Origin of the sequence: Streptomyces sp. NPDC048389, from assembly GCF_040706335.1 — a bacterium.
Lineage (GTDB): Bacteria > Actinomycetota > Actinomycetes > Streptomycetales > Streptomycetaceae > Streptomyces.
The window spans coordinates 1-57,671 of sequence record NZ_JBEZKP010000026.1 but is presented as its reverse complement, the minus strand read 5'-3'; the positions used below and the strand labels follow the sequence as shown (position 1 = coordinate 57,671).

41 protein-coding genes and 2 pseudogenes (1 of these 43 running past the window's edge) are annotated in these 57,671 nt (G+C 69.4%); 22 read left to right on the top strand and 21 right to left on the bottom strand.

What is annotated here, in order from left to right; translation table 11 throughout:
* Positions 1 to 2,912: the 3' portion of a DNRLRE domain-containing protein gene (locus AB0903_RS19275; protein WP_366704283.1), read on the top strand. The gene continues 277 nt to the left of window position 1, outside the view; the window shows 2,912 of its 3,189 coding nt (coding positions 278–3,189); its start codon lies beyond the left edge, outside the window; its stop codon occupies positions 2,910 to 2,912.
* Between the two features lie 61 nt (positions 2,913 to 2,973).
* Here the strand turns inward: AB0903_RS19275 and AB0903_RS19270 are convergent, their stop codons facing one another.
* The gene (locus tag AB0903_RS19270) at positions 2,974 to 3,189 is read right to left on the bottom strand and encodes an EF-hand domain-containing protein (RefSeq protein ID WP_366704281.1); all 216 of its coding nucleotides are present in this window, start codon (positions 3,187 to 3,189) and stop codon (positions 2,974 to 2,976) included.
* 270 nt (positions 3,190 to 3,459) lie between these two features.
* Here AB0903_RS19270 and AB0903_RS19265 point away from each other — a divergent pair, with 270 nt between their 5' ends.
* Positions 3,460 to 3,594: a hypothetical protein gene (locus AB0903_RS19265; protein WP_366704279.1), complete on the top strand. Its 135-nt coding sequence runs from the start codon at positions 3,460 to 3,462 to the stop codon at positions 3,592 to 3,594.
* A 21-nt stretch (positions 3,595 to 3,615) separates the two neighbouring features.
* Here AB0903_RS19265 and AB0903_RS19260 read toward each other — a convergent pair whose 3' ends face one another.
* The 3 genes from AB0903_RS19260 to AB0903_RS19250 all read right to left on the bottom strand — a co-directional run bounded on the left by AB0903_RS19260 (position 3,616) and on the right by AB0903_RS19250 (position 6,600).
* On the bottom strand, positions 3,616 to 4,245 hold the full coding sequence (locus AB0903_RS19260) for an ADP-ribosyltransferase (protein WP_366704277.1): 630 nt from the start codon (positions 4,243 to 4,245) through the stop codon (positions 3,616 to 3,618).
* Positions 4,246 to 4,490: 245 nt separating this feature from the next.
* Positions 4,491 to 5,681, bottom strand: coding sequence for a hypothetical protein (locus AB0903_RS19255; RefSeq protein ID WP_366704275.1), 1,191 nt, complete (start codon positions 5,679 to 5,681; stop codon positions 4,491 to 4,493).
* Positions 5,682 to 6,096: 415 nt separating this feature from the next.
* The gene (locus AB0903_RS19250; RefSeq protein ID WP_366704273.1) at positions 6,097 to 6,600 is read right to left on the bottom strand and encodes an ATP-binding protein; all 504 of its coding nucleotides are present in this window, start codon (positions 6,598 to 6,600) and stop codon (positions 6,097 to 6,099) included.
* Between the two features lie 445 nt (positions 6,601 to 7,045).
* Here AB0903_RS19250 and AB0903_RS19245 point away from each other — a divergent pair, with 445 nt between their 5' ends.
* Entirely contained in the window at positions 7,046 to 7,633 is a 588-nt protein-coding gene (locus AB0903_RS19245) for a response regulator transcription factor (protein WP_366704271.1), read from the top strand.
* A gap of 72 nt (positions 7,634 to 7,705) precedes the next feature.
* Here the strand turns inward: AB0903_RS19245 and AB0903_RS19240 are convergent, their stop codons facing one another.
* From AB0903_RS19240 to AB0903_RS19210, 7 genes are all read right to left on the bottom strand, one after another.
* The gene (locus AB0903_RS19240; RefSeq protein ID WP_366704269.1) at positions 7,706 to 9,484 is read right to left on the bottom strand and encodes an ABC transporter ATP-binding protein; all 1,779 of its coding nucleotides are present in this window, start codon (positions 9,482 to 9,484) and stop codon (positions 7,706 to 7,708) included.
* Positions 9,481 to 11,781 carry an ABC transporter transmembrane domain-containing protein gene (locus tag AB0903_RS19235; RefSeq protein ID WP_366704267.1) on the bottom strand — a complete coding sequence of 767 codons (2,301 nt, stop codon included), beginning with the start codon at positions 11,779 to 11,781 and terminating at the stop codon, positions 9,481 to 9,483. Before AB0903_RS19235 ends, AB0903_RS19240 begins: the two co-directional genes overlap by 4 nt.
* Positions 11,782 to 12,047: 266 nt before the next feature.
* The gene (locus AB0903_RS19230; protein ID WP_366704265.1) at positions 12,048 to 12,176 is read right to left on the bottom strand and encodes a SapB/AmfS family lanthipeptide; all 129 of its coding nucleotides are present in this window, start codon (positions 12,174 to 12,176) and stop codon (positions 12,048 to 12,050) included.
* A gap of 28 nt (positions 12,177 to 12,204) precedes the next feature.
* Positions 12,205 to 14,832, bottom strand: a complete 2,628-nt coding sequence (lanKC, locus tag AB0903_RS19225; protein WP_366704263.1) for a class III lanthionine synthetase LanKC — start codon at positions 14,830 to 14,832, stop codon at positions 12,205 to 12,207.
* A gap of 253 nt (positions 14,833 to 15,085) precedes the next feature.
* Positions 15,086 to 15,853: an enoyl-CoA hydratase-related protein gene (locus AB0903_RS19220; protein WP_366704261.1), complete on the bottom strand. Its 768-nt coding sequence runs from the start codon at positions 15,851 to 15,853 to the stop codon at positions 15,086 to 15,088.
* A gap of 74 nt (positions 15,854 to 15,927) precedes the next feature.
* Positions 15,928 to 17,178, bottom strand: coding sequence for an Ig-like domain-containing protein (locus AB0903_RS19215; RefSeq protein WP_366704260.1), 1,251 nt, complete (start codon positions 17,176 to 17,178; stop codon positions 15,928 to 15,930).
* 245 nt (positions 17,179 to 17,423) lie between these two features.
* Positions 17,424 to 18,647 carry an Ig-like domain-containing protein gene (locus tag AB0903_RS19210; RefSeq protein WP_366704258.1) on the bottom strand — a complete coding sequence of 408 codons (1,224 nt, stop codon included), beginning with the start codon at positions 18,645 to 18,647 and terminating at the stop codon, positions 17,424 to 17,426.
* 339 nt (positions 18,648 to 18,986) lie between these two features.
* Between AB0903_RS19210 and glgX the strand changes: the two genes are divergently transcribed.
* The 4 genes from glgX to AB0903_RS19190 all read left to right on the top strand — a co-directional run bounded on the left by glgX (position 18,987) and on the right by AB0903_RS19190 (position 27,548).
* Complete coding sequence (gene glgX, locus AB0903_RS19205; RefSeq protein WP_366704343.1) at positions 18,987 to 21,137, top strand: glycogen debranching protein GlgX; 2,151 nt, start codon at positions 18,987 to 18,989, stop codon at positions 21,135 to 21,137.
* A gap of 213 nt (positions 21,138 to 21,350) precedes the next feature.
* Positions 21,351 to 23,201 (top strand): ABC transporter ATP-binding protein, encoded by a 1,851-nt coding sequence (locus AB0903_RS19200; protein ID WP_366704256.1) that lies wholly within the window; start codon positions 21,351 to 21,353, stop codon positions 23,199 to 23,201.
* Positions 23,198 to 25,138, top strand: coding sequence for an ABC transporter ATP-binding protein (locus AB0903_RS19195; protein ID WP_366704254.1), 1,941 nt, complete (start codon positions 23,198 to 23,200; stop codon positions 25,136 to 25,138). Before AB0903_RS19200 ends, AB0903_RS19195 begins: the two co-directional genes overlap by 4 nt.
* A 388-nt stretch (positions 25,139 to 25,526) precedes the next feature.
* The gene (locus tag AB0903_RS19190) at positions 25,527 to 27,548 is read left to right on the top strand and encodes a M4 family metallopeptidase (RefSeq protein WP_366704252.1); all 2,022 of its coding nucleotides are present in this window, start codon (positions 25,527 to 25,529) and stop codon (positions 27,546 to 27,548) included.
* Positions 27,549 to 27,745: 197 nt separating this feature from the next.
* Here AB0903_RS19190 and AB0903_RS19185 read toward each other — a convergent pair whose 3' ends face one another.
* Positions 27,746 to 29,185 (bottom strand): polysaccharide biosynthesis tyrosine autokinase, encoded by a 1,440-nt coding sequence (locus tag AB0903_RS19185; protein WP_366704251.1) that lies wholly within the window; start codon positions 29,183 to 29,185, stop codon positions 27,746 to 27,748.
* Between the two features lie 1,138 nt (positions 29,186 to 30,323).
* On the opposite strand from AB0903_RS19185, the pseudogene AB0903_RS19180 reads away from it, so the two are divergent.
* Positions 30,324 to 30,944 (top strand): annotated as a pseudogene (locus AB0903_RS19180) (glutaminyl-peptide cyclotransferase).
* A gap of 133 nt (positions 30,945 to 31,077) precedes the next feature.
* On the opposite strand, the gene AB0903_RS19175 reads toward AB0903_RS19180, so the two are convergent.
* Together AB0903_RS19175 and AB0903_RS19170 are read right to left on the bottom strand one after the other, a co-directional pair.
* Positions 31,078 to 32,901, bottom strand: coding sequence for a DUF4012 domain-containing protein (locus tag AB0903_RS19175; RefSeq protein ID WP_366704249.1), 1,824 nt, complete (start codon positions 32,899 to 32,901; stop codon positions 31,078 to 31,080).
* Between the two features lie 15 nt (positions 32,902 to 32,916).
* Positions 32,917 to 33,576, bottom strand: a complete 660-nt coding sequence (locus AB0903_RS19170; RefSeq protein WP_366704247.1) for a sugar transferase — start codon at positions 33,574 to 33,576, stop codon at positions 32,917 to 32,919.
* Positions 33,577 to 33,760: 184 nt separating this feature from the next.
* Here AB0903_RS19170 and AB0903_RS19165 point away from each other — a divergent pair, with 184 nt between their 5' ends.
* From AB0903_RS19165 to AB0903_RS19125, 9 genes and pseudogenes are all read left to right on the top strand, one after another.
* Positions 33,761 to 34,756 (top strand): UDP-glucuronic acid decarboxylase family protein, encoded by a 996-nt coding sequence (locus tag AB0903_RS19165; RefSeq protein ID WP_366704245.1) that lies wholly within the window; start codon positions 33,761 to 33,763, stop codon positions 34,754 to 34,756.
* A 65-nt stretch (positions 34,757 to 34,821) separates the two neighbouring features.
* Positions 34,822 to 35,685, top strand: a complete 864-nt coding sequence (locus AB0903_RS19160; protein WP_366704243.1) for a WecB/TagA/CpsF family glycosyltransferase — start codon at positions 34,822 to 34,824, stop codon at positions 35,683 to 35,685.
* Between the two features lie 11 nt (positions 35,686 to 35,696).
* Positions 35,697 to 36,509, top strand: a complete 813-nt coding sequence (locus AB0903_RS19155; RefSeq protein ID WP_366704241.1) for a class I SAM-dependent methyltransferase — start codon at positions 35,697 to 35,699, stop codon at positions 36,507 to 36,509.
* Between the two features lie 57 nt (positions 36,510 to 36,566).
* Positions 36,567 to 37,754: a glycosyltransferase family 4 protein gene (locus tag AB0903_RS19150; RefSeq protein WP_366704239.1), complete on the top strand. Its 1,188-nt coding sequence runs from the start codon at positions 36,567 to 36,569 to the stop codon at positions 37,752 to 37,754.
* Positions 37,755 to 38,207: 453 nt separating this feature from the next.
* Complete coding sequence (locus tag AB0903_RS19145; protein ID WP_366704237.1) at positions 38,208 to 38,987, top strand: glycosyltransferase family 4 protein; 780 nt, start codon at positions 38,208 to 38,210, stop codon at positions 38,985 to 38,987.
* Positions 38,988 to 39,083: 96 nt separating this feature from the next.
* A complete protein-coding gene (locus AB0903_RS19140) occupies positions 39,084 to 39,782 on the top strand; it encodes a methyltransferase domain-containing protein (RefSeq protein WP_366704235.1) in 699 nt (232 codons plus the stop codon).
* A gap of 161 nt (positions 39,783 to 39,943) precedes the next feature.
* Positions 39,944 to 41,008, top strand: coding sequence for a glycosyltransferase (locus AB0903_RS19135; RefSeq protein WP_366704233.1), 1,065 nt, complete (start codon positions 39,944 to 39,946; stop codon positions 41,006 to 41,008).
* Between the two features lie 158 nt (positions 41,009 to 41,166).
* Positions 41,167 to 42,366 (top strand): glycosyltransferase family 4 protein, encoded by a 1,200-nt coding sequence (locus AB0903_RS19130; RefSeq protein WP_366704341.1) that lies wholly within the window; start codon positions 41,167 to 41,169, stop codon positions 42,364 to 42,366.
* Positions 42,367 to 42,435: 69 nt separating this feature from the next.
* Positions 42,436 to 43,642, top strand: a pseudogene (locus AB0903_RS19125) (IS3 family transposase); the annotation flags it as partial.
* Between the two features lie 154 nt (positions 43,643 to 43,796).
* On the opposite strand, the gene AB0903_RS19120 reads toward AB0903_RS19125, so the two are convergent.
* On the bottom strand, positions 43,797 to 44,594 hold the full coding sequence (locus tag AB0903_RS19120) for a class I SAM-dependent methyltransferase (RefSeq protein ID WP_366704350.1): 798 nt from the start codon (positions 44,592 to 44,594) through the stop codon (positions 43,797 to 43,799).
* Positions 44,595 to 45,023: 429 nt separating this feature from the next.
* On the opposite strand from AB0903_RS19120, the gene AB0903_RS19115 reads away from it, so the two are divergent.
* Positions 45,024 to 46,025 (top strand): ISAs1 family transposase, encoded by a 1,002-nt coding sequence (locus AB0903_RS19115; RefSeq protein WP_366704231.1) that lies wholly within the window; start codon positions 45,024 to 45,026, stop codon positions 46,023 to 46,025.
* Complete coding sequence (locus AB0903_RS19110; RefSeq protein ID WP_366704229.1) at positions 46,018 to 46,206, top strand: hypothetical protein; 189 nt, start codon at positions 46,018 to 46,020, stop codon at positions 46,204 to 46,206. The genes AB0903_RS19115 and AB0903_RS19110 overlap by 8 nt, the downstream gene beginning before the upstream one ends.
* 189 nt (positions 46,207 to 46,395) lie before the next feature.
* Here the strand turns inward: AB0903_RS19110 and AB0903_RS19105 are convergent, their stop codons facing one another.
* From AB0903_RS19105 to AB0903_RS19080, 6 genes are all read right to left on the bottom strand, one after another.
* A complete protein-coding gene (locus AB0903_RS19105) occupies positions 46,396 to 47,841 on the bottom strand; it encodes an oligosaccharide flippase family protein (protein ID WP_366704227.1) in 1,446 nt (481 codons plus the stop codon).
* A gap of 35 nt (positions 47,842 to 47,876) precedes the next feature.
* Complete coding sequence (locus tag AB0903_RS19100; protein ID WP_366704225.1) at positions 47,877 to 48,773, bottom strand: FkbM family methyltransferase; 897 nt, start codon at positions 48,771 to 48,773, stop codon at positions 47,877 to 47,879.
* 3 nt (positions 48,774 to 48,776) lie between these two features.
* Positions 48,777 to 49,790 (bottom strand): GDP-mannose 4,6-dehydratase, encoded by a 1,014-nt coding sequence (gmd, locus tag AB0903_RS19095; protein WP_366704223.1) that lies wholly within the window; start codon positions 49,788 to 49,790, stop codon positions 48,777 to 48,779.
* A complete protein-coding gene (locus AB0903_RS19090) occupies positions 49,733 to 51,046 on the bottom strand; it encodes an O-antigen ligase family protein (RefSeq protein ID WP_366704221.1) in 1,314 nt (437 codons plus the stop codon). The genes gmd and AB0903_RS19090 overlap by 58 nt, the downstream gene beginning before the upstream one ends.
* A gap of 4 nt (positions 51,047 to 51,050) precedes the next feature.
* Positions 51,051 to 51,905: a glycosyltransferase gene (locus AB0903_RS19085; RefSeq protein WP_366704219.1), complete on the bottom strand. Its 855-nt coding sequence runs from the start codon at positions 51,903 to 51,905 to the stop codon at positions 51,051 to 51,053.
* Between the two features lie 174 nt (positions 51,906 to 52,079).
* On the bottom strand, positions 52,080 to 53,360 hold the full coding sequence (locus tag AB0903_RS19080; protein ID WP_366704217.1) for a nucleotide sugar dehydrogenase: 1,281 nt from the start codon (positions 53,358 to 53,360) through the stop codon (positions 52,080 to 52,082).
* A 210-nt stretch (positions 53,361 to 53,570) separates the two neighbouring features.
* On the opposite strand from AB0903_RS19080, the gene AB0903_RS19075 reads away from it, so the two are divergent.
* The 3 genes from AB0903_RS19075 to AB0903_RS19065 all read left to right on the top strand — a co-directional run bounded on the left by AB0903_RS19075 (position 53,571) and on the right by AB0903_RS19065 (position 56,765).
* Entirely contained in the window at positions 53,571 to 54,662 is a 1,092-nt protein-coding gene (locus AB0903_RS19075; RefSeq protein ID WP_366704215.1) for a glycosyltransferase family 61 protein, read from the top strand.
* A 213-nt stretch (positions 54,663 to 54,875) separates the two neighbouring features.
* Positions 54,876 to 55,661, top strand: coding sequence for an FkbM family methyltransferase (locus tag AB0903_RS19070; protein WP_366704213.1), 786 nt, complete (start codon positions 54,876 to 54,878; stop codon positions 55,659 to 55,661).
* Positions 55,662 to 55,718: 57 nt separating this feature from the next.
* The gene (locus tag AB0903_RS19065; RefSeq protein WP_366704211.1) at positions 55,719 to 56,765 is read left to right on the top strand and encodes a GDP-L-fucose synthase; all 1,047 of its coding nucleotides are present in this window, start codon (positions 55,719 to 55,721) and stop codon (positions 56,763 to 56,765) included.
* The last annotated feature ends 906 nt before the right edge of the window (positions 56,766 to 57,671 follow it).

Genomic DNA, 57,671 nt, shown 5'->3' with positions numbered 1-57,671 from the left:
CCGACGGCCAGTTGCGCAGCCGGATCCACGCTCTGTCGCAGCGCGTGAAGCAGGCCGACGGGACATGGTCGGCGATCGACACCGAACTGCGGCGCACCACCGAAGCCCCTGGCGAACTGGGGATCCGGCCGGTGAACGCCCCGCTGCCGGTGCGCTTCTCCAACGGTTCCCCAGAGGTCTCCAGTAACACCGGACGCGCGGACCGCTCGTACGGGCGCGTGCCGTTGACCGTGCGGGCCGACGACGAACCCGGCGCCGAGGCGGGGACGACCGTCCTGGCAGAGGTGGACATCGCCGGGCACACTGTGGCCTACACCTGGCCCGGTGCGCTGCCGAAGCCGGTGCTCGACGGACCGAGGGCGCTCTATCCCGACGTGCTTCCCGCGGTGGACCTGCTGGTGGTGGCTCGCGAGGAGGGCGGCTTCGGTCAGCTGCTGATAGTGAAGACCCCGGAGGCCGCCGAGCAGAAGGAACTTGAGGACATCACGTTCGGGCTGCGTTCGGCGACCGCACGATTCGAGCACGACGGGACCACCGGCGGGGTCCAGGTGGTGGACAAAGAGTCGGGAGAGGAGATCGCCTCCATTCCGACCCCCTTCGTCTGGGACTCCGCGGGGCGCAACCCCGACGCGCCGGAAGCACCCGTCAGCGTCTCCGTGGCCACTGCGGCCGACGTGCTGAAGCTCTCCGGACTCGCCGGCATCGAGCCCGGGGCGCACCAGTCCCCCATGCCGTCGCGGCTCGACGGCGACGGAACCGGCAACGCCCTGCTGCACCTCGACGCGGCGGCGACCGGGGTCTTCGACAACCCGGAGGTCCGGTTCCCCGTCTTCGTGGACCCGACGCTGAGAAGCGGCTGGAAGGCATGGACGACCGCGTACAAGCCCTATCCCAACACCAGCTTCTACAACGGCACCAACTTCAACTCCGGCACGTCGGACGCCAGAGTGGGGCACGAGGACGAGACCGGCGGAACGGCCCGCTCCTTCTGGCGCATGGGCTACTCCAGCAGCCTCAAGGGCGCGAAGGTCACCCGAGGCGTCTTCAAGGTGCTCAACAACCACTCCTGGTCGTGCGATGCCCGCCAGTTCCAGCTGAAGACGACCGGCGCCATCTCGTCCGGAACCACCTGGAACAAGCAGCCGAGTTGGGGCACGCTGCAGGAGGCGAAGTCTTTCGCGCACGGCTACGGCTCCGGCTGCAGCGACGAGTACGTGCAGTTCGACGTGAAGGAAGCCGCGCAGAAGGGCGCCGACGCCGGGTCGTCGAGCATCACGCTCGGCATGCACGCCACAAGCGAGAACGACACCAAGACCTGGCGCAAGTTCCGCGCGACCTCCGCCACCCTCGAGGTCGACTACAACCGCGCGCCCAAGGAGCCCACGGGCGGTACGACCACTCCGGGAGGCGCCTGCGTACCGGGTCCGGGCCTGGGGCGGACGGTCGGCAAGACCGACCTGACCCTGTCCGCGTCGGCGACCGACCCCGACGGAAACCTGAAGGCTCTGCGTTTCCGCTTCTGGAAGACCGGCACCGCGGCGCCCGCGGGCAGTCTCCGAACCCCCCTCAGCAATGGCAAGGCCACGCTGGAGATCCCCTCGGAGTCGCTGGCCGACGGCGTCACCTACGCCTGGGACGTGCGCGCGGAGGACACCGAAGGCGCCGTCTCCAGTTTCTTCCCGCCGGGTACGGAGCCCTGCCGGATCACCGTCGACGGTGATGCCCCGCCGGCTCCGGACATCGAGACAGAGGTCTTCAAGCAGGCCACCGACGACGGCATGACCTGGGCGACGGTGAAGTTCGGCGAGACCGGCTCCATCACCTTCAGCGCCCAGGACGCCGCGACGTTCCACTACGCCTTCGAAGGCGTCGGGTACAAAGTGGTCCAGGCAACAGACGGCCGGGCCACGATTCCGGACCTGAAGCCTCCGCACTCCGGGCCGACCACGTTGACGGTCTACGCCTTCGACGCCTACGGCAACCGCAGCCAGCGCACCAGCTACACCTTCTACCTGCCGCCTGGCGACATGCCTGACGGCCCGGGCGACACCAGCGGTGACGGACGACCCGACCTGCTCATCATCAACGCGGCCGGCGAGTTGCAGACTCTGATGGGTGGCATCGACGGCGACCTCTACAGCTACCTCGACGCCTCCTACACCTCCGACAGCAAGCTCAACCCGGCCGGTCACTGGTACGACCCCGCCACCGGAAAGGCGGCTCTGATCGCGAAGCACTCGGACACCTACCCGGGTGACGGTGCGACCGATCTGTTCGCCCGGACGCCCGACGGCGGCTTCTGGCTGTACCCCGGGGACGGCTACGGCAGCTTCAACGTGGACAAGCGGCTGCGGGTCCGGCTGCCGTCCGGCGCTCCGGCCCCGTCCTCCTGGACACAGATCAAGGCGGTCGGGGACGTCACCGGCGACAAGCGGCCGGATCTGTTTCTCAGGGCCGGCGGCGACTACTGGGCTCTGACCGGATACACGGGCGCGAGCTTCCAGGAAGCCACTTTGATGAACGGTGGCGCTTGGGCGGGCCGGGAGATCGTCAACGTGGCGGATGTGGACCTCGACAGCACGCCGGACCTGGTGTGGCGCAACCCGGCCAACGGCAACATGTACGTCCGGCACGGCAAGCCGGGCCCGGAGACGGGCAGCGTCGCCCTGGTGTCGCTCACTACAGCGGCCGCCTCCCGCGACGGTGACGTGCTGTACGGCACGGGGTGGACGCAGGCGAACGTGTCGGCGGTCGTAGGCGTCCCGGACGTCAACGGCGACCGGGTGCCTGACATGTGGTCCCGGTCCGGGACGGACGGCAAGACGTCCGTCCATCACGCCTCGAAGACCGGTACCGGGCCCTCCACGCTGGTCCTGGGTACGGACTGGAGCGCGATCAAGAGCTTCGGCTGAACCGTTCGCGACATGGCGCTGTCCCGCCTCGGATGTCCGGGGCGGGGCAGCGGCGTTCAGTTCAGCCCTTGCTGAGGTGGGCCCAGAACTCGTCGAACGACAGGAGCTTGTCGCTGTTGGCGTCCTGTGCGGCGATCACGGCCTCGGCCACCGCCTCGGTGACGTTCCAGTCGCCCATCTGGGCCATGGCCGTCTTGTACTCGGCCGCGGTGATGAAGCCGTCGCCGTCCGCGTCATAACGGTCGAACGCCCTACGTGCTTCCTCGATGTCCGCCACAGGTCCACCCCTTCTTGGTGCATTGCTGACGGGGGTCAGATTATCGGCCCATGTCGGCGATCCCGGACAGGAGGGCGGTACGGGCGAGCGGGGGCAGGTGGCGAGCGGAGCGCTCGCGCGGATCCCGGCGGAGGCGGCGGAGGGGCGGATCCCGCCGGCGGACGGCGGGTTGCCGGTCCTGGGCCGGGGGCCGGCCGACCGGCCGGTGGGAGAGGGCGCCGAGGCCGACGGGGAGGCGCGCGCGGCCGGGGTCTCGGGCCACGGCTCGCGGTGGCGGCCCGGCGCCTGGTGCCGGGCCCGGTGGTGTGGTCGCGGCAGCCACTGGGCGACGCGCGCGGCGTACGGGCGTTCCAGCAGGCCGGTTACCGGCCGGTGGCCTCCGAGACGGTCCTCACCGCCCGCTGAAACGCCCGACGGCGGGGTTCGTCAGAGGCGCCAGGGGAGGTAGTTCGGATTGTCCTGGCACTCGCTCATGATCTCGCGCTTGGTCTCCTTGTCGACGGGGCAGGCCCCGACGATGAAGTCCCGTGCGATACCGCCGGGGAAGGCGACCTCGACCTGCGCGGCCCACTTGTGGGTGTCGCCGATGGTCTCGTTGACGTCGATGCCGCCGGGGGCGTCGACGTAGTAGTTCCAGGCGCTCTTCCACTGCTTGTAGAGGTCGTGGTCGTACGTGGTGGAGACGAACGGCGACGGCTGGTTGACCAGGACGTACTTCTCGAGGTCGTACTGGCCGGTCTGCGGCGCCTTCGGGTGGAAGCCCTGCTCGAAGACGACCTCCGGGCCGCGCCCGTCGGCCCGGTACAGCTGCTTGCAGTTGGTGCGGTACGACGGGTCCGGCGTGATCCGGGCGATGTCGACGCCGCGGTCCGCGGCCGCGTAGAGCTGGTCCCCCACGACGGGACAGGTGGCGGCCGCCGCGGCGGCGGTGACGGACGTCGGGGCAGCGGCCGCCGGAGCGGGGGCGGCGGTGGTGGTGGAGGCGGCCGGTACGAGCAGGGCGACGACGGACAGCGCGAGCACGGAGGCCCTGCGGCGCAGACGAGTGGTGATCATGGCAACCACGATCCCGGCATCGCGGTGCCCGACCGCGCACCGTCACCCGGGGGTGGGCGAGTTGGGCGCCGGGTTCACCGGCGCCCGGTCCGCCGCAGCGCCGCGTCCACGGCCGCGCCGAGTCCACGGCCGCCAAGTCCGGAGCCAAGTCCACGGCAGCGCCGCGTCCACCGGCACCGGCACCGGCACCGGCACCGGCACCGGCACCGAGGGCAACGGTCACCGGGGGCGGTGGAACTCCGCGGTCAGCGGAACACTCCGGTGTGGCCGAGGGAGTAGCGGCCGGGCTGGGGGTAGACCGCGAGGCCGTGCGGGCCGCTGCCGACGGGGATGCGGGCGAGCTGCTCGCCGGTCCCGGTGTCGATGGCGTACACCTCCGCGTCGTAACGCCCGGACAGCCACAGCACCTTGCCGTCCGCGGATACGCCGCCCATGTCGGGGCTGCCGCCGTCCGGCAGCCACCACTTCTTCGTCAGGTCGTCCTTGGCGAAGTCGAAGACGGAGACGGAGCCCTCACCACGGTTGGGAATGTACATCTCCTTGGAGTCGCGGCTGATGTAGAGGCCGTGGGCGCCCTTGCCGGTGGGGAGCAGCTTGGGCTGGGTGAATTTCGCACCGTCGAGCACCCACACGCCATGGGCCATCATGTCGGCGATGTAGAAGGTCTTGCCGTCCGGGGAGAGTTTCACGTCCTGCGGCATGGCGCCCTCGAAGGGCAGCTTCTGCTGGGCGATCACCTTCATCGTCTCGGTGTCGACCTTGAGGAGCTCGGCGGAGAATTCGCACGAGACGATGAAGTAGCGGCCGTCCGCGGAGAAGTCGGCGTGGTTGACGCCGTAGCAGGAGACCGGCTCGGTGTGCTTGATCTCCATGGTGTGCGGGTCGCGGAAGACGAGTTCGCGGTCGAGGGAGGCCATGACGACGGCGTACTTGCCGTTGGGCGTGAAGTAGAGGTTGTACGGATCGTGTACGTCGACCGGCTTGCCCGCCTCGCCCGTCGCCGGGTCGATCGGGGTGAGCGTGTGGCCGCGGTTGTTGTTGACCCACAGCGTCTTGAGATCCCACGACGGCACGACGTGCTGCGGCTGCACTCCGACGGGGATGGTGTCGACGACCTTGTACGTCTCGGGGTCGATCACCGAAACGGTGTTGGAGTTGGTGTTCGGCACATAGACCCGTGACGGGAAGTCCTTGACCACCGGCGAGAGCATGCCGGGCCGGTCGGCGGCGTAGACGTCCTCGGGGTCGAGGACCGGTGGCATGCCGGGGAGTGCGTCGGCCGATGCCTGCTGGGGCCGGGCGGGCGTGGCGGTCGCGAGGGGCGCATGGGTGCCGCTCGCCTTTGTCCCCTCGCCGCCCTGGCCGCAGCCCGTGAGCAGTGCGAGGACGGCGCCCGCGAACAGCGCGGCGGTCCGCTTCGTCAGGGGAGTCTTCACGGGAGAGCACAGTAGGGCGCCCAGAGCAGGAAAGTGATTATTTGCCCCCTTTTATCCGCTGGCGCGAGTCGCAGGATCACGCCCGCCAGACCGAACGCCCGACCGAGGAATAACCCCTCAGTCGGGATAGCCATGCATGCATTACCAGGCAAGTGGGCCACCTCACCTACGATCCTTCAAAGACATGTCTGCTTGTTCAGAAAATATCCGATTAAGGGGTTTGGAGATGGGGCGTCCGTCTGCCATAGTCGATGACACGACCTCCATTGACCCGGGCCAGGTCGACATCAGCCGCCGTGGATACACCCCCCGATCCACGGCGCTCCACACAGAAGCCCCCGGCGCCGTCCCCCCGGCGCGCGGGGGCTTCTGTGCCTTCAGGGGCGCACGGCGGCAAAGGCCGGCCGGTGTTCTCTCAGCGCTCGGTGACCCGCATCTCGAACCAGGTCGTCTTGCCGCGCGGCAGCAGGTCCACGCCCCACCGGTCGGCGAGCTTGTCGACAAGGAACAGGCCGCGGCCGCTCGTGTCCATTTCGGCGACGGGCATCAGACAGGGCAGCCCCCGGGACGGATCGCGCACCTCGATGCGGATCCAGCCGCGGCGGCGCAGCATCCGTAAGCCGAAGACCCGCGCACCGGTGTGGCGTACCGCGTTGCCGACGAGTTCGGAGACGAGGAGCACCGCGTACTCGCAGGTCTGCGCGGGAAGTGACCACTGGCGCAGCACCACGTACTGGGTGAGCCGGCGTGCGGTGGCGGCGGATTCGGGGCGGGAGGGGAGGCGTACCTCCGCATCGGCGGGACTGCCGAACAGCTCCACTGCTTCGAGTGCCTGTTCGTCGGCGGCGGCAGGTGCCCACCGTGCGGCGGTCGCGCTGATGCGCTGCCGCGGTTGTCCCACACCCTCGAGGCCCGACATGCCTCCATCATGGCCCCTGCCGCCCACCCGTGTGGCCGCTCCGGCGGAACGGGCCTCCTCCGGAGCAGGACCGTCCGACGGGCTCGCACAACGTCCGGCCCCGACGCCGCAAGGCGCCTCCCATCCGCGCGGACCTGGGCCGACGCCACACTCAAGAGTGACGCCGACGCTCGCGGCTGCACACCCTCGCCGGTGTACCGCCCCTGCGCGCCCGCCTCGTCCGGGCTCGTTATCTGGCCATTTGCGGTGCGGCGACCGAACTCGGAGACCCCGATGGCCTGCACCGGTGCACCGGTCCGGGGACGCATCCGGCCAATCCGCCGCCTCATGCGCCTTTGTGCTCCCGAAAGCCCCGTTCCCCCGACCACGGTGGGGGCACTCAGAGGAGGGGCGGATCACGAGCGTCACGCCGACAGGCGCGGCGGGCATACCCAAGGGGTGGGAAATGATACGTGTGACCGTGGTGTACCAGGCCGGGCTGTTGCGGGCGGCGCTGGAGGAACTGCTGCGTTGCGGAGGAGAGTTCGAAGTCTCCTCGGTCGCGCACTGGTCGCAGAGACCGGCCGTTGGCCTTGCGGTGCCGGACGTGTACGTCGTCGACGCCGAGTGCCTGGAGCCGGCCAGGGCCGCCGACCGGGCTGCGGCCGGAAGGAGCGCCCTCGTGGCGCTTGTCCCTGCGCAGCGACCAGGGGTGCTGCGCAGGGCCCATGAGGCCGGTGCCCTCGGGTTCGTCGACAAGGACGGCTCCAAGAGCCGGTTGCTCACAGCGGTGCGCCGTGCCGCGAAGGGCGACCGGTTCGTGGACGAGGCACTGGCCCCGGAATTTCTCACCGCCGCGGAAATGCCGCTCACCCAGCGGGAGTTGAGCGTGCTGGCGCTGGCTGCCAAGGGGGAGCCGATCGCGGAGGTGGCCGCGTCGTTGCACCTGTCACAGGGGACGGTCCGCAACTACATGGCGAGTGTCATCCGCAAGGTGGGGGCCCGCAACCGGGTGGACGCGATCCGCATCGCGCAAGGAGCCGGCTGGACCTGACCTGACCTGACCGGCGGGCCGGCCGCTTCGGCTCGCACACGGACCGCTGCCCTCGAACGGCGTCCGGCCGGATCAGCGGCCCGTGCCGTGCCAGTGCCCCACCAGGTCCCGGTACAGAGCGGAACGCACCAGGAGATCCTCGTGTGTTCCGCACTGGGCGTGCGTGCCGTCGAGGACGAGGACGCGATCCGCTCGGAGCGCCGACGACAGCCGGTGGGCCACCACCACCAGGGTCCCCGGCCGGGCAGCGAGAGCCCGTTCCGCCACCGCCTCCGTCGAGGGATCGACGTGGGACGTCGCCTCGTCGAGCAGCAGCACGGGCGCCAGGGAGAGGTGGGCGCGGCCGAGGGCGATCAGCTGCCGCTCGCCCTGGGAGAGGGTCCGCGGTGTCAGCATCGCGTCCAGACCGCCGACCCTTGCCGCGAGCGGCTCCAGCTCCAACGCCCGCACGGTCTCCTCCACCGCCGCTCGCGGAGCATCCGGGTGCAGGTAGCACAGGTTGTCCCGGAGCGTGCCGGTGAACACGTACGCGTCCTGCGGGAGAAGGGCACGCAGACCCGTCAGTTCCGGGAGTGACGGCGGCCCGATTGCCTGCCCGGCCAGCCGCACCGCCCCTGCGGTCGGTGCCAGCGTCCCGGCCGCCACCAGGAGAAGTGTCGATTTGCCGATGCCGCTCGGCCCGACCACGGCGAGGTGCTCGCCCTCGTTGACGGTCAGGTCCATTCCGTCCAGGACGGGACGCGCCCGCGACCCGAAGGAGACCCGGACGCCCCGGAGTTCCACCGCCGCCCGGCCCGTCGGCGGGGCGGGCCCCGGGCCTGCCGCGGGAGGGCCGGCGACGGCCGTGTCCGGGTACGGCTCGGTGAGCCGGCCCAGGACCACGAGCAGCCGGGCGCCCGCGGCGCCGAGCACGGTCATCAGCGAATGCAGGGCGGGGAGCAGTGCCTGAAGCAGATAGGTGAGGGCACCTGCCAGCGCTCCCGCCGTGACACCTTGCCCCAACAGCCACGGTGTGCAGATCAGCAGGAGGAAGACCGGCAGCTGACCGGCCACGGCGACGGAGAGCGTGCGCACGGCCGCCCAGCGGGCCATCGACCGTGTCGCGGCGGCGGCCTCGTCGATGTCGAGCCGCCCCTGTGCCGCCGCGGCCTCCTGTGTGCCACAGGCGACGATGTCGCGCAGGGCCGTCCGTACGCTTTGCGCATGCCGGCCGACCGCCTCGTCGGCATCCAGATAGCGGTGCTGGGCGCGGGCCATCGGCAGGAGCGAGGCCACGAAGAGTGCGACGCCCAGCAGCAGCGGCGGCAGAACGATCAGCAGGAACTGCGGTGCCAGCGACAGCAGGCCGACCGCGGCCCCGGCGGCGACGAAGACGAAGGAGCGCGCGGTGAGCACAAGCCCCGCGAAGCTGTCCCTGGCGATCTCCGTCTGGCTGGTCAAACGGGAGACGGCCGTGCCGTCGACCGATCCGCCGGGGGCGGTGGCCTTGCGCAGCGCGTGCACCACCGCGCGGCGGACCAGAGCGTCGCGCAGCGGCTCCGTCAGGTCGGCGAGCAGAGCGAAGACCCTGCGGGTGACGGGTGCACTGAGCAGGATCGCCCCGGCCGCAAGCGCCAGCCAGAGCAGACCGGTCACGGTGTCCGCCCGCAGAAAGCCGTCGTCGAGTGCTCTGGCGACGCCGTAGCCCCCGAGGAACGTCTGCACGGACTCGGCGGCGGACAGGGCCACGAGCCCGAAGAGCGTCCGCTTCCTGCCCAGCAGGAAGCGCCGGGCCGGTCCCGCCAGTCGGCGGGCGGCCGCCCGTTCCGTGGCGTCGTGGCCGTGGCGGGGCCTCGCGGCGGCCCGGCTCACCGCCCGGTCCTCCGGCCGCGACGTGCGGCCACGGCGGCGGGCGGCCACCCGGCCCGTGACACGGGAGCCGTGTACGGGGGCCTTGTAGGGCCGGGCGTCGGCACGAGGTCAGACCCGGTCGTCGGGCCGGGCGTCGATACGGAACCAGGTTCTGACACCGGGCCGCGCGTCGGCACGGAACCGGACCCGGACACCGGGCCGGGCGCCGGCACAGAACCAGGTTCAGGCACCGGGCCGGAACCAGACCCGGACACCGGAGCAGACCCGGACACCGGAGCAGACGCCGACACGTAACCAGACCCGTTCACCGGACCAGACGCAGCCGGCGAATCCTGTGTCGGCACAGGGGCCCCCGCGGCCGGCCCGTACGGGGCGGTCGGCGGTTCGGGCGCGGACACGGACCCGGGCACGGGCACGGGGGCGGGCACGGGCACGGGGGCGGGCACGGGCACGGGGGCGGGCACGGGCACGGGCACGGGGGCGGGGGCAGGGGCGAACACCGCACGGTAGTCCGGGTCCCGCCACAGCTCGTCGTGCGGCGCGACGCGCCGGACGCGGCCCGCCTCCAGCCAGATCACCAGGTCGGCCCGGGCGGCGGTGGACACCCGGTGGGCGACAACCAGCCGGGTGCCGGTGAGCGAGGAACGCGACAGAGCGAGTTCCACCTGCCGTTCCGTGGCCGTGTCGAGGCTCGAGGTCGCGTCGTCCAGGACCGTCAGACGCCCTCGGCGTACGAAGGCCCTGGCCAGCCCAAGGCGTTGCCGCTCGCCCCCGGACAACGGCACCTCGTCCAGCGGTGTCCGGTAGCCCCGGGGCAGCAGGCGTACGAAGCCGTCGGCGTGCGCGAGGGCCGTGGCCTGCCGGACCTGCTCCCCGCTCGCGGGGACGGCTCCGGCCGCCACGGCCTCGGCCACCGTGCCGCCGGGGAACTCCGGCCGTGCGAAGGCGTAGGCGACACAGGCGCGCAGCTCGCTGCGCGCCACCCGGGGCAGCGGCGTGCCGTCGAGGAGCACCCGCCCCACGTCCGGATCCTCCAGCCGGCCGGCGACTGCGGCGAGGCTGGACTTGCCGGAGCCGGACCGGCCCACCACGGCGGCCGTCGCACCTCCGGGCACCTTCAGCGTCACGTCCGTGAGCAGTGGCACGCCGCCGCGCACCACACCGACCCCGCTGAGTTCCAAGGTGCCGGTTCCGTCGACCGGCAGGACCTCGCAGCCGTGGGGCATCGGTTCCAGGTCCGCGAGTTCGGCCGTGCGGCGCGCCGCGCTACGTGCGCGCACAAGCGCGCCGAGCGGGGAGGCGACCCCGCCGATGCCCGCTGCGAGCGCCGCGTAACGCGAGGCTGCCAGCAGTTCCCCCACGCTCAGGGCTCCTTGGGAGACCCGGATACCGCCCACGGCGAGGACGGCTGTGACGAGCAGGGGCAGCAGCACGCCGCTGTGCGCGACGGCACGGCCGTGCACGGTCCACATACGCCGTCCGTGCCGGGCCAGTTCGTCGAGCGGGGCGAGGACGCGCCGCGCCTCGCGTTCGACGGTGCCCGCCGCGGCGACCGTGCGGGCGCCCTCCAGCGCCTCCGCCAGCCGGGCGGCGATGTCGGCCTGTACGCGCTGGTAGCGGCCGACGCTGTCGGACGAGTGGCGGGCGAAGGCACGCAGCAGCAGAAACAGCAGCGGAACACCGGCCAGAAAGACAGCCGCGGTCCACGGATCGATGAGCGCGAGGGCGACGAGGGCGCCGACGGGTGCGAGCAGCGAGGAGAAGATGGTGGCGAGCGCCGCAGGCGCGGCGCCGCTGTCCGTCGCGTTCACACACAGCCGAGCGGCGACGTCACCGGGAGAGTACGGGGCCGCCCTCTCGAGCGGACTGCCGAGCAGACCCGTCAACGCCCGGATGCGTACCCAGGCGGTGGCGCGCGCGTTCGCCAGTTGGCTCAGCAGGACGCGTGCGGCCTCCAGGAGGACCTCACCCGCCAGCAGCACGGCGCTCAGGGCGAGCCATGGCCCGGCACCTTGGCGCCGGTCCAGCATCAGGTCCAGCGCGTGCCCGATGACGGCGGGTACCGCGAGCGCGCACCCGGCTGCGGCCGTCGAACACAAGCCCAGGACGGCCGCGATGAACCAGGTGCGCCGCACCGTGCCGCGCAGGAGCGCGTCCCCGCCGCTCGCCGGCGGCGTACGGCCCTTCTCCCGCCGGCCCCCGCTTCGGGGCTCAGCGGCCCGCTGCCCCTTGTCACCCCGTTCCTTGTCACGTCGTCGCCTCCCCCACGGTCGCTCGGCCCGTTCCAGCCTCCTCACCCCTCTCCGTCGCCCGTCTCCCTCACCCCGCTCCGTCGCCCGTCTCCCTCGCCCTCAACGGCGCTCGTCTCCGTCACCCGTCCCGCCACTCCTGCGCGGAAGGCAGCGGAGGGCAGCCCTGGAGGCCGCTCCCGGGCCCGGTCGGGCGGAAACGTCCGCCGCCGTGGCGGGCGCGGGCGCTCCCGACACCGCGGCGCCCCCGGAGACGTGCTCCGGGGGCGCCGGGACTCCGCCGCGACTCTCGCCGCTCACGGAGCCGCGCCGGATCAGTCGCAGGTGGTCACGCTGAGGCTGCTGTCACCGCAGAGCAGCAGACTGGCGCGGCTGCCGGTCTCGACGTCGCCGATGGCCTCTTCCTTCGGAGTTTCCATCGACTGCAGGTCGAGCAGGGTCATGATCTCTTCCTCTCTGTTGGGGACGGTGCTACTGACGACCCCGGGACGGGGCCGGTTCTTGGGGGTGGTGCAGCGGCGGCAGGAACGGCAGCTGCGCCGGGCGGTCGCCGAGCGCCGCCGCCAGCGCCAGCAGGCAGCCGGCCGTGCCGGTGGACAGGTCCATCGACAGCCGCATCATCTGCTCACCGGGAAAGGCCAGTCGGCCTTCGTAGGACATGGCGTGCCAGGCCAGCGAGCGGATCTGACGGTGTACGTCCTCCGCTGTGGTGCCGGGGCCGCCGGTGGTGGTGCGCGCCAGGTGCAGGACCATGCCGGCGGCACCGCGGAAGAGGCCGGGCTGTGCGTAGAACACGGCCTGCGCGGCCCGCACGATCTCGCGGCGTGCCCGGTCGAAGGTGTCGTCGCGGCGGTGGGCCGCGTAGTCGTCGAGCACCATGCCGATACCGACGCTGCCCGCTCCCAGGTAGGGCATCGTGCGCCAGCCCTCGTCCACCTGAAGAGTGCCGGCCGCACCGTGTACGCAGCGGGACAGGTCGTCGCTCAGCGCCTCGGCCGCGAGGTCGAGCAGCGCGGTGTCCCCGGTGCGTTCGTACAGTCGCACGTGGAGGAGCGCCCGGCCCGCGGAACCGTGCAGGAGGCCGGTGCGCCGTGTGCTCCGCCCGGTCCCGGCACCGGCACCGGCAGGGACGGGGCGGGCAGTCAGTTCCGCGCAGCGGAGGGCGGCGTCGTGCAGGGCGCTCTCCCCGGTGGCGGCGGAGAGTGCGTCGAAGGCAAGGCCGATCCCGGCCGTGCCGCTGTGCAGGTCGGGTGAGAGCGCCGACCAGTCCTGTTCGAGGATCCGATGGGCGAGTTCCAGGGCAGGGCCCGGGTGTCCGAGCCGGTGAAGGGTCCAGGCGATGCCGGAGAGGCCGTCGTAGAACCCGAGCGGAGTGCCCGAGTCGGGTGCCTTGGCATGGCGCAGCAGCCACTCCTCGGCGGCGGGGCAGGCCGGGGAGCCGCTCTCGCCAAGGGCGTGGAGCACTCCGGCGGTGCCGTAGCCGAAGCTCGCTCCGCCGCCCGCGGTCGCGAACTGCGCGATGTCGCCGGGGAAGTACCGGTCCTCGCGTTCCGGGGTCGCCGACGCGAGGATCGCCTCGGCCATCGAGTCTCGGCTGCGCGGCCAGTCGTCCGGTTCCACGGGAAGGAACCGGCCCGTTCGCCTCGCCGGTGTCCTGGACGGGCCGCCGGCCGGGTCGCGTCCGATCTCCCGTACGGCCTCGTCGAGGAAGTCGCGGGGAACGGGGAAGTGCCGTGCCGCGAGGTCGGCCAGGTGCGCCGCCTTGTCCCGGTCGACGGCGAGCAGGCTGGTGAGCGGGAGGAACAGGGCGATCCGCAGGCAGGCCAGCGCGTAGCGGTCGACGTCCGTGCCGCGCCGGTCGGCGGGTGCGACGAACGCCGGGTGGGCGACGATCTGCCGGCCGCGCTCCTCCACGGGGCTGGCCGCTTCGAAGTCGAGCAGGACGACGGACTGCTCGTCCTCGGCGACCATGATGTTGAACAGGTGCAGATCGTTGAAGACCACTCCGCGTGCGTGGACGTCGGCCACCGCCTGTTCGACCAGGCCGTGCATCCGTATCGCCCACCGCGTGTACTCCTCCAGCCGTTCGGGCGACGGATCCGTGTCGATCAGCGGGTGCCTGCGGGCGAAGAAGGAGTTGAGCGGGCGGCCCTCCACGTACTCCAGTGCGAGGAAGTGGTGCTCGCCCAGCACGAAGCTGTCCACGACCTCGGGTGTGCAGGCGAGCCCCGACAGCTTCCGCAGCGCCCGGTGTTCCCGGTCCAGGCGGGTGACCGCGTCGGCGCCGTCGGCGGCGAGGCCGGCGTGCGGGCGTGCCTCCTTGAGCACGACCCGGGTGCCGGTGGCCTTGTGGTGTGCCTCGTATACGCCGCCGCCGTTGGAGAAGTGCAGCGCCTTGTCGACGGCGTACGGCAGGTCTGCGACGGCCACCGCGCCGCGGGCCTCGAGATGGGGCCGCAGGTAGTCGGGCGGGGTGATCCACTCGGGTGTCCGGAACACCGGTTCGCGCGAGTCGGGCACCAGCACGCCGGACTCGTTCTCGATCGCGGGTCGCAGCTCGCCGTGCTCGTCGTAGCAGTGGCGGCGGGTGAAGCTCCCGTACCGCAGGTGCACCGGCCCGGCGCCCCAGCGCAGATCGCTGAGGATGTACGGACCGGGCTCGCCGTCGAGCAGCGCGGCGAGGTCGCCCGCGATACGTCCGCACCGGGCCTCGTCCGCCGGGTAGACCGTGATGAACTTGCCACTCGCCGCCCGGTCGGCGTACTTGGCGTTGCGCTGGTGCAGGAGGTAGCGGCTCGGGACGAACTTGAACGCCACCTCGTGTGCCAGGCAGTACGTGCGGACCTTGCCGAGCACCGACTCCGCGTTGCCGAGCGAGGCGGAGACATGGATCTTCCAGCCCTGGGACGGCAGCGCCCGGTCCACGGGCCGCAGGGCGAGCCAGTCGCCCGTACGGTGGCTGAGCCAGCCCTCGGGGACCGGCAGCCGCGCCGCCTCGTACAGGGAGCCGTCAGCGGTCTCCTCCGCGAACGCCAGGCGGTGCGGGGCGTCGTAGAAGTGCCGGTCGGCGTCGCAGAAGACCGCGTACCCCTTGTTCACGCACACTCCCTCGGTCGGTGACAGGAATGACGTTGTCACGCGCTGCGAGGCGCCCGACAGTCACCGCTGTCACCTTCCGAACGTGCGGTACGCACAGGTAACCAGGGCCGGACGCGGGTCGGCCTCCACCGAGCCGGCCCCGGCCCCGGCCCCGGGGGACGGAGGCGGGGACGGAGGCGGAGGCGGACACGGCCCCGGGGGACGGAGGCGGGGACGGAGGCGGAGGCGGAGCCGCAGCCGGACTCGGCCCCGATCAGAGGAACTTCGCCTTGCCCGGCCCCTCCTCGACGAAGCTGCGCATGCCCCGCTCGCGGTCCTCCGTGGCGAACAGGCCCGCGAACCAGTTCCGTTCCACCGCGAGTCCCGTCTCGATGTCCGTCTCGAGACCGGTGTCCACCGACTCCTTCGCCGCGCGCAGCGCCAGCGCGGGGCCCTTGGCCAGTGCCGCGGCCCAGGCGTGGGCCTGCTCGTACACCTCCGCGGCGGGGACGACCCGGTCCACCAGGCCGAGGGTGAGCGCCTCTTCGGCCTTCACCATGCGGCCGGTGAAGATGAGGTCCTTGGCGCGCGAGGGGCCGATCAGCCGGGACAGCCGCTGCGTGCCGCCCGCGCCGGGGATCAGGCCGAGCAGGATCTCCGGCTGCCCGAGCTTGGCGTTGTCCGCGGCGATCCGGTAGTCGGCGCAGAGCGCCAGCTCGCAGCCGCCGCCGAGGGCGTAGCCGGTGACGGCCGCGACGACGGGCTTGGGGATACGGGCGACGGCGGTGAAGGACTCCTGCAGGGCGCGGGAGCGCACGACCATCGCCGTGTGGTCCATGTCCTGCATCTCCTTGATGTCCGCTCCCGCCGCGAACAGCTTCTCGCCGCCGTAGAGGATGACGGCCCGCACGTCCTCGCGCCGGCCGGCCTCCTCCGCGAGCTCGCGCAGCCGGTCCTGGACGGCGATGTCGAGGGCGTTCATCGGGGGGCGGTCGAGCCTGATGGTGCCGACGCCTTCGGAGACTTCGAGTGAAACGGTCATGGGGAGAGGTTAGTCCGCGTTAACGCGAGCGGGCCCGGTGCCGTTGCTCACAGCACCGGACCCGGCGGGGCGTGTTACTTCGTCCACTCGGCCCAGGACATGTTCCAGCCGTTGAGGCCGTTGTCGGGCGCGATCTGCTTGTCCTTGGAGTTCTTCACGATCACCACGTCACCGATGATCGAGTTGTTGTAGAACCAGGCGGACGGGGTGTTCTCGTCGTACGCGCCGCGCACGTCGCGCAACCCGATGCACCCGTGGCTGACGTTCGCCGAACCGAACGTTCCCGCCGAGGCCCAGTAGTTGCCGTGGACGAAGGTGCCCGAGGTCGACAGCCGCATGGCGTGCGGCACGTCCTTGATGTCGTACTCGCCACCGAAGCCGACGGTGGCGCCGTTCATCCGCGTCACCTTGTACTTCTCACTGATGACCATCTGCCCGTTGTACGTGGTGGTCGACGGCGCGCCCGCGGTGATCGGGATGTTCTTGATCTCCCTGCCGTCACGGACCACCTTCATGGTGTGGGCGCCCGCGTCGACGGTGGAGACCTGGCTGCGGCCGATGGTGAACGAGAAGCTCTTGGCCTGCTTGCCGTACACGCCCGGCCGGCCCTCGACGCCGTCCAGGTTGAGCTTGACCGTCACCTTGGTGCCGGCGGCCCAGTACTTCTCGGGGCGGAAGTCGAGGCGGTCGTTGCCGAACCAGTGGCCCTCGATGGGCACCGACGGCTCCGCGGTGACCGTGATGGCCTTCTCGACGGCCTCCGGCTCTGTGATACCGCGGGTGAAGTTGATGGAGACCGGCATGCCGACGCCGACGGTCGAGCCGTTCTCCGGCGTGTAGTGGCCGATGAAGGTGTTCTGGGGCACGAGCGTCGTGAAGGACGTGTCCTTGGCCGACTCCCGGCCCTCCGCGTCCTCGGCGACCGCGTGCACCTTGTACTTGGTCGCGCCGGCCAGATGGTGCAGCGGCTCCCAGCTCGCGCCGTCCGCCGACAACTTCCCGTCGATCTTCGTACCCTTGTCGTCCTGCACGACGACCGTGGTCAGCCTGCCCTTCGCCGCGGTGACCTTGAGCGCGCCGCTGGTCGCCACGGCGTCCGCACCGTCCTTGGGCGTGATGGTGACCACCGCCTGCGAGGCCGCGTTCTCGACCTTCCCGCTGCCGCCCTTCGCGCCGGAATCCGTGCCGTTGCCCTTGTCGGAGCCCCCGCCACCGCCGCAGGCGGTCAGTACCAGCATCGCCCCCATGACCAGAGCGGACAGCACGACGCCCCCGCGCCCCCGTCCGGTTCCGGCCGATGCCCCCGATATCGGCTGCCCGTTCACCGTCGTGTTCTCCCCTCGCACGGCCTGGCAGCGCCACGGCCCGCCCCCGCGCGCCTCGCACGCGCACGGCGACAGACAATCACACCGCAGGTCACCACGTGTGCACCCGCACGTCACCGTTCGGTCCCAAACCTGCGGGGGCGTCAGGCCGGTGGGGCGGCGGAGGCTGCGCGGCCCCAGGGGGCGGCGGAGGCGTCAGACCGGTGGGGGCAGACCGGCAGGGGCAGCCGACCGGCGGAGGCGGCTCAGCGGAGGGCGGAACCCGCCTTCCACTGCCGCCAGTCCAGGTTCCAGCCGCCGAGGCCGTTGTCCGGTGCGACCGTCTTGTCCTTCGAGCCCACGACCTCCACCACGTCGCCGATCAGGGTCCGGTCGTAGAACCAGCCGGCCGGCGACTCGCTGCTGCCGCCCTTGTCGTCCCGCAGCCCCACGCAGCCGTGCGAGACGTTCGCCGAACCGAACGTCTCCGCGGCCTCCCAGTAGTTGCCGTGCAGGAAGGTGCCGGAGGTCGTCAGCCGGACGGCGTGCGGCACGTCCTTGATGTCGTACTCGCTCTTGCCGTCCTTCTTGGTGAAGCCGACCGTCGCGCCGTTCATGCGGGTCACGTCGTACATCTCCGTGACCACCATCTTGCCGTTGTACGTCGTGGTCTTCGGGGCGCCGGCGGTGATGGGGAGGGTCGCCAGCAGCCGGCCGTCGCGCACGACCCGCATGGTGTGCGCCGCCGCGTCGACCTGGGACACCTGGGACCGGCCGACGGTGAAGGAGACCGTCTTCTGCTGGATGCCGTACACGTCCGGCGCCGCCTCCACGTCGCGCAGCCGCACGTCGACGGTGACCTCGGTGCCCGGTTTCCAGTACGTACGGGGACGGAAGTCGAGCCGCTCCCCGCCGAACCAGTGGCCGACGACCTCCATCGGCGGCTTCGAGGTCACGCGGATGGCGCGTTCGACGGCCGCCCGGTTGTCGATCTTCCGGTTGAACGCGAAGGAAACGATCATTCCGGTGCCGACGGTCTGGCGGTTCTCCGGTTTGAAGTACCCGATGAACCGGCTCTCCGGCACCACGGTGGTGAACGTCGTGTGGCGGGCCGCCCGGCGGCCGTGGCCGTCCAGTGCCACCACGTCCACGCTGTACTTGGCGGCGGGTTTCAGCCGGCTGCCTTTCGTGGGCATCCACCGGAGCCCGTTCTCGGAGATCTCCCCCTCGACCTCGGTCCTCGTGGCGTCCTCGATCCGGGTGACGGTGACCCGCTCCAGTCTGCCGCTCGGCAGCCGCACCTCGACGGTGTCGTCGGGACGCACCTTCTCCGCCCCGTCCTCCGGGGTCACCCGGATCGTATCCTGCGCTCCCGGTTTGTCCCCGATCCCGAAGGTCCCGCCGGAGCAGCCGGCGAGGCCCGCGATCAGTCCTGCCCCTGCCACGACGACCGCGGCCTTGCGCCCTGCCCGCATCAGTACATGTCTCACGTAACGGTCAACGACGACCACCCCGTGCGGGCAACGTCGGCGGCGGGCGATGTTGGGACTCGGGTGGTGCGGGCAGAAATGGTGGGAGGACCACGCGTGGGGTGCCGCGGCCTGGACGCCGCGGGCCAGCCCACCGGAGCCCCGGGGCCTGGGAGTACCTCCAGCAGGGCCCGACGAGCCGCGGGAGGCCGGCAGGTGTCGAGCGCAGCCGAGCAGGAAGCAGTGCGGGAGGGGGTGCCGGGCGAGCCGCCCGGCACCCGTTCGGCGGTGGCCGGAGCGCCCGCGCGCCGCGCCGGGCCAAACGCCCGCGAACCGGACGGGCCCCGTGGCCGGCCACCGGTGTGGCCGGGGGCGCCGACACCGCTGGGCGCGCGGTACCGGGTGGGTCCCGACGGGTCGGCCGGGACCAACTTCGCCCTGTGGGCGGGCGGCGCGGAGGGGGTGGAGCTCTGCCTCTTCGACGCGTCGGGCGAAGAGACCCGGCTGCCGCTCACCGAACTGACCCATGAGATCTGGCACGGTTTCGTACCCGGCGTCGGTCCCGGCCGGCGCTACGGCTACCGGGTGCACGGCCGCTGGGACCCCTGGACCGGGGCGCGCTGGAACCCGGCGAAGCTGCTGCTCGACCCGTACGCGCGTGCGATCGACGGGGACTTCCGGCTGCCTCCGGAGGTGTACGGACACGTCCGCGACTGGCCGGAGCAACACGTCGCCGACACCGTCCGCGACGACCGGGACTCCGCCCCGTACGTACCCAAGGGCGTGGTGGTCCACGACGACGCCGGCGGCGGCGACGAGTGGATGGACGACCGCAGGCCGAAGACGCCGTGGGCGGACTCGGTCATCTACGAGCTGCACGTACGCGGGTTCACCATGCGCCACCCGGGCATCCCCGAGGAGCTGCGCGGCACGTACGCGGGGCTCGCCCATCCGGCGGCGGTCGAGCACCTGGTGCGGCTCGGGGTGACGGCGGTGGAGTTGCTGCCGGTGCACCAGTTCGCGCACGAGGACCATCTGCTGCGGCGCGGGCTCGTCAACTACTGGGGCTACAACTCCATCGGCTATTTCGCCCCGCACGCGGCGTACGCGGCGTCGGGCACGGCGGGTCAGCAGGTCGGCGAGTTCAAGCGGATGGTGCGGGCGCTGCACGCCGCCGGTATCGAGGTCATCCTCGACGTGGTCTACAACCACACGGCGGAGGCGGGGGAGCTGGGGCCGATGCTGTCCCTGCGCGGCATCGACAACCGCGGCTACTACCGTCTCCAGCCGGACGCCCGCCGGTACGCCGACTACACGGGGTGCGGCAACACCCTGCACGTGGTGCAGCCGCAGGTGCTGCGGCTCATCACCGACTCACTGCGCTACTGGGTGACCGAGATGGGCGTCGACGGCTTCCGTTTCGACCTGGCCGCGGCGCTGGCCCGCTCGATGCACGACGTCGACATGCTGTCCCCCTTCCTCGCCGTCATCGCGCAGGACCCGGTGCTGCGGCGGGTGAAGCTGATCGCCGAGCCGTGGGACGTGGGCAGCGGCGGCTACCAGGTCGGTGCGTTCCCACCGCTGTGGACCGAGTGGAACGACCGCTACCGCGACGCGGTACGGGACTTCTGGCGCGGCGCACTCCCCGATGTCCGCGACCTCGGCTACCGGCTGTCCGGCTCCAGCGACCTGTACGCCTGGGGCGGCCGGCGGCCGTACGCGTCGATCAACTTCATCACCGCCCACGACGGCTTCACCCTGCGCGACCTGGTCAGCTACGAGCGCAAGCACAACGAGGCCAACGGCGAGGGCAACCGCGACGGGACGAACGACAACCGGTCGTGGAACTGCGGCGCCGAGGGCGATACCGACGACCCTGACATCAACGCGCTGCGGCGCCGCCAGCTGCGCAACCTGCTGACCACCCTGCTGCTGTCGACGGGCGTCCCGATGCTCGTCGCGGGCGACGAGATGGGCCGCACCCAGCGCGGCAGCAACAACGCCTACTGCCAGGACAACGAGGTCAGCTGGCTGGACTGGTCACTGCTCGACGAACCGGGACCGGCGGGTCTGCTGGAGTTCACCCGGCGGCTCCTCGCGCTGCGTCACATCCATCCGGTGCTGCGCAGACGCGCCTTCTTCTCCGGCCGGCCGCAGGCGGCGGACGGGCTGCGGGACCTCGCCTGGTTCACCGCGGACGGCCGGGAGATGACGGAGGGCGACTGGTACGCCCGCTCGGCCACGCTCGCCCTGTACCTCTCCGGGCGGGACATCCCCGGCCGGGACGCGCGCGGCGCACAGGTCACGGACGACAGCTTCCTGACGGTGCTGCACGCCGGGGCCGGACCGGTGGACTTCCGGCTGCCGGGCCCGCCGTGGGCCGAGGCGTACGAACTGGTGGTGGACACCTCCCGGGAGGAGCAGACGGCCGCGCCGGGCACGGTCCACGCGGGGGGTGAGGCGGTGCGGGTGCCGGCGCGGTCGGTGCTGCTGCTGCGGGTGCGGGCGTAGGGCGAGTCGGGTCGGAGCGGGTCGGAGCGGGTCGGAGCGGGTCGGGTCGGGTCGGGTCGGAGCGGACTCGACTGGGCCGGACCGGACTCGACCCGACTGGACTGGGCCGGCCCGGCCCGGCCCGGATGAGTAGGGCGTATCGGGCCCCGGCTTGCCCCGTCCGGCGGAAAACCACATGAGCGGTGTCAGTGGTCACTCGTAGGCTCGCACCTGATGCCCACCACACATTCGGACGCCAGTCGTCCGGCCTCCGAGGACCGCTCCGCCGTGCGCTCGCTCCTGCGGCTGTGGCCGTATGTCCGCCCGGTCCGTACGCGCCTGTTCAGCGCGGCATTCGTCGCCGTCGTGGCCTCGTGCCTGAGCCTCGTGATCCCGCTGGTGCTGAAGTGGATCGTCGACGGCCCGGTCGCCGACAGGGATCCGGGCGGGGTCTGGTTCGGCGCGCTGCTCCTGCTGGTGCTGGGCGTCGCGGAGGCGCTGCTGTTCGGGTTCCGGCGGTGGCTGGTGGCCCGGCCGCTCGCGGGTGTCGAAGCGGCCATGCGGGCCGACCTGTTCCGCCATCTGCAGCGCCTCCCGGTGGCCTTCCACGACCGGTGGGCCTCGGGCCAGCTGCTCTCACGCGGCACGACGGACCTGATGCTGCTCCGGATGTTCCTGGCGTTCCCGCTGACCTTCCTGCTCGTCAACGGCACCACGATCCTCGTCGGGTTCGTCATCCTGCTCGGGCAGGAGTGGACACTCGGGCTCATCCTGCTGGTACCGGTCGTGCCGCTGGTCTTCGTCTGCTCGCTGTTCGAGGCGCGGTACTCCCTGGTCGCGCGGAAGGCGCAGGACCAGGTGGGTGATCTGACGACCCTCGTCGAGGAGAGCGTCCTCGGTATCAGGATCATCAAGGGCTTCGGCCGGCACCGCAGCCAGGCCAAGGCGTTCCGCGGCCTGTCGGAGCGGCTGCGCGGCACGGAACTCGGCAAGGCCCGGCTGCTGGGCGGCGTCTGGGCACTGATCACGATCATCCCCGAGCTGGCCATCGGCGCGGCCCTGGTGCTGGGCACCGTCCAGGTCGCGGACGGCGGTCTCTCCGCGGGCACGCTCGTGGCCTTCCTGTCGACGGCGCTGGCACTGCGCTGGCCCGTGGAGTCGATCGGCTTCCTGCTGGCCATGAGCCAGGAGGCGGCGACCGCGGCGGACCGGTACTTCGAGGTGCTGGACGCCGAGGAGGAGCGCGAGACGTACGGCGCGGGGCAGGTACGCGTGACGTACGGCGCGGGGGCCGCACCGGCCGGGCCGGCAGCGGACGGCGGACTGCGCTTCGACGGCGTCGAGTTCCGCTACCCGGACGCCCCCGCGGACAGCGTGCCCGTCCTCGCCCGGATCGACCTGCACGTACGCCCGGGCGAGACGATGGCTCTCGTCGGCGGCACGGGCAGCGGCAAGACCACGCTGACCGCGCTCGTACCCCGGCTGTACGAGCCGACCGGCGGGCGCATCACGCTCGACGGGCAGGACGTCACCACCATTGCGCGCGAGCGGCTGCGAGAGCTGGTGTCGGTCGCCTTCGAGGAGCCGACGCTCTTCTCCGCGAGCGTCGGCGAGAACGTCCTGATGGGCGGTGCGGCCGGTGCCGGCGACGCGGAGCTGCGCCGCGCCCTGGACATCGCGCAGGCCGGCTTCGTGGACGCGCTGCCGCACGGTGCGGCCACCCAGGTCGGCGAGCAGGGCCTGAGCCTGTCCGGCGGTCAGCGCCAGCGTCTCGCCCTGGCGCGCGCCGTCGTCGGCCGGCCGCGCTTCCTGGTCCTCGACGACCCGCTGTCGGCACTCGACGTGCACACCGAGTCGCTGGTCGAGGCGGCGCTGCGCCGGGTCCTCGCGGACACCACCGCGCTGGTGGTGGCCCACCGGCCGTCGACGGTGATGCTCGCGGACCGTGTCGCGCTGCTGTCCGGGGGCCGCATCGCGGCGGTGGGTACGCACCGGGAACTGCTGCGTACGAACACCGAGTACGCATGGCTGATGTCCGGCGCGGATGCCGAACGAAGCGCGAGCGCCGAAGGGACCGCACTGTGACGACGACACCCCCGACAACGCCTCCCACGGCACCCGGGGCGACCCCCGGGACGACGTCTCCGGCGACCGCGCCGGACGCACCCGACGGCGTCGAGGCCCCGGCCGGCGCGGGCGTCCCCGGCGGTACCGACGCCCCCGTCCTCGAGGACCCGTTCGACAAGGACGCCCTCCCCGCGCCTCCCGGCGCGACCGGCGCGCTGCTGCGCTCGCTGCTCGCACCGCGCCGTGCCCGTGTCGTGCTCGCGGCGGTGCTGCTGCTCCTCCAGCAGGCGGCGGTGCAGGCGGGCCCGCTGCTCGTGGCATACGCGATCGACCGCGGCGTCCCGGCGCTGCGTGCGGACGACCACGGCCCGCTGATCGCCGTCGGCGTGGGATACGCGCTGTGCGCGGTGGCCGCGGGAGCGTTCCAGTACGCCTTCATCCGCGCCTCCGCCCGCGTCAACCAGGACGTGCTGCTCGATCTGCGCGGCCGGATCTTCCGTCACGCGCAGGCGCTGAGCGTCGACTTCCACGAGCGGTACACCTCCGGCCGGCTGATCTCGCGCTCGACGACCGATGTCGAGTCACTGCGCGAGCTGCTGAGCGAGGGGCTGCAGGAGCTCATCGGCGTCGTGCTCGCCTTCGTGTACATCTCGGCGGTGCTGCTCTGGCTGGACCTCGGGATCGGCGGCATGGCGGTCCTGTCGTTCGTCCCGCTCTACCTCCTCGTACGGCTCTACCAGCGCCGTGCCAAGGCGGTGTTCATGAACCGCTCGACGGCGATCGCGGCGGTCATCGTCAAGTTCGCGGAGACGATGAACGGCATCCGCCCGGTACGTGCGTTCCGGCGGGAGCGGGCCAACGACGCCGGCTTCCAGGTGCTCAACCACCGCCACGAGCGCCGCAACGGCGACGCGCTGCTGGAGATGGCCCGCTATGTCGTCGGCTCCCGGCTCGTCGCCAACACCGCCGTCGCGGCGATGGTGCTGTGGGGCGCGTACCGGGTCGCGGGAGGCACGCTGGCGCTGGGTGTACTGGCAGCGGCGGTGCTGTATCTGCGGCGGCTGTACGACCCGATCGACCGGCTCGGGATGTTTCTCAACTCCTACCAGTCCGCGGCCGCTTCCCTGGAGAAGATCGCGGGCCTGCTGGCACAGACGCCGACCGTGCCGGAGGCGCGCGAGCCCCGTGCGCTGCCGGAGCGGAAGTCGGGCAGCCCTGGCCGCGAGGTCGTCTTCGAGCAGGTGCGCTTCGCCTACCGTACGGGCGGCGAGGTCCTGCCCCGCTTCGATCTGACCGTCCCGGCCGGGCAGACCGTCGCGGTCGTCGGCTCCACCGGTGCCGGCAAGTCGACGCTGGCCAAGCTGCTGGCGCGCTTGTACGACCCGACCGAGGGCCGGGTGCTCCTCGACGGGACCGACCTGCGCGACCTGGCCGTGCCGGAGCTGCGGCGCGGCGTGGTGATGGTGACGCAGGAGGCGTTCCTGTTCTCCGGGACGGTCGCGGAGAACATCGCGATCGGGCGGCCGGAGGCGGCCCGATCGGACATCGAGCAGGCCGCGAAGGCGATCGGCGCGCACGACTTCATCGCGTCCCTGCCCGAGGGGTACGACACGGACGTGCGCAAGCGCGGCGGGCGTATCTCCGCGGGCCAGCGGCAGTTGGTGGCCTTCGCCAGGGCGCTGCTCGCCGACCCGGCGGTGCTGATCCTCGACGAGGCGACGAGTTCGCTGGACATCCCCGGCGAGCGGGCGGTGCAGCGGGCGATGGACACGGTGCTCGAGGGCCGTACGGCGGTGGTGATCGCGCACCGGCTGTCGACGGTCGAGATCGCGGACCGGGTGCTGGTGATGGAGCACGGCCGGATCGTCGAGGACGGCTCGCCGGACGAGCTGATCGGCGGCGAGGGCCGGTTCGCGGGACTGCACCGGGCGTGGCGGGACAGCGTGGTGAGCTGAGCCCCTGCTCGTCAACCGGTGGAAGGCGACGGCGGCGGGGTCTTCGCCGACCAGAAGTCCGAGTGGACGCAGCCGGAGACACACTATCCACGCGAGGCGATGGGGACTTGAGTACGGGTACTCATTCCCAGGGGTGAGTCCCGCCCGGAGCCGGCACCGGGCGCGGCCCGGTGTGGTCGAGGCTCGCCTCCACGACACTCGACGAAACGTCCGCTTAACGAACACGACCTCTCGGGCAACGGACGAATTCCGGCCAACTTTTTGTCGCGCTCCTGACAGGACCCGTTCGCGGCTGTCACTCTTCCTGCGATCCACGCACCACAGCTCCCATGCTCTGCCCGGCCGGCCCACCCAGCCGACCGGTACCCCCCTCGCAGAAGGAGTCCGCGTGAGACCCACGCATCGCCGGCGCGCCACCGCGACCGGAGCCCTCGTCGCCGCTGCCGCCATGCTCGCCGTCGGCTTCCAGACCGGAGCCTCCGCCGCCGCCCAGCCGGCAGCCCAGGCCCCGGCGAAGGCGGGCAAGGCCGACCCCGGCGCACTGCCCAAGAACCTGTCACCCTCCCAGCGCGCGGAGCTGATACGCGAGGCGTCCGCCACCACGGCCGCCACCGCGAAGCAACTCGGCCTGTCCGCCAAGGAGAAGCTCACCGTCCGGGACATCACCCAGGACCGCGACGGCACCACGCACACCCGCTACGAGCGCACCTACGAGGGCCTGCCGGTCCTCGGCGGCGACCTCGTGGTCGCCGAATCCGCCACGGGTGCGACCGAGGCGGTCACCAAGGCGTCCCGCGCCGCCCTGAAGAACGTCGACACCCGCGCGGACGTCGCGCCCACCACGGCGGAGAAGCAGGCACTGGGCGCCGCCAAGGCCGAGGGTTCGAAGGCGACGAAGGCCGAGCGGGCCCCCCGCAAGGTCGTCTGGATGGGCACCGGCAGCCCCACCCTCGCCTACGAGACCGTGGTCGGCGGGCTCCAGCACGACGGCACCCCGAACGAGCTGCACGTCGTGACCGACGCGGCCACCGGCGAGAAGCTCTTCGAGTGGCAGGCCGTCCACAACGGCACCGGCAACACCCAGTACAGCGGCCAGGTCACGCTGGGCACCGCCCCGTCGTACACGCTCACCGACACCGGTCGCGGCAACCACAAGACGTACAACCTCAACCGCGGCACGTCGGGCACCGGCACCCTCTTCTCCGGCCCCGACGACATCTGGGGCAACGGCTCCCCGTCGAACCTGGAGACCGCGGGCGCCGACGCCCACTACGGAGCGGCCCTCACCTGGGACTTCTTCAAGAACGAGTACGGCCGCAGCGGCATCCGCGGCGACGGCGTGGGCGCGTACTCCCGCGTGCACTACGGCAACAACTACGTCAACGCGTTCTGGCAGGACAGCTGCTTCTGCATGACGTACGGCGACGGCGCGAACAACAGCAAGCCGCTCACCTCGATCGACGTGGCGGCCCACGAGATGACGCACGGCATCACCTCCAACACCGCGGGCCTCGTCTACAGCGGCGAGTCCGGCGGTCTCAACGAGGCCACCAGCGACATCTTCGCCGCGGCCGTGGAGTTCAGTGCCAACAACCCCCATGACGTGGGCGATTACCTCGTCGGCGAGAAGATCGACATCCGCGGCAACGGCACCCCGCTGCGCTACATGGACAAGCCCAGCAGGGACGGCTCGTCCAAGGACTACTGGTACTCGGGCATCGGCAACGTCGACGTCCACTACTCCTCGGGCCCGGCGAACCACTGGTTCTACCTGCTCTCCGAGGGCAGCGGCGCCAAGACGATCAACGGCGTCAGCTACGACTCGCCGACCTCCGACGGCCTGCCGGTGACCGGCATCGGCCGCGAGAAGGCCGCGCTGATCTGGTACAAGGCGCTCACCACCAAGTTCACCTCCCGTACCGACTACGCGGGGGCCCGCGCCGGCACCCTCGCGGTCGCGACGGAGCTGTACGGAGCGGACAGCGCCGAGGTCAAGTCCGTCACCGACGCCTGGGCCGGCATCAACGTCGGCGACCGCCCCGGCGGCGGCGACCCGGGCGACGGCACGGTCTTCGAGAACACCACCGACGTGGCCATCCCCGACCGCGGCTCCGCCGTGACCTCGTCCGTCGACGTCACCGGCCGCTCGGGCAACGCCCCGTCCGCCCTCAAGGTCGGCGTGGACATCGTCCACACCTGGCGCGGTGACCTGGTCATCGACCTGGTCGCCCCCGACGGCACGGCGTACCGCCTGAAGAACTCCAGCGGCTCCGACTCCGCGAACGACGTCAAGGAGACCTACACGGTCAACGCCTCCAGCGAGACCGCCAACGGCACCTGGAAGCTCCGGGTGCAGGACGTGGCCCGCTACGACACCGGCTACATCAACAGCTTCAAGCTCACCTTCTGAGACTGACGCCGCCCACCTGATCCGGGACGCTGCCCGAGACGCCACCGAGGCTCCCGGGCAGCGCCCTTCCATGTGCCGGCTCAGCAGAACCTCAGACGGAGGTCGCGCGAAGACGAAGACGCGATTCCCGTACCCGGACAGAACCGCTGCAACGATCCGCCAAGACCGGCTCGAGATCCGTCTCCTGGCGTCCAAGATCAGGGGTCAAGACCCGCCCCCTCTTTGGGGTGGGCCGACACACGGGGCGCGGGAAGGTCGCCGTACGTCGTGTAGCGGCCGTAGCCGCCGCTCTGGGATGTCGCGGCCATGTTGAAGACGGTGCCAAGGATGCGGCTTCCCACGCGTTCCAACGCCTCGATGGCGGTGCGAAGCTGGTCACGACTGGTCTTGGAGGCACGGACGACCAGTAGCGAGCCCTGCGTCAGTGGGGCGAGTCCGACCGTGTCGGCGACCGGCAACAACGGCGCGGTATCGACGATCACCGCGTCGTAAGTGGTTGCGAGCTCGCCCAGGACCTCTCCCATTCGCGCCGAGGCCAGCAGTTCGGTGGGGTTGGGGGGGGTGGCGCCGCTGGCGAGCACCGAGAGGCAATTGCCGGCCCGCTGCATCACTTCATCGACACGGCTCTGTCCGATGAGCACGGTCGTCAGTCCGGCGTCCTCGACAAGACCGAAGGTCTTGGCCACAGTCGGGTGGCGTAGGTCGCAGTCCACCAGGCAGGTGGACACGCCCGCCTCGGCGAGCGAGAGAGCCAGGTTCACCGCGGTGTTGGTCTTGCCCTCGCCGGGTACCGAACTCGTCACCATGATGATCTGGGGGCGGTCGTCGACCTGCGCAAACTGCAGATTCGTCCGCAGTTTGCGGAACGCCTCGGCACGCCCGGAGTACCCAGTGACGGCGGCGAGCGGCTGTTTGGGTGCATTCCTGTCGTACGGGATGGATCCGAGGCTGGGCAGCCCGGTGAGCTCGCCGAGTGCCTGACTCGTTTTGACAGTGGTGTCCAGGGTCTCGCGCAGGACGACCAGCCCGGCTCCCAGCAGCAGTCCGCCGAGCACTCCGGCAGCCAGATTGAGCAGCGGGCGTGGCGAGACGGGATCGGCGGGCGCAACCGCCGGCTGGGTGACGCCCAACGAGACGGGGGAAACAGGCACATCTGGTTCCTCCGTCTCGCCTGCTGAGGGCTGCCGGTTCAGTCGCGCAGGTCTCTCCAGTCGCTCGACGACGGTGGTGAAACCCGCGGCGACGGCGTTTGCGATCTTGGCAGCACGACTGGGAACGGTGTCCCGGACGGTGATGTTGATGAGCACGGTGTCGAGCGGGGCCTCGGCCGTGATCCTCGATGCCAGCTCCTCCGGTGTGGTGCGCAGCTTCAGCTTACGAACCACGGGCGCAGTCACCCGACGGGTCGAGACGATGGCCGCATAGGACTGCACGCGGGCCTGCGAGAACGTCTGCCCCTGGCTCAGTTGAGCGGTGTCCTCACCCGTGCGGGTGGCGACGAAGAGCTGAGTCCTGGCTTCGTAGACAGGGGTGGTCAGGTTCGTGGCGGCGAGCGCCGTCCCGACCGCGAGAACCAGGCAGACCAGAACGGTCGGCCAGCGTCTGGCAAGAGCCTTCAGGAATCCGTGGAGATCCAACCTGTACCCCATCATAGAACCGAGGAAGCCGCCCGAAGATGACGTTTACTCCCTGTATGCACCCTTGAAAAGTAGGGGCTCGAACGTCTCACTCCGGGTAGCCACCCCCATGTCGGCCCGACAAACAGCCCTGGCGGCAGACACACGTCCATCGGTGGTCCGGTCCACCGTCACCAGTGCGCGTGCGCGAGGCAGAGCGAGCGCTAACACCATCCGGTGGCTCCTGAGCGACGCCGCACCGCGCGGCAGTCATGCGCGCTGACAGTCCGTGTATTCAGTCTTGGTCAAGGCCGTCGCCGCGCCGCCCGGCCCGCACATGACCGAGGAGAGCGAAGAAGATGGACTGCTTGCTCGCTCCGGACTGTTCACGGCCCGACGGAAGCCCGCCGTGCGGGCGCATGCCCTCACCACGGGTCCGGCCTGGTTCACAGCCGCTCTCCTCCCATCCTCGGCGGCCCGGTCGTGACCGTGCGGGTACGGCGCTGCAGAGGTACTCTCCGGAACCGCACCGAGCCGCCGGCATCGCGGCAAGGGCGCGGGGCGTGACCGGTCGGCCGTTGCGTGCCACCCGGCGGCCGACGGCCGACCGGACCCGTGAGCGGCTCTCGCGGCAGCTCGCCCGCGTCACCCCCGCCATGACCGGCGTCGCCGTCGCGCCCGGGATCCTGTCGCTGATGCTCAGTGGGCACGGGAAACGGCGCTGCTTCGTCGCATTGCGGAACATCGCCGAGATCCGTGGCACGGGAGTGGTTCCTGCTGCCTTCGCCCTACTGCGGGCCGATCGCCGTTGCCTGGCCTTCCCACACTTCGGCAACAGACGAGACGGTCACCGCCGAGGCCAACTGCCCCGTCCAGCCGCACCCCGGTGCTGCACCTGCCGGAACCGCGCGCGGACCGCGCCCCCGCTCTTCTGTGCCGGCCCCTGGTGACGCAGCTCAGTGCCATCGTGAAGCAAGGGGGTGCCTGTCGTGTCTGAAGGCCTGCGAATCACGGTGGCAGGCCTTGCTCTGGGGGTGCTGCTCACCTCCTGCGCGGCGGGGGCACAAGGGAACACGCCAGGTCCGGCACGGCCGCCGGGAGCAGGACAGCGGAGAGCGGGGCGGTCTCCGCGGACGACGTCGAGCAGTTGCGGGTCAACGTGCTCGAGGTTCTTCCGCACGATCCGCAGGCGTTCACCCAGGGACTGGAGACGGCCGGCGGCACGCTGTACGAGGGCACGGGCCTGGCCGGCCGGTCCTCGGTGCGGGCGGGCCCGCCCGGCGGGCGCCCGACCGCCCGCACAGCAATGCCCGCGCCGTTGTTCGGTGAGCGAATCACCGTGCTCGGCCGAAGGCTCTGGCAGCTCACCTGGCGGAACCGGATCGCCATCGAACGCGACGCGAGGACGCTGTCGGAGGTGCGTCGTCTCCCGTACCCCGACGAAGGCCGGAGAGTGTGCCACCAGCCGTCCGGGGACCGGTTGGTGACGAGTGACGGGTCGTCCCGGCTGACGTTCCGGGACTCCGGGACGCTTGCGCGGACGGGCGGCATCACCGTCACCCTGGGCGGCTGACCGGTGACGAAGCTGAACGAACTGGAGTGCGTCGGCGAGGCCGTGTACGCCAATGCGCTGTTCACCGATCGGATCGTGCGCATCGACTCCGCCACCGGTGTGGTGACGGCGAGCATGGATGCCTCGGGCCTGCTGCGTGAGGACGAAAGCGTGCAGGGATCCGTGCTGAACGGTGTCGCGGCCGTCCCCGGCACCAACAGTTCCTGATCACCGGCAAGTTCTGGCCCAAGATGTTCCGCGTCCTGTTCGTCCCGGCGAAGCGGGGGCCCCACTGACTCGTCGAGGTACCGACGGCTCGAGCGCATGACGTCCCCGGCCTGAGGGATCGTCACGCCACCGGTCAGCCCTCACACGGACCGTACGGCCGAACCGTGGCGTGCAGCGGATGGACCAGCGGCTGTCGCAGCACCGTCGGGGGCAGGTCGCTGCGCTGCTCCAGCAGATGGAGCACCAGCGTACGGGTGGAACCCACGGGCATCTCCAGGTCCAGGATGTACACGGGATGGCCGCGTTCCTCCCCTGAGGCCAACAGCACCGGGCGACCGTCGAGTGTGGCCTCGGTCAGGCCGGACTGCTTGCTGGCGAAGTATGAAACGAGCAGCCGGTTGTCGCCGGGCCTGGTCGGGTAGGGCGGCTCGTCCACCCGCTGGGTGACATACGAGGGCAGCCCCGAGGACGGTGCCCGGTTGGACAGGCGTACGGTCACGGTCACCTCACGCTCCCCAGCCCTGCACCGGCCCGGTTCCCACACCAGGTGGCGATCCAGGTAATAGTCCAGTTTGGTGCCCGCCGCGTTGGTCACCACCAGCCCGGCGAGTGGCGCGGGCCCATCCGGCAGGGCACCCCCGAAGGGACGCTTCCGCACCTCACGCTGCTCCTCGGGGTGAGCGCTCCACACCTTGATCCGTCCCTCCTGCAGCTGCTGCCGCAGGGCCGTGAACAGCGGCAGGCGGCGCGCCGGATCGTCCATGGCTCCCATCAGCCGATCGGCGACAGCACGCGCGACATCAAGGAAGAACGCCTTGCGCTCGTCGACGTTCTCGTATGCCGCATAGCTGGTGCGCTGAGTGAGATCGACCACGTTGGCGCCGGTGACGACCGTCCCGTCGGCCAGCGAGGCGGATCCGGACTGCGCGAGCAGACCGGACAACGCACCGGGGTCGAGCGAGATCGCACCGTCCAGTCGCCGGCCGGTGTGCGCGCGCCAGGCAGCGGTCCAGATGCGGGCGGCGTACGGGAAGTGCGGACTCAGATTCGTGTTGACCCACGTGCTGGTCGGAGCGTTGGGGCCATAGAGCCTGGCGTACTCGTCCGGCAGGTCGACGGCGGCACGGACGTCGGACAGTTCGGTGTCATTGCCGAAGTCCTCGAAGCTCAGCCGCCCCCCTTCGGCGGTGAGCACCGCGAATGCCCCGGGAAGCCCGCCGGTGCCACGGGCCTCGGCGGCGTTCTCGAACACCACCAGATAACGCCTCGGCCCGTCCGTTCCGAGCATGGGCGGAATCACCCTGGCCGCCATGGCGGCGTGGTCCGTGGCGGTGCTGATCGGGCCGAGCTGCTGGGCGAGCCGGGCCCGGGCTTTGTCAGCGGCCGACAGCCACGTACTGCGGGGCAGCTCGTCGACGTCCGTACGCACTTCCGAGGCGCTGTGCGCGGCCCGTTCCAGAGTGGGAGCTGCCTGGCGCAGCGCGGCGAGATCGAGGGGTCCCGCGTCGTCTCCCGCGTCGGCCCCCATGTGGGCGGCGGTGCGCACCAGCGGAGGAAGCACCTCGTGAGTCAGCCGGTCGGAGGCTTCGGCGACACCGCGCACGGTGCGCAGCGGTCCTCCGAGAAAGGGCAGGTGGGCCGCCGGGTACCAGACCGGCCCGGTGGTGAGGCGGTGCGCCCGGGCTGCGTGTCGCGCAGCCCGATCGACGGCGGTCTCGACAGATTGCAGGCGCTGGGCGGAGCCCCGGGGTGGCGAGTCAGCGGCAAGCTGCCCGCGCAGGGTCTCCAGACTCCGTTGGGCGGCGAGCAGTTCGCCGCGAGCGAGCACACCGGTGACGGCGACCCAGCCGACGCCCGCCAACAGCAGCACGGCGGCGGCGCACACGGGCAGGCGGACGTGGCGCTGTCGCAGCAGACGGCCGACAGCACGGAGGTTCAGGCTCTTCAGACGCGGCATTCTCAGACGCTGGCCCTAGTAGGCGCCGTTACCGCGCAGCACGGCAGGCAAGGTGCGGAAGAGGATCGCCAAGTCCAGCCGGATGGACCACGTGTCCACGTATTCCAGGTCCAGACGGAGGGCGTCCTCCCAGGCCAAGTCGGACCGGCCGCTGATCTGCCACAGCCCGGTCAGTCCAGGCCGGACCTGAAGGCGACGGCACGCCTGACCGGTGAACGACGAGTCCTCCACAGGCAGTGGCCGGGGACCGACCAGGGACATCTGTCCGGTCAGCACGTTGATCAGCTGCGGTAGCTCATCCAGGGAGAATCGGCGCAACCAGCGCCCGACCGTGGTCACCCGCGGATCGTCACGGATCTTGAACAGGTGCCCGTCGGCCTCGTTGCGAGCCGCCATGGTCCCGCGCATCCTCTCGGCCCCGACCCGCATCGTGCGCAGCTTGAGGACGTGGAACTCCTCGCCCTGCCAGCCCGTGCGTCGCTGCCGGAAGAGCACGGGGCCCGCAGTGTCGACCTTCACGGCAACGGCCGCCGTCAGGAGAACCGGCGCCAGCACCAGGAGCAGGACACTGGCCCCCATCAGGTCGATGACCCGTTTGGCCGCCAGGGCTCCCCACGACGACTGCCGATCCAGGGGCTGCCGATCGTGTGCCGTCTCTCCAGCGGATACGAGCATTCCATACCTCTTTGTAGACAGAACGAGTGAAAAGGAACCTGATTCGATGTCATATGCCTGTGTCAGGACTGCAATCGGCAGATAACTGACCAATGGATGGAAACACGACATCAACCTGAGCTTCAGCAATGACACCGCTAATTGCCGCCTGTCTCCCTGGGGCGTGGCGGCCGAGAGGACGCGCATGCGTGCGGTAGTGACGGGCGGGGCCGGCTTCATCGGGTCCCACTTGTGCGAGCGGTTGCTCCACGAGGACCACGAGGTGGTCTGCGTGGACAATTTCCTGACATCCAGCCCCCACAACGTCGAACACCTCAAGGAAGATCGACGCTTCCAGCTGAACGACCGGGACATCACCCATGGGCTCGAGGTGCCGGGCCAGGTGGACGCTGTGTTCCATCTGGCCTCCCCTGCCTCGCCCACCGACTACCTGCGGCTGCCCCTGGCGACGCTTCGCGTGGGGTCGGTCGGCACCTGGCACGCCCTGGACCTGGCCGCCGCGAAGGGCGCCCGCTTCCTGCTGACCTCGACCTCCGAGTCGTACGGGGACCCCCTGGTCCACCCCCAGCCGGAGAGCTACTGGGGCAACGTCAACCCGGTTGGCCCCCGCTCGGTGTACGACGAGGCGAAGCGCTTCGGGGAGGCGCTGACGATGGCCTACCGCAGATGCCGAGGCGTCGATGCCAAGATCGTGCGCATCTTCAACACGTTCGGCCCTCGGATGCGCGCAGACGACGGGCGGGCCATCCCCACCTTCATCAGCCAGGCATTGCGGGGAGAGCCGATCACGGTCACCGGCGACGGCAGCCAGACCAGATCGCTGTGCTACGTGGACGACGTGGTCGACGGACTGCTCCGCATGGCGATGAGTGACCACGGCGGTCCGGTCAACCTGGGCAATCCTCATGAGATGTCCATGCTTGAACTGGCCCAGTGGATCGGCAAGCTGACCAGGACCGCCTCCGACATCGCACTGATCCCACGCCCTCAGGACGACCCGGAACGACGGCGCCCGGACATCACCAAGGCCCGGGAACTGCTGGACTGGGAACCCACGACTCCGGTGGAGCGAGGGCTGTGCGACACGATCACCTACTTCCGCCGGTTGGGTTCCGGGGACTTCACCGAAGGCTGGAACCGCCCTCTCTCCTCGCCGCCGATCCCTCAAGCCCGCTCATGACGGCCCCGCCCCCCATCCAGCGGCCCTCTGCGACGCCCGCCGCACCCGTGGTCGAGTGCCTGGGCGTGCCCATCACAGCGCACACCCGGGAGAGCGCGGCCGACCATGTGCTGCACCTGTCCCGACGGGTCCGCGAGACCCGCCATGCCCAGCCCGGTCCTCCGGAAGCCCTCACCGCCAGGCAGGGCAGCGACGTCCACCTCTCGAACGCCTATACGCTCGCCCTGGCGGACCAGGACACCGAGCTTCGCGGCCTCCTTCGTTCAGCCTCTCTGAACCTCCCCGACGGACAGTCGGTCGTCTGGGCCAACCAACTGCTCCACCGTGACAGAACTCTGCCCAGCACACGCGTGTACGGTCCCGATCTGCTTCTGGACGTCTTCGCCCTGAGCCAGAACACCGACGTGCGCCACTACCTCCTCGGCTCCACACCCGAGGTGCTGGAGGGGCTGCACCGGGAACTGCGCCGCCGTTTCCCCCAGGCTCGGATCGTCGGCACGTGCTCCCCTCCGTTCGGCCCGCTGACCGCCGAGGAACTGCGCCGCCAGGCCGAAGACATCCGTGCCGCCGATGCGGACATCGTCTGGGTGGGCCTCGGCACCCCGAAGCAGGACCGCTGGGCCGCCGACCTGTGTGCCGAACTCCCCGTGGTGGCGGTGGCCGTGGGCGCGGCCTTCGATTTCGTCGCGGGCACCAAACGCCAGGCACCGCCCTGGATACAGAACAATGGGCTGGAGTGGCTCTTCCGGATCGGCAGCGAGCCACGTCGTCTGTGGCGGCGGTATCTGTTCGGCAACGCGCGTTTCGTACGCGGGGTGGTACGGCAGGCGGTGCGGACCACGCATCGGAGCGATCGGTGCGTCAGGTCGCCGATCACCTGGATTCGTCCGCGTCCCTCGCGGCACGAACATTCCACGCGGAATTCCTAAGGTGACTCCTCATGACGACGACTCAGGCCAAGCCCTCGATGAGGGAGCTGCAGGAGCGCGAGCACGGCCTCGGGCACGACTATGCCGAGGGCTCGCCCCATATTCGCCATCACAAGATCCGAGGCCGGCTCATCTCCTGCTTGCACACTCTCGTGCGGGAGGTCATCGATCAGCACGGGCGATGCCGAGTACTCGAACTGGGGGCCGGCCACGGCACCTTCACCGATCATCTTCTGGCCGCCGGTGCGCAGGTCACGGTAACGGAGATGAGCGAGCCCAGCGTTCGCTTCCTCCAAAGCCGCTTCCGCCACAATCCGGACGTCACCGTGATCCACGACCAGGACGGCACCGCCTCCTGCCGAGTCGGGGACGTGGACGCAGTGGTATGCATCTCCGTCCTGCATCACATCCCCGACTACCTGGGCACGATCGAAAGGGTGGTAGGTCAGATCGCTCCGGGCGGAACTTTCTTCAGCGCCCAGGACCCTATGTGGTATCCACGGCGTTCGAAGATGTCGATGAACCTCGACCGCAACGCGTACTTTCTCTGGCGCCTGGGGCAGGGCCATCTCCGCCGGGGTCTCGCCACCCGTCTGCGGCGAATCCGTGGCATCTACGACGACACCAATGAGGCCGACATGGTCGAGTACCACGTCGTCCGCAACGGCGTCGACGAGGAAGCAGTGCGTGACCTCCTCGCGCAGAACTTCGACGCAGTGGAGGTGCAGCGCTACTGGTCGACGCAGTCCGGGCTCCTTCAAACAATCGGAGAGCGGTTCTTTCCTCCGACCACGTTCAATCTGGTTGCTCGGCACCGCACATGACGCACGGCGTTTGACGGATCGGAAGAGAACGCGCCGAACGACTCACGGGGTGCCCTTGTGACCTACACCATCGCTCTTGTGCACAGCTTCTACGGCTCCGGGAGTCCGAGCGGCGAGAACTGCGCCGTACTGGCCCAGCTGGAGGCGCTGAGGCGCGCAGGGCATGAAACTCACCTCGTGGCCGCCCACACCGACGAACTGAGCCGCACACCGCTCTACCCTCTTCGGGCCGCGATCACGGTCGCCACGGGACATGGCGTTTCGCCGCTTCCCACGCTTCGACAGCTTCGTCCCGATGTGGTGCACGTGCACAACCTGTTTCCGAATTTCGGTCGCAGGTGGCTGGCTCATTGGGAAGGCGCGGTGGTCGGTACCCTGCACAACTACCGGGCTCTGTGCGCTTCGGCGACGTTCTACCGCCAGGGAGCCACATGCACGCGCTGCCTGGACGGGGACCGTTGGGCCGGGTTGCGGCACGGATGCTATCGCGGCTCGCGAGCCGCCACGGTTCCCCTCGCGTGGGCAAACCGTAAGCAGGCCGCAGCCAACCCGCTTCTGCACCATGCCGACAGGCTGGTGGTCCTGTCCGGAACCAGTCGGCAGATGTATCTGAGAGCCGGCATCCCACAGCAGCGGCTCGCTCTGGTGCCCAACTTCATCGCGGAGCTCCCCGCACTCTCCGCTGGTCGCGAATCCGGTTCGTCACCTGCGGAAGAGACGTGCTCGCGGTGGGTCTACGTGGGACGGATCAGTGAGGAAAAGGGCTTGCTGGAACTCCTCGGCCGATGGCCGGCGGATGAGCCCCTGGACGTCATCGGCGACGGCCCGCTGGCCGAGCAGTGCCGTCGAGTCTCTCCGCCGACGGTGCGCTTTCTGGGCGAACTGCCGCACGACGAGCTACGCCGTCGCCTGCCGTCCCAGAAAGGACTGGTCTTCCCCGGCCGCTGCCTGGAAGGGGCGGAGCCCCTGGTCTACATCGAGGCTCTGGCCGCAGGGTTGGGGGTGATCGCATTCACCGGTTCCACGGTGGGGCATCTCGTGCGTGAGCAGGGCACCGGGATGACCATCGACACGGAGGAACCCCTGCGCCCCGCACTGCTGCGAGCCTCCGAACACTTTCCCACGCTTCGCACTCACTGCCGGAAAGTGTTCGCGGCTCGATACGCGGAAAACACCTGGACTGCATGCATGGAAGAGGTCTATGCCTCCGCCATCACCCATCGCCGGTCCCGCGTACTCGAATGAATGGCGCCGAGCAGGTTGCACAACCACGAACAGTGATGGGACGAGATGCCGAAGAGTGCGAAACGCCTGCGACGGATCACCGTGGTGCAGCCCTATGTCCCCCACTACAGGACAGCCTTCTTCAGCAGTGTGCAAGAACGCCTCGAGGCTTCCGACTGCGCTCTGAAAGTCCTTCACGGGCCACCGCCGCCCATCGTTGCGGCACGCCGGGACGCCGCTCACTGTGCCGGCGCGGTAGAGGTTCCGACCTGGCGCCTGACCCTGCCGGGCGGGCCGTCCCTCTTCTGGCACGAGGTGCGGCAAAGGACGGCCACCTCTGACGTTGTCGTGCTGGAACAGGCGCTTCACAACCTCGAGACGTACTGGCTACTGGCGAGGCGACGGATGAGATCGGCGGCGGGCCCCTCCCCCCAGGTTGCTCTGTGGGGTCACGGCCGTACTTACACGAAGGGCATGAGCCGCTTCCAGGAAGCGGCCAAGGACGTCGTCACGCGCCGCGCGAACTGGTTCTTCGCCTACACGGAGGGGGGAGCAGCGCACGCGTCGTCACGCGGCTTCCCCGTCGACCGAATCACCGTCGTGCGCAACTGCGTGGACACCACGGAACTGGCGGTCACACGCAGCCGCTCGGAGATCCCTGGGACACCCGAGCACGCCGAGGCCGCCGAACTCCGCAAGCGCCATCGCCTTGTGCCCGGACGCACCGCTCTCTTCGTGGGTGGGCTCGACGCTCCGAAGCGAATCCCTTTCCTACTGGATTGCGCCCACCACCTGGCGGCTGTTCTTCCCGGCTTTCGACTGCTGGTGGCCGGAGACGGCGCCGACCGTCACCTGGTGGAGGCCGCGTCTGCCGCTGACGGCCCGGTGGTGGCCCTGGGCCATCACTCCGGGAAGCGTGTGGCGCTGCTCGGCGCGGTGTCCGACGTCATGTTGATGCCAGGACGAGTAGGCCTGTGCGCGGTCGACTCATTCGCCCTCCGAACACCCGTTGTGACCACCAACTGGCCGTGGCACGCTCCAGAGTTCGAGTACCTGGAGAACGGACACAACGCCGTGGTCACACCGGATGATCCGGTGGCATACACGGCTGCAGTCCAGGAGTTGCTCAACGACCGCTCCCGTCTGGCATCGCTCCGCGAAGCATGCCGAAGAGATGCCGCGAATTACACGATCGACGGCATGGCGGCGCGTTTCTGCAATGGCCTGCTCGAAATCATCGAACGGCAAACGTGAGCGGAGGACGCCGGGCCCAGCAACCCGGGCAGGCGACTTCGGGTGCGGACAGAGTGTCCGCACAATACCTTCGAGGGTTCATGCCACACTGTCGCCATGTCACTGCCCAAGGAGACCATTAAGTTCGCATTGGCCGCAGCGAATCGCCCGGTTGCTCGTTTTCGATTTTCCCGAGCCCTGACGTCGGCAACATCTCCCTGCAAGATCGAGATCGGCGCCCACCGAACGAAACGCCCTGGATGGATCGGCACTGATGTCAGTTGGTGTACGCGTCATTACCTTGATGCGACAGAACACTGGCCGGTGCCGACTTCGTCGGTCAGTCACATCTACGCCGACAATGTGATCGAGCACTTGCGCATGAAGCCCAACAGAAGGCTGTTCCGTGAAGCGTACCGAGCTCTCGTCCCCGGCGGACGCATTCGACTGGCAACGCCGGACGTCGAGTATCTGGTGGAACGCTACACAAAGAGAGACCATGAAATGCGGCGCCTCATCGCGTTGTCGAACATGAAAGATTATGAAGCCCATCATCCGGTTGACCTGCTCCGCGTCGCCTTTCAAGAGTGCGGCCACCATGTCGGATACCTGTGGGACTTCCAGGCACTGCGTGACGAACTGACCCTGGCCGGGTTCACCGATGTCCGCAGGTTCGAACCGAGGCAGAGCGACGATCCCGAGCTGAGGGACATGGAGATCCGTGAGGAGTTCGCCCTCGTCGTGGAAGCGGAGGCCGTCAAGTCTCCATCCCGGGAACGCTCCACGCGGAAGCCGGTCCAAAGCCTCACTCGTTGACACTCCTGAAGAACGAACAGCGACATCTGGCTGACCCGACGGTCGAGACTGGCTGATCGGGCTCAACCCAACGGAGGTCCGGAATGGAACACGGCCGACATGGGCGCAGGGACGTTCACGTTCTGCACGTTCTGAACCGACTGCGGGCCTCGGGAGCCGAGATGATGCTCCATACGGCCGCCGAGCACTGGAAGCATCACGGCATCAAGGTGGACGTGCTGGCTGTGGGGCCCGAGCCGGGCCCCTTCGCGGCCGACCTGCGAGGCGTCGGCTACACGGTGCTCCACGAGCCGGACCGACAACTGTTCCGTGTACCGCCGCGGCTCGCCCGCCGGGTGCGCGAGGGCGGCTACGACGTGGTTCACCTGCACCCCGAGCGAGCCAGCTTCTACTTCGGCCTCGCTGCCCTCAGCGCTGGAGCAGGGGTCGTCCGCACGGTGCACAGCGTCTTCGGATTCGGCGGCATGCTGCGTGTACAGCGAAAGCTGCAGCGCCAGGCCCTTCGCCGTATGGGCGTCGTTCACGTAGGCGTGAGCCATGGGGTGACCGACAATGAGAAGCGACGTTTCAGGAACCCCTCCCAGGTCATTGAGAACTGGTGCAGCAAGGAGTTCAGCCCGCCGACAAAGTATCAGCGGGACCAGGCACGGCAAGCCCTGAGACTTCACGACCACGACTTCGTGGTGGTCAGCGTCGGGAATTGCGGACCGGTCAAGCGCCATGAGGCGATCCTGGAAGCGGTCGCTCAAATCGCCGGGTTGCCGGACTTGGTGTACCTCCATGTGGGAGATGAGGACGGAACGGGCAAGGAGCGACGTCTCGCCGAAGAATTGGGCATCTCACGCCAAGTCCGATTCCTGGGGCGCAGGCATCCGCTGCAGGCATTGCACGCCGCAGATATGTTTGTCATGACCTCCGCATACGAGGGGCTCGGGCTGGCTGCGGTAGAAGCACTCATGACCGGTCTGCCGTTGGTGCTCGCGGACGTTCCCGGGCTCAGGGATGTGGCAGGAGCCAGCCCCGCTGCATGGTTGACCGACACCGGCCCCGCGCAGCTCTCCGCCGCCATCGAGAGCGCTGCACATTTCTGCAAGAGCAAGGGCGGGCCTCCTATGGGTGCCGATCGATCAATTGGGGAACGATTCGGGCTGCAGCGGGGCGTAGCCGACTACGCCGAGATCTACCACCGGCTGGTGCGCTCCGGGGGTGCCCATGGCCACCGTTGATGTGTTGATGGCATGTCACAGCCGGCGAGCGCTGCGCGATCCCGGGGCCGGGGCATGCCCTTCTCCTCGCCCCGCGCCAAGGTCCGGGCCAACAGGATATTCGCTCGCATCAGTCGCGAATCAGGTCCCGCGTGAGCAGCGCCCAACAATCAGGAAGGATGCCCGTGCGAGTAGCGATCGCTGCGCCGGTTGATCTGCCGCGGCTTGCACGTCTGCTCGACCAGCCCACGGAGCAGACCACACCCACAGGTCTGGGAGGACCGGGCACGGCAGCAATGGTCGCGGAGCTTGCGTCAAGAGGTCATGACGTGACCCTTGTGACCCTGAGTCGCGAAATCGACAGACCTGTGCACTCGCGCATCGGTACAGTCGATGTCCTGACCGGCCCCTACCGCCATCGGCACCGCGCCAGAGACGCCTTCCGGCGGGAACGCGAGGCCGTTCGCACACTACTCGACTCAGTAGATGTGGACGTGGTGCACGCCCACTGGACATATGAGTTCGCGTTGGGAGCCCTGTCGGGTCGACACCCCACACTGGTCACTGTACGTGACTGGGCGCCCGCCATTCTGAGACACCAGCGGGACGCCTATCGGATGGTGCGGCTCGCCATGCAGGGCCGTTGTCTGGCGAAAGCGAGCCACCTGACGGCGGTCTCCCCCTACATCGGTGATCGATTGCGGCGATGGTGCCGAGGCACGGCTACCGTGGTGCCAAACGGCCTCCCCACTTCTGCGTTCAGACAGGAGCCGCCAAGGATTCATCAGCCTGTTCGCCACCTGCTGTCGGTGACTTCCGGATTTTCGAAGGGCAAGAACACAAGCGCTCTCCTGCGCGCCTTTCCTGCCGTTCGTGATGAGCTGGGTGAGGTCGAACTGACGCTGATCGGCGGCGGACACGGCCCCGGAGGTCAGGCGGAACGCTGGGCACGCAGCCACGGCCTGGCCGATGGAGTGACCTTCGTCGGCGCCATGCCGGCAGAGCAAGTGCTTACCGCCATGGACACCGCGGATATCTTTGTGGCACCCACCCTTGAGGAATCCTTCGGGATGACCGTGCTCGAAGCCATGGCACGGGGACTGCCGGTAGTGGCCGGCCGTTCCTCGGGAGCGGTGCCCTGGCTCCTCGACCTCGGCCGCGCCGGCGAGTTGGTGGACGTGCGTCGACCAAAGCCGATCTCCCAGGGCATTGTGCGGCTGGCAAGGAACGCCGACCTCCGTGCCGAGCTGAGCCAACAGGCGCTTGCACGGGCTCGGCTCTTCGCCTGGCCCAACGTCGTACCAGCCTACGAAGCCGAGTACGAACAGGTTGCCCGGCGTGCTTCAGCCTTGCGTGTGCTGCCCGGCCGGCCCGTTTAGTGCTCCGGTGCCGAGCCCCGGCTCTCTGAATCGCCCCGGGTTTGATGGAGACATCGAAGACCCGGAAGGATGCCGATCACGGCTGCTCCCCAAAAGTACCCCGACGAACTGCGTGAGCGTGCGACGCGTCTGGCGGTCGAGGCCCGCAAGGACCCGGTCGGCCGGGCCGGCGCGATCAAGCGCATCGCCGACCAGCTCGACGTGTACCCCGAAGCCCTGCGGGGATGGGTCAAGCGGGCCGAGACCGACGAAGGCATCGCGCCCGGGACCACCAGCGCCGAGACCGCCCGGATCGCGGAGCTGGAACGGAGGTGAAGGAACCGCGGCGGGCGAACGCGATACTGAAGTCCGCCTCGGCCTTCTTCACCGCGGAGCTGGACCGTCCACTGCGATGAAGGTCGCCTACATCGACCAGTACAAGAACCTGTTCGTCGTCCAGCCGATCTGCGACGTCCTCGCCGGGACGGACGCGCCGATCGCGCCGAGCACCTACTACGCCGCCCGCACCCGCCCGCCCTCGGCCCGCAGCCGGCGCGACGAGGAACTCACCGAGGTCATACGCCGCATCCATACCGACAACTACGGTCTCTACGGCGCCCGCAAGGTCCATGCCGCCCTGGTGCGTGAGGGCTTCACGGTGGCCCGCTGCACGGTCGAACGCCTCATGCGCCAGGCCGGACTGCGCGGGGTGATCCGGGCGAAGAGCCCGCGAACCACACGTCCCGCCCCCGAGACCGACCGGCCCGCCGACCTGGTGCAGCGGCAGCTCACCGCCACCGCCCCGAACCAGCTGTGGGTCGCGGACATCACCTACATCCGCACCTTCTCCGGCTGGGTCTACGCCGCCTTCGTCATCGACGTCTTCTCCCGTATGGTCGTCGGCCGGCAGGTCGCCACCTCCCTCTACACCGACCTCGCCCTCGACGCGCTGGAGATGGCGATCTGGCGCCGCCGGCATACCGGCGCCGACCTCACCGCCCTCACGCACCACTCGGACCGCGGAGTCCGGTCAGTACCGAGCTCTGCGCTACACCGAACGTCTCGAACACGAGGCCGCCGTGGCCTCGGTCGGCTCCAAGGGCGACTCGTATGACTGTCCCTCGCCGAAGCGTTCAACAGCCTGTCCAAGGCCGAGCCGATCCGCAGCAAGGGGCCGTGGACCGGCATCAACGACATCGAGATCGCGGTCGCCGAGTACATCGACTGGTTCAACCAGCGCCGCCTCCACGGCGAACTCGGCCACGTCACCCCCGCCGAACACGAGGCCGCCCACTACCTCGCGGCCGAACCCCCTGCATCACTCCAGAAAACCAGCCAACTCAGTCTCCACGAAACCCGGGGCTTGACAGCTTGGCCTTCTTCCGGCCGCCGGGATGTGTCCTGCACGGCCGAGACCGGGACGCCGCCCTTTGGCCTTCCTCGGACAGCTGTCAGGGTTTGCGAAAGTGAATCACTGGGCTGCGGTAGTCCAGTTCCATGTCCGGGTCCAGAACCTCGTAGCCCAACTTCTCCAGCAGCTCGCAGGTGCGCGTGCCGCCTGCGTTGTACCACCGGCCAGGACGGGCCACGTCGTCCTCCGAGAGGTTCAGGGGGCGCCAGGGGGCTCGGTTGCGGGCGCGTGTCTGCAGCGGCAGCAGGTAGACGTCGACCAGGCGCTGCTTCAACTGCCCGCTGTTCTTCGCCAGCAGAGTTCGCGTCACGTCGAATTGGGGCAGGTTCTCCACGAAGCTGTTGTACTTGGCGTAGTCCGCCACCATGATGAAGCCATGCGCCCCCGACCGGAACTTCGGAAAGAGGCTGTCCATATAAGCGGAGATGCCGTCGAAACTGACGTGGCACAGCGCGTCGAAACTGAACAGATAATCGACGCTGTCGTCGGCCAGCATGCCGCAACTGAAGTCCTCGACCTTGAAGTACCGGACGTTCTCGCGCCTGCCGACGTATTGCCAGAAGCCGTTGTGCTCGGCCGAGAGGGCATCCAGGCAGGTGACCTCGCCGGCACCGACCATGGCACGCGTCCAGGCTCCCCGCCCAGGGCCGATCTCCACGGCACTGGTCTTGCTGTTGATGTACGGCTTGATGCAGGCCAGGTAAATGGCGTGTTGCATCGACGTGTAGCCCCACAGTCCGTAAAGGGAGTCCAGTGGTGCGAGCGGGTCAGCCCCGAAGAACCCCCCCTTCCAAATATTCCGGAACGATTCAAGCTCGGTAGCCAGGTTCGCCGCCACTTGCTCTCCCTGTCGGCCGCTCGGTCGGACCTTTGTCATATCACGGCAGCGTCGTCGAGCGGATGAGAATCACTGGGGGTGTTGCACAGGGAATAGGGTGAGGCACGGGAAACCCTTGGGCATCCCCCGCTCGTTCTCGAGCGATGTCGCGGTGAAATCACACCCGATTTCGCATGGTGTCGCTTCCATGGACGGGAATTCCGATTGCCATACGAGCTATCGACTCTTTCAGCGCTGCCGGTCCAGAGTCAGGGGCATTGCGTGAAGGCGGTCGGTCCGGATCGCCGGTCTCGGGTGTGACGTGACGTCATGTCCCAGCTTGGTGCGAGAAGAGCCCGGGAAGCAGAGCAGGCACGGCGCTGGTGATCATGTGGTTGTCGAGACCCATGAGAACCGAGCGAGACCGTGCCTGTCCGAACATCATCGCCCATGCCCGCAGGGCTGGGACAACTGACCCTTGCGAACGCCCGGACCGCCCGCGAGGACGCTGCTGACCCGCGGCGCTTCCTGGACCTGGTGCCCGATCCCCGCGGGCGGAAGCGGCGGCGGTATCCGGCGCACGCGCTGCTCTGTGCGGCCGCGGCGGTCCTGACGGGCGCCCACTCGCTCATCGCGATCAGTGAATGGATCACAGATGCGCCGCAGCACGCCCTGGGAACCCTCGGCTTTCCGGCCGACCCGCTCACCGGCCTGCGGGCGGTGCCGCACGCCGCTACCGTCCGCCGCCTGCTCCAACACGTCGACGGCGACGCGCCGGACGCGGCCATCGGCGCATACCTACAGGCCAGAACCCCACCACCGGCGCCACCCGAACCACCCCCGAAACGACCGGCCCTGCGGGCCGTCGCCGTCGACGGCAAGACCCTGCGAGGCTCGCGCACCCGGACCGCGACCGCGATCCGGCTGCCGGCCGCGACGGACCTCCACGGCGTGGTCCTGGCTCAGCGGCAGATCGCCGACAAGAGCAACGAAATACCCGCCTTCCAGCCTCTGTTGGACACGATTGATCTGGAGAGCACTGTGCTGACCGGTGACGCCCTGCACACCCGGCACGGCCACGGCGCGTACCTCCTTGAGCGCGGAGCCCACTACCTGGCCGCCATCAAGAAGAACCACCCCGGCCTGTATGCGCAGGTCACCAAGCTGCCCTGGGCCGAGATCCCGCTGGACCACCACACCCGCGACCGGGCCCACCACCGCGATGAGATCCGCCGCCTCAAGGTCGCCGCGTTCCGCCACATCGACTGCCCCGGCGCCCGCCAGGCGATCCAAGTCGTTCGATGGCGCCGCGACCTCGCCACCGGGAAGCTGACGATCGAGCGCGTCTACCTGATCACCAGCCTCGACGTCTTCGACGCCACTCCAACCGAACTCGCCGCCTGGATCAGGGGGTCACTGGGGCATCGAGAACCTCCCGCACCACGTGCGTGACCGGACCTTGCGCGAGGACGACTCCAGGGTCCGCACCAAGACCCTGCCCCGCACCATGGCCAGCCTGCGCAACCTCGCCATCAGCCTCTTCCGTCAGAACGGCGAGACCGGCATCGCCGCCGCCCTCCGACGCACCAGCCGCGACTACCTCCGACCGCTGTCGGCGCTCGGCCTCAAGTGATCAACCCGAACAGATCCCGATCAGGCAAGGACCCTGGGTCCAGGGTGAGGACGGCTGCTGCGACTGACGTCATCCACTTCGGGCTGCACCGGACCGGTAGCGTGGGCGAGGTCCGCAGCACCCGGCCGGGCGGTCGCTCTCAGCCAGGGTGTCCCGGAGGAAGGACCGCACCCTTCTTGCAGGACTCCCTCACGGCCGGGGCATCGGAACGGTCTCGGGCTGCTTCTCTCGGCGACCTGGGCGGCGCAGCAGTCCGATCTCGGCGGCTGCCTGATAGGCCGGCAACCGACCGCGCAACAGCAGACACCCAAGCAGCACCGGAGACATGGCGAGCACCGCTCCGGGCAAACCGCCCAGGGCACGGTCGCCCCAGTGGCCGGCCACAGCCAGCATGGTCCCGGCCGCAAAGTGCGTGAGATGGGCGCGGCCCACGCCGCCGGCGTCGAGCGTGTCGGTTCTGTGCCAGCGGACCAGCTGAACGACGTGGCCAACGGCCAGCCCGGCCACCCCGGTCACGATGAACGGCAGTGGCTCACGCCAGCCGACGGCGCCGATGAGCCCCACTCCGGTGACGACGAGCACAACCAGCTGCGCGCGGATGAGGTCGCGCCGGGCTCCACGGGCAAGATCCAGCGAACACCCGGCCGCATATACGACCTGCAGTGCGGCCCACGCGGCGAATGCCGGCACCAGCGCTACGGCGCCTCCCCAACCGGGCCCGAGCAGCAGGGCGAGCGCAGCGGGTCCGGCGCCGGCCAGAGCGCCAAAGGCGACGAACCCCGCAGAGGCGGCGTACAGCAGATGCTGCGCGGGCCGGGTCAGTGGCAGTCCCTGGCTGCGGCGGTCGGCGAGCAACGGTACAGCTGCCTGATTGAGGCCCCTGAGCAGGACGTTCACCGGTACGTCGGACAGCATCTGGGCACGGGACCAGAGCCCGGCCGTGCCGGGACCGAGCAGTCGGCCCGCCACCCACAGCGGAGCACTGGCCGCCAGGGTGCGCAGCAGCGCGAAGCCGGTGAGGAACCCGGACAGCCCCAGCAGCGAACCGGACGGAGCGCCCGAGTCCCGCGCCAGAACGAGCTTCGCCGCCGATCCGCACACGGAGAGCCCGAAGGTGGTGAAAGCCGCGACCGGAAGGGCCAGGCCAAGGGCCGCCGCGGAACCGGTGCGGGTGAGTACGACGGCTGCGACCACGCAGCCTGCCACCTGCCCGGTGAGCTCGGCGACCGCTGCGTAGCCGGGCAGGCCGGCCCGGCGCAATGCAGCCAACAGCACGCAACCTGTCGGCGCCACCAAATACTGGCACCCCAACAGCCGGATGAAGAGCGCCAGTTCGGGCATCCCCCACAGCACCGCGCACCACGGGGCGGCGAACTCGACAACCACCCAGCAGGCCACACCGGTCAGCATGGAGAGCCGGAGTGCGGAGCGGAGGAGAGCGCGGCTGAGTCGCTCGGCACGCAGGACGCAGGTCGCCAGACCGGCTGTGGCGATCAGCCCGGGCAGCTGCGTCACCGTGAGGGCGATCGCATAGGCGCCGAAGGCGCTGTGCGGTGCCACGCGCGCGGTCCATGCGGTGTAGCCGAGCTGGAGAACGACGGATACGGCAGCGCCGCCATAGCTCCAGCTCAACACGGACCGGACGCGACCTGCGGTGGTTGGAGCATCGGTCATGAGGAGGTGAAAGGGGCAGTGGTCAGAAGGAAGTTCTGGTGGCGCTGAGGAGGGACGAAGCCGGGCGGTACGGCGACCGGCCCGTGCGGAGCGAGGTGATGGACATGCTGGTAGCCGAACTCGGCGGCCGTGGAGCGCAGCCGTTCCAGGGCGGGCCGGTCGAGGCACTCGGCGATCACGACCGGACGGTGGTCGGCCAGAATCCGGGACATGCCGCGCAGCACCTCCGGCTCGAGACCTTCCACATCGATCTTCACCAGGTCGATGGGACGGTCACCGACCGCGAGGTCCGCCGTGGTCACTTCCACGTCGACGGTGCTGCACCCGGGGGCGTCGGCTCCGGCGCGCAGGGTGGCCGTGGTGATGCGTTCGGGCACGGTCAGACGTGCCCGGCCCGGCTCCTGCGAGAGTGCCTTGCCGACGACGTGCACCCTGGGCCCGAAACGGTTGACATCGAGGTTGCGACGCAGCATCCGGGTCGCGACCAGGTTCGGCTCGACCGCGACGGCGTGCAGCCGCGGGTTTGCCTGACAGGCCAACAGGGTGTAGAGGCCGGCGTAGGCCCCGGCGTCCAGGAACCCGCGCGCGGTGCGGGCGAGCCGGTAGAAGAGCGGGTGGGTGGCCTCCTCCCACAGCCGCAGATCCGTCCAGACCACCGGCCCGGCGAGTACGTCGTCCGGGCCGCAGTGGTAGTGGAACGTGCTGCCGTCGGGTGCGTGCACCTGCCAGACACCGGTGGGGTGCAAATGCCGCCAGACGGTGAGCGGCACATGGCCGCGTACCGTTCCGGCCCGTACCGCCCGCTGAAAGGTACGCGAGCGCATCAGCAGGTCACGGGCACCGCGCAGCACGGGCTTGACATGGCTCAGCTGCTGGACGGCGGCGGTGGTCATCGCTCAGGCTCCCGTCAGCGAACGCTCGCGAGCCGGAGCGGGAACGGCGGCCAGCTCGGCGTCGACCATGATCTGGGCCAGATCCGGAGCATGCACGGTGGCCTTCCAGCCCAGTTCACGTTCGGCCTTCGAGGCGTCACCGACCAGATCGGGGACTTCTGAAGGGCGCAGGTAGCGCTCGTCGAAGCGGATGTGCTTCTCCCAGTCGAGGCCCGCGTGGTCGAAGCAGAAGCTCAGGAAGTCGCGCACGCTGTAGCTGGTGCCGGTGGCGACCACGTAGTCGCCGGGCTCGTCCTGCTGGAGCATGCGCCACATCGCGTCGACGTACTCGGGCGCGTAGCCCCAGTCCCGGCGGGCCTCCAGGTTGCCGAGATGGAGGGCGTCCTGCTCGCCGCGGGCGATGCGGGCCGCGGCGCGGGCGATCTTGCGGGTCACGAAGGTCTCGCCGCGGCGCGGGGACTCATGATTGAAGAGGATTCCGTTGACGGCGTGGATGCCGTACGCCTCACGGTAGTTGCGGGTGATCCAGTAGGCGTACACCTTGGCGGCCGCGTACGGCGAGCGCGGGTGGAAGATCGACGACTCCGACTGAGGGGGCTCAGTCGTCCCGAACATCTCGGAACTGGATGCCTGGTAGAAGCGGCACGGCAGCCCGGTCATCCGGATGGCTTCGAGGAGACGGGTGGTGCCCAGGCCCGTGGTGGTCCCGGTGAACTCGGGTTCGTCGAAGGAGACCCGGACGTGCGACTGGGCGGCCAGGTGGTAGACCTCGTCGGGCTGGATGCCCTCCAGCAGGGCAGCGATGCGGGAGCCGTCGGCCAGATCTCCGTAGTGCAGCCGGAGGCGGGCGTCGGGCTCGTGCGGGTCCTGGTAGAGGTGGTCGATCCGCTGGGTGGTGAAGGTGGAGGAGCGGCGGATGAGGCCGTGCACCAGGTAGCCCTTGGAGAGCAGGAGTTCGGCTAGATACGAGCCGTCCTGGCCGGTGATGCCGGTGATGAGTGCGGTTTTGTCGGACATGGCGACTCCTTGAGGGTGGGGGGACGACAAGCGCCGCGCTGCTGTGCGCACGCCGCCAACAGACCAAGGATCACGGCCTGTTCGGGGGTAAGGGAGTAGGTGGTCATGTAGACCAACTGGCTGCAGATGAGCAGCCGGAGCATCAGCTTGTGCTCACTGTCCGCTCCTGCTGCGCGCCATGCCGTGGCATACACCAGGAGGAGTACCGCAACGCCGAGGAGGCCGAGACGCAGCAAGACCTCCAGGTAGTAGTTGTGGGGCGAAACAGCGACAAATGTTCCGTTGATCATGCGGTCGTACCCGGATCCGAAGGGCAGTCCCAGTAGCCAGTCCGGCACCTCTTTGAGCCGGGGCAGCAGAGCGTGCCAGCCCTCCATCCGCCACACCAGCGTCCGATCGTCTTCACTGGAGGCGGTGAGTTTTGAGGTGACCCTGTCGGCGGCTCCCCACGAAACGGCCAGCACGGAGAGCATGCCGAGCGAGCCCAGAACGACCAGTGCCGCAGCACGGGATCCCGTCTGCCGGTGGCGGGACACCAGCCACCCCGTGATCATGATGCCCACGGCCAGCCAGATGGTGCGGTGCTGGGCCAGAACGACGACTGCCAGGAGCAGCCAGGCCAGCGCCCTCCCCCGCGCGGAGCCACGACCACACAGCAGCATCATGGCTGCCTGGCCGATGACCAGTGTTTGAGCAGCACTTACCGGGCGGGCGTTGGTGAGCACTCCGTCGACCATGATCTGGTCGGAGTTGGAGCCGATACCGACGTTCAGCCACCCCAGCAGTGCGAGGCAGGACAGAGCACAGGCTGCCAGCACCCAGATGAGGGTGACTGCGCGCACCAGGTTGCGACCGCCAGAGAGGACGGCGACGAAGAGTGCGGCGCAGATGAGCTGAATGAAGTTGGTTCGGGCTTCATTGCCCGCCGCCTGGACGCCGAAGATCCCGAACCCGCGGATCAGTGCGTAGCCCGTCAGTACCAGCAGGGCGAGAAGCAGGGCCGTGGCGCCGCGCACTCGTCCCCTGAGCATGATGAGGGCAGCGACCAGCAGACACACGGTCAGCACATCTGTGGGCAACACATTCAGGCCCGCGCCCGGAAGTGACTGACGCACGTTCTGCTGTGTCTGCCAGAGCTGGACGGCGACATACAGGCCGATTCCCCAGACCGGCCAGCGGACGAAGCTCGCGGTGAGCGCCGCGCAGCTGATGAGCGCGGCGCCGCCGAGCAGCAGTGTCGTCGGATCGAGTGGCAAGGGATCAATCCCCCGCGGGAGAGCGACGGAAGGAGGCTCGCGCCGCGGTCTTCACATAGGGCGAGAACATCAGCAGCGGGGCCCGCGGCCAACCGTGCCGCAGGCAGAAGACCCACCATTGGCGGGGCGGCAGTTCACGCTGAGAGGTGATCCGGCGCAGCGCCTCGCGCACGCCGATGCCCGGTTCTCGGGACCCGGTGTGCGGTGGGTTCCGGTCGCAGATGCCGACGTGACACGGCGTCACATAGGCGGGAATGCCTGCTTGGCGGACGCGGAATCCGTGATCGTAGTCGCCGATGCCGTGCTGGAAGACCTCGTCGATGTCGCCGACCCGTTCACACACCACCCTGGGCAACAGCACCACGTTGCCGTTGTACGTGTCGCAGCGCTCGGGTCGACCGGTGGGCTCGACCAGCGCGAGCGCACGGCCGCGGCGTCCCGAGTACGTGGTGCGGTCATCGACCGAGGCACGCACGGCGCCGACCACGACCTTGCCGGGGCCCACAGCGTGTGCGGTGTCGAGCAGCACGGTGAGCGCGTCCCCTTCCAGCGTCACATCGTCGTTGAGCCAGAGCTGGTAGTCCCAGGCCGGTTCGCCGCATCGACGGCTGTTGCGGCTCGCGATCCGCATACCGTGGCTCCAGTAGATGTCGGGGCCGACCGTGGTGACCTCCACCTCGGGGTGGGCAGCGCGAACCGCCTCGGGTGTGCCGTCGGTGCTGCCGGCGTCCACCAGGTAGGTGCGTACCGTGGTGTCCTCCGGCAGCCCGCGCTGTCCGGCGAGCGCGGCGAGCGCGGCGAGTGTCTTGTCGTGGCGGTTGTGACTGGTCATCAGCACCGCGATGCGCACTGGTGGCACGTGAGACTCCTCAACTGGAAGTCCTCATCATTACGGGGTGAATCACTCGTGAGTCCTCAACCAGGCCGCGCGCTGATTCGAACGAGTTCGACCACGCGACGGCGCAGAGGAGGATGGCCGGCGGCCCCGACCCCTGTTTACCGATCGCGACGCACTGGGCACAGGAAGGCGGGGTCACAGGACCTCGACCTGCTCCGCCCGACAGCGGTTACGGGTGTCGAAAATGTACGCCCCGGCCTGCTCGACGAGCGCATAGTCGAAATCATCGTGATCGGTTGCCACGACGACCACGTCGGCCGCCCGGACTTCGGCTTCGGTCAACTCCACGCAGACGATGTCCGGGGGAAGGAGATAGGAGTCGGTGTGTGGTTCCACCGCGACGACCCGGGCGCCGAGGTTTTGCAATGACCGGGCGAGCATGACGGAAGGTGATTCGCGGATGTCGCCGGTGTTCTTCTTGTAGGCCAGGCCCAGTTGCAGGACCCGAGAGCCATTGACGGACTTCCCGCGTTCGTTCAGGCCCCGGCTGATTCGCCAGACGACGTGGTCCGGCATGCCATCATTGATCTCGTTCGCCAGCGCGATGAACCGGACACTCTGCCGCAGCAGCCGCTTGACCTGCCAGGAGAGATACGACGGGTCCACCGGCAAGCAGTGCCCGCCCACACCGGGGCCCGGCCTGAACGCCATGAAGCCGAACGGCTTGGTGTCGGCTGCCTCGATGGCCTCCCAGATGTCCGCACCCAGACCCCTCGACAACGTCGCCATCTCGTTGACCAGGGCGATGTTGACGTGACGGAAGGTGTTCTCCAGCAGCTTGGTCAGCTCGGCGGTACGGCAGGAGGACACGGGCACAGTGCGTTCGACGATGCGCGCGTAGAAGCGCTCGATCTCCTGCAGTGACGCCGGGTCGAGGCCGGAGATCACCTTGGGAGTGTTCTCCAGCTGCCACTGTGGGTTACCCGGGTCGATACGCTCGGGACTGTAGCCAAGGTGGAAACCCGTACCGGCCTTCAGTCCGCTGCCGTTCTCCAGCAATGGCCGCAGCAGACTCTCCGTGGTGCCGGGGTACGTGGTCGACTCCAGAACAACAGTGGCGCCGGGGGTGATGTGGGAGGCGATGCTCCGGGCGGCACATTCCACGAAACTCAGATCCGGCACGCCCTCGCGCAGCGGTGTCGGCACGGTGATGGTGCAGATGTCGAAGTCGGAGATTTCGCCGTAGTCGGTGGTCACCTTGTAGCGGCCACTGTCCAGCGCGGCGATCAAACGCCTATTGCCAACTCCCTCGATGTACGAATCGCCGGACGCCAGACGCTTGACCCGCAGCTCGTCCGTGTCCACGCCGACGACGGAGAATCCCGCTTCCACCGCGCGCATGGCCAGCGGGAGACCCACGTATCCCTGACCGACGACGATCAGCTTGCGCTGCTCCCGGATTGGGGGAGGACCCACACTTACCACCCCGGATTCACAGAATGGAGTATCACGATCCCAACGTCGCATGCCCGGCCGCTCCGACTACCCTTCTCCGCATGTGTCTGCCGGGGGATCACTCTGATTCCGTAACCGGCGCCGTACGGCATCGGCGCAATGGGTGAATACGCGCCCGATCGTGGGCGCGTAACCGAACGGCACCAGCTGCCCGGTCTTATGTTCCGGGGTATGACGCCGAAGCTGCGCGAACTGACAGCCCGCGGCAGAGTTCTGATGGCGAGGACCGCCAGCCAGGCGCTGCTCGGACCGGTCTCAGGAGGGATGCCGCGGGTCTATGTGCGCTCGATCGCGGAACGTATGCACGAGCCCAGGATTGCCAGGCATGTGAGCGAGTCGTTGACCAGGACCGAGGCCGTGGTCGAGCGCTACGACTTCCCCGTCGGCTTCCCACCGCGGTTCCGCCGGTCCAAGGCGTTCGACGAGCGCCATGCATACCGGCTTCACGACGTGCTGCTCAGCCCGCACAGCGGCCTCATCTGGCTGCCCGGCGGCCCCGTCCTGGAAGAGAGCTACGGATCCCTCATCCGGTCGCTCGGCTGGGGCGACGTCCGTCACGAACCGTTGCTCCCGGTCAGGCGACTCGCTGGTCGTCCCGTCGTCGCCTTCGCGCCGACGGGCTACTACCACTGGCTGCTCGAGGTACTCCCCGCCGCGGTCTTCGCTCTCAGTGTCGAGCCCGAGGCGCTGCTCTTGATGCCGAGGAGGGTGCCGGCCCATGTGCTGGCGGCTGCGGAGCACCTGGTCGGACCCTCCAGAATCGTCCGCCTGGACGACATCGCACACGTCGACTCGTGCGTCCTCGCCGCCGTCGAGCCCATGTCCGGCTTCGTTCAACGTGCTGAGATCGACCGACTGCGCGCAGCCTTTCCTGCGGACCCCGCCGACGTCGACGCCGTCTACGTGAGCCGCTTGAAGGATTCCAAGCGAGCATTGTCAAACGAGGCGGAGGTCGAGCGCGTGATGCGGCAGGCGGGCGTCACAGTGGTGTACGCCCAGGACCTCTCCTTCAAGGAGCAGCGAGCGCTGTTCGCCGGCGCCCGTACGGTCATTGCTCCGCACGGAGCCGGTCTGGCCAACCTGGTGTGGGCTCAGCGGGCCGAGCGTGTGATCGAGATTTTCCCGGACTCATGGTTCAACGACTGCTATGCCCGCTTGAGCCGCAACCTCGGCATCGACTACGACTATGTCCTCGCTTCGCCCGTCGCACCACTGGATCGGCTCGACGCGCTGGTGAACGAGGGTGCGGGCGCCGGGTACTGAGCTGTACCGCAACAGTCAGGTGCAGAAGTGCGGCGCCGGAGTGAAATCGGCCGCCCCCGCGCAACAACACACTCCACAGGCGAACCTTGCGCAATATGCCCTGATTATGCTGCGCCCGTGTCCTCCAAAGAGATCTTGACCAGCACACGCGACCTCTTCCTCCGCCTTCCGGGCTGCCAACGGGCTGTTCGCGCCGGGGCTATGCGCGGCGTAGTGCCCCGCGCGGTGTGGAGACGCCTGCATCCGACGGGAGAGTGGAGCCTACGTGCCCCCGACGGACGCACCTTCCGCTACGTCAGCAGCGACGCTGACATCCTGGCCCGGGGCCTGATCTGGACCAACATGCGGCACTGGGAGGAGACCACCCACCCGGTCGTGTACCAACTCGCCCGCAGCGCCCGTCGGTTCGTCGACATCGGCGCCTTCTCCGGCATCTACACCCTGCTCGCCTGCAGGGCCAACCCGAACCTTGAGGCCCTGGCCATTGAACCCAACCCGGCCGCAACCCTCATGCTGAACCGCAACATCCGGGCCAACCGGTTCGAGAGCCGCGTCACCGTCATCGACAAGGCACTCTCGGATACACCTGGGCGCACCCGGCTGAGGATCCCCGCCAACGCGACGAAAGCCTCCCTGCTGGACAGGTGGCCGGCGCAAAGCGTCGCCGACGTGAAGGTCACCACGGGGGACGAGGTGCTCGACGGACGTGCGGTCGACCTCATCAAGATCGACGTGGAGGGGCTCGAACCGCAGGTGCTGCGCGGCTTGGAGAAGAGCATTCGCGTCCACCACCCCGCCATCATCGCGGAGTGCCTCGACGAGGCAGCCCTGAGCAAGGTCCGGGAGACCGCGTTCGACCTGGGCTACCGTCACATTCAGCATCTCGGCAGCAGGGGACCTGCTCCCGTGCCGGCGGGCTTCGTTCCACCGGCGCGCTATGTGAACTTCCTCTTCACCCGGGACGCAGTGGCCGCAGGGCGGTCCGGAAGCACTTGCTGACTTCGTGCGTTCCGGGCCCGATCCCGTCCCGTGGCCCTCGTTGAAGGAGCGACTTCCATGTCAACCTGCATGAACGTCGGCAGCGATGCCACTCACCCCATCGCTTCGGCGCCGGCCGCCTGTGGAGTGGCAACAGACAGAAGCGTCCACCACCCGCTCGACCGCTCGGCACGCGTGTTCGTAGCCGGGAAGGGAGGTCTCGTCGGCTCGGCCGTGTGGCGGTGCCTGACGCGGGAGGGGTTCACCGACCTGGTCGGGCCCGGGTCGGCGGAGCTGGATCTGCGCGAGCGCGGGGCAGTCCTCGACTGGTTCGCGGCCATGCGGCCCGACGTGGTCGTGCTCGCGGCCGCGCGGGTGGGGGGGATCAAGGCCAACGCCACCCGGCCCGCCGAGTTCCTCTCCGACAATCTCCGTATCCAGGTGAACGTGCTGGACGCCGCCCTGAAGCACGGCGTGGAGCGGCTGCTGTTCCTGGGGTCCAGCTGCATCTACCCGAAGTTCGCCGAGCAGCCCATCCGCGAGGAGGCGGTGTTGACAGGCCCTCTGGAGCCGACCAACGACGCCTACGCCATCGCCAAGCTCGCCGGTATCCTGCAGGTGCAGGCGGTACGACGCCAGTACGGTCTGCCCTGGATCTCCGCCATGCCGACCAATCTGTACGGGCCCGGTGACAACTTCCACCCGGAGCACTCGCATGTGCTGCCGTCCCTGATCCGGCGCTTCCACGAGGCGAAGGAGTCGGGTGCGCGACAGGTGGTGAACTGGGGCAGCGGCACTCCTTGTCGGGAGTTCCTCCATGTGGACGATCTGGCCCGGGCGTGCCTGCACCTGCTTGAGCTCTACGACGCGGACAGTCCGGTCAACGTCGGCACCGGCACGGACCTGAGCATCCGGGAACTGGCGGAACTCGTGGCGGATGTTGTCGGGTACCGGGGGAGCATCGAGTGGGATCCGACCAAGCCGAACGGTACGCCGCGCAAGCTCCTCGACGTGTCCCGGCTCACCGCCCTCGGCTGGACTCCTCGTGTCGCTCTGCGGGAAGGAATTGCCCGGACATATACGTGGTACGTGGAAAGCCGCGAGTCGGGCACGCTGCGGCACTGACCGGTTCCCGCACCGGCTCGGGGCCAGAGGCGATTGGCCCGCGCGGTGTGTGCATCCGCGGAAGATCTACGGCACACACTGCGGCTCTGCCCCCGCGATGTGCTGCCGTGCCGGCAACTGGCGGCGGCCAGAGGGGGAGGCTCTGAGCAGGCACCCCTTGGCGGCGTCCTGCTGCGAAGCACAGATCCCGTGGAGACTGCCGCTGTCTGCAAGCCGCCTTGACAGCACTGAACAACGCGGTGGAGGCCGCCCGGTATACAGGGCCCGCTCCCGTGATGCCTTGCACACCCACTTGGCCATGTCCTTGCGCTGCCGGGCGATCTTCCGGTGCACCTCGGTCGCATGCCGTTCCGCCTGCGGTGGGGCTTGGACGCGGCCTGCCCGCGGCCCGGTTGGCGGCGGGCGATCTTACGCTGGTGGGCGTCCATCTGCACGGCGGCCTTCCTGCCGCGCCGGGGGTGGGGCAGACCGTCGTGGTCGCCGGTGGACGCCCCGGTCGACACCGATGGCCCGGCTGGTCGCGTGCAGTGGCTGCGGGCCCGCGTGGGCACGACGAAGGACACGTACCAGTGGCCGGGGCGGTCGCGGCAGACGCGTACCGGGGACGGCTCGGCGGGCAGGTTCCGCGACCACACCACGCTGAGCACGACCCCAGCCGCCGGATGCAGGCACCCGTCTTTGAGGCGTAAGCCGCCCCACGTGTAGTTGAGCGTGGGGTTTGCCAGATGCTTTTCGCGAAAGCAGCCGCCAAGGGTCGAACAATTGTCAAGAGTTGTGGGTCAGGTGGTGCGTGAGGGTGGGGGTGTCTCACTGAGTTGTGTGCATCGTGAAGTTGCAGGTCACGGGGCTGGTGTGCATGGGCTTCGGGGTGCTCGTGCTGGTCGGGGGCGTATGACTCCCGGCAAG

What these genes read in the sequence shown, in the direction of transcription:
- AB0903_RS19260 (WP_366704277.1), bottom strand. Translation starts at nt 4,245, where the DNA reads ATGATCACCACTCGTCTGCGCCGCAGGGCCTCCGTGCTCGCGCTGTCC.
- AB0903_RS19250 (WP_366704273.1), bottom strand. Translation starts at nt 6,600, where the DNA reads ATGTCGGGCCTCGAGGGTGTGGGACAACCGCGGCAGCGCATCAGCGCG.
- AB0903_RS19245 (WP_366704271.1), top strand. Translation starts at nt 7,046, where the DNA reads ATGATACGTGTGACCGTGGTGTACCAGGCCGGGCTGTTGCGGGCGGCG.
- AB0903_RS19230 (WP_366704265.1), bottom strand. Translation starts at nt 12,176, where the DNA reads ATGACCCTGCTCGACCTGCAGTCGATGGAAACTCCGAAGGAAGAGGCC.
- AB0903_RS19220 (WP_366704261.1), bottom strand. Translation starts at nt 15,853, where the DNA reads ATGACCGTTTCACTCGAAGTCTCCGAAGGCGTCGGCACCATCAGGCTC.
- AB0903_RS19200 (WP_366704256.1), top strand. Translation starts at nt 21,351, where the DNA reads ATGCCCACCACACATTCGGACGCCAGTCGTCCGGCCTCCGAGGACCGC.
- AB0903_RS19175 (WP_366704249.1), bottom strand. Translation starts at nt 32,901, where the DNA reads ATGCCGCGTCTGAAGAGCCTGAACCTCCGTGCTGTCGGCCGTCTGCTG.
- AB0903_RS19170 (WP_366704247.1), bottom strand. Translation starts at nt 33,576, where the DNA reads ATGCTCGTATCCGCTGGAGAGACGGCACACGATCGGCAGCCCCTGGAT.
- AB0903_RS19165 (WP_366704245.1), top strand. Translation starts at nt 33,761, where the DNA reads ATGCGTGCGGTAGTGACGGGCGGGGCCGGCTTCATCGGGTCCCACTTG.
- AB0903_RS19155 (WP_366704241.1), top strand. Translation starts at nt 35,697, where the DNA reads ATGACGACGACTCAGGCCAAGCCCTCGATGAGGGAGCTGCAGGAGCGC.
- AB0903_RS19145 (WP_366704237.1), top strand. Translation starts at nt 38,208, where the DNA reads ATGAGCCGCTTCCAGGAAGCGGCCAAGGACGTCGTCACGCGCCGCGCG.
- AB0903_RS19140 (WP_366704235.1), top strand. Translation starts at nt 39,084, where the DNA reads ATGTCACTGCCCAAGGAGACCATTAAGTTCGCATTGGCCGCAGCGAAT.
- AB0903_RS19135 (WP_366704233.1), top strand. Translation starts at nt 39,944, where the DNA reads ATGATGCTCCATACGGCCGCCGAGCACTGGAAGCATCACGGCATCAAG.
- AB0903_RS19130 (WP_366704341.1), top strand. Translation starts at nt 41,167, where the DNA reads ATGCCCGTGCGAGTAGCGATCGCTGCGCCGGTTGATCTGCCGCGGCTT.
- AB0903_RS19115 (WP_366704231.1), top strand. Translation starts at nt 45,024, where the DNA reads ATGCCCGCAGGGCTGGGACAACTGACCCTTGCGAACGCCCGGACCGCC.
- AB0903_RS19100 (WP_366704225.1), bottom strand. Translation starts at nt 48,773, where the DNA reads ATGACCACCGCCGCCGTCCAGCAGCTGAGCCATGTCAAGCCCGTGCTG.
- gmd (WP_366704223.1), bottom strand. Translation starts at nt 49,790, where the DNA reads ATGTCCGACAAAACCGCACTCATCACCGGCATCACCGGCCAGGACGGC.
- AB0903_RS19075 (WP_366704215.1), top strand. Translation starts at nt 53,571, where the DNA reads ATGACGCCGAAGCTGCGCGAACTGACAGCCCGCGGCAGAGTTCTGATG.
- AB0903_RS19065 (WP_366704211.1), top strand. Translation starts at nt 55,719, where the DNA reads ATGTCAACCTGCATGAACGTCGGCAGCGATGCCACTCACCCCATCGCT.